Here is a 57,671-nt window from a genome sequence, read left to right as displayed (position 1 = left end):
TAGTGAGGGTCAGAGTGGTGTAAAATATACCTTAAATGGCGGAGGTTATATTAGCCAGACAACGCGCTTATTCGGCTTAGGGAAAACAAAAGATAATAAAAATATCGGTAGTTATGCCGTGTTAATTGATAGCAACAACATTAGTGCCAGCAATGGTAGCCAGACGTTAGCTGTATCAATAGCAGGTGCAGATGCCGTCATAACAGGGCAAAAAAGAGCATGGCAAACGCTCACCGCTTATCCGCTTGCAGTCGATCAAAGCTATTATTACACCTTTGTAAAACCAGGTGAAACAACCCCGACTCCTGTGACGAACGCCATTATACCGCTTCAGGTGAGCGCATCTATCGCGAATGATTTAGGCGGTTCAGAAAAAATCGAACTTGATGGGAAAGCTGTGATAAGCGTAGTCTACTTGTGATAACAATGCCGGACAGGAGTACTATCAGGCATTCGTTTTATACGATCGGTTAATGTTTCAGGAAAGCTCTTCGCATATCTTGGGGAAAGTAAATGTAATACGCTGTTCTTAATTGTTCAGTGCTCACCCCCCAGAGTATAGCTAATTCCATTATTCAACTTAGCTCCATATAAAGGGACAGATAATGGAATCGCTCTCAGAAGGAACCACAGCAGGCTACCAGCAAATCCATGACGGTATTATTCATCTGGTCGATAGCGCCCGGACGGAAACGGTACGTAGCGTTAACGCGTTAATGACCGCGACGTACTAGGAAATTGGCCGACGAATTGTCGAATTTGAACAAGGTGGCGAGGCCAGGGCTGCGTATGGTGCGCAGCTTATCAAACGGCTCTCAAAGGATTTAAGTCTAAGGTATAAGCGTGGGTTTTCCACCAGAAATTTATGGCAGTTTAAGAATTTTTATATTTGTTTTCAACGAATTGAAATTGTGCAGACACTGTCTGCACAATTCTCCAGACACTGTCTGGAGAATCTTTAAAACGAACTAAGTTTTAAGCCATTAAATCAGCCTTAACCTTCACCACCACCTTTTTAATCTCACCAGGCTCGCCAACAACGCATCCTGGTTTATGCGGTTCTCCTGGCATAAACACGGCGAACATTCCCGGTTTTAAGATGATGGCTTGCTCGTTTTCAATGGCGCAGCAAAGCTGGTAATCATCTTCATGGTGGAACTCTTCACACTGGCGCGCAGTGCCTGCCATACCAAACAGAATCCGTTCCTCACCGTTTAATAACAGCTGGATATCAATGTATTGCTCGTGCAATTCCGCTTTTTTCTCGACGGGCGATTGAGTGTTAAACGTCATGACATTCATAAAAATATTGTCGCCCTGTAATTCGTAACGACCCGGTGCTTTTTCTTGTGGTCTGGCAGCTAATGCCAGCGTTAACGCGTCCTGTAACGCAGGATGTAACCCAGCAGACGGTAATGACTGTACTTCACCCATCATCATAATTTTTCTCCCTGGGCCAACAACGCAGCCCCAAGTAAACCTGCATCATGGCGGTAGTGCGCCGCCAGTAAATCAACATGAAATGCCGCTGGCTCCTGCGCCAGATACGTTTCCACCAGCGCCAGATACCCTTCTGCCAGACCAACGCTGCCACCGACCACTACGCACTGGCAATCAGTTGTGGCTTTAATATCAGCGATCAGCCTTGCCAGCACGCGTGCGGAGCGATGAATCAGTTGCTGCGCCTGCTCGTCGCCCTGCCCGGCGCGCGTGAAAATGGTTTTCGCATCCGCGCCCATGAGTTCACCTTGCGCTGCCGCCGCAATACCGCGGCCAGAAGCAATCGCCTCCACGCAACCTGTGCGTCCACAGCCACAGACTGGACCCTGCGGATCGGCAAGCGTATGCCCGATATGCCCTGCCAGACCACCAGGGCCGGTAAGCAGTTTGCCGCCGCTCACTACACCGCCGCCGACGCCAGTGGAAACGGTGACAAACACCATCTCGGTTATATCGCCTTCCAGCGCCTGATACTCCGCCCATGCTGCGGCCTGCGCATCATTAATGGCAATGGTCGGCAAATCGGTAAGTTGTTCCAGTGTTTTGACTAACGGAAAGTGTAGCAATCCACCGAGATTATGCGGATTCAGCGCCAGCAGGCTGCCATCGCGGATTATCCCGGTTGAAGCGATGGCAACTTGTTGCGCATGAGCGTGTAACGGGGAGACTAATGCGGATAAGGCATCACGCAGCGCCTGCGGAGTCTGGCTGGCAGGCGTAGGTAGTTCACGGCGATCGCGGATCTGCCCGTCAGCGCCAATCAGCGCGGCGGCAAGTTTAGTACCGCCAATATCAATCGCCAGTGTGGTCATAGCACCGCCTTTTTCATCGCTGTGTTGTACCACTGACAAATGTGTTCAAGACGTGTGATTGCAGAACCGACCGTCACCGCCCACGCGCCGTGGCGCATCGCATCCGCCGCCTGAGCAGGCGAGTTATAACGCCCTTCGGCAATCACCCGACATCCGGCGTCGCTCAATGTTTTCACCAGCGCCAGATCCGGCTCTTCTGGCGTTTCAGGCGTGGTATAGCCAGAAAGCGTAGTACCAATAATCTCGGCGCCCAGCTTTTGGCATGCCAGGCCGTCTTCCGGCGTTGAGCAGTCGGTCATCGCCAGTAAACCGTGATGATGGATACGTGCCAGCAGCGTTTCAACAGGCACCGGACGCGGTCGGTCGGTACCGTCAATCGCGATAATGTCCGCGCCCGCCTGCGCCAGCGCATCGACATCTTCAATATAGGCCGTGATGCGTACCGGAGAATCCTCCAGATCGCGTTTCACAATCCCGATAATCGGCACGCTCACCACCGCACGCGTGGCTTGCAGATTTGCCACACCTTCAATACGAATGGCAACCGCACCCGCCTGCTCTGCCGCTAATGCCATGGCTGCGACGATTTCCGGTTTATCAAGTGGGCTGTCAGGCACCGGCTGGCAGGAGACAATCAGGCCACCGTTGGCGGCGATTTTTTGATCCAGTTGTGCAAGTAACGACATACATCTTCCCTTAGCGAAAGGCCCGGTACATAGACCGGGCAACAGGATTAACTTTTGGTTTTGACTAAATCGTTTTTGGCGCTGCCAAACGGTACGGCACCGCTGAATGGTTTACCGTCGATAGCGTCATGAGTACGCAACGCTTCCGGGCGCAACCAACGCTGAACGCGAGAAGGCATATCCAGCCCAATCAGCAGGATCACCACGAACGTCAGACTGAACGAAAGCGATCCCAGTGCCGTGCCCAGATCCAGACGTTGAGCAATCAGCGCACCAATGATCGGCGCCAGTGCGCCGCCAAGTGCACCAACGTTGTAGGTAAAGCCCAGGCCCGCCGCGCGCTGATCGGTATCGAAATAACCACCAATCAGTTTCGGTAAGATCCCGGAGATCCCTTGACCGAGCATTTGCTGGAAGAACAGCAACAGACCAAGTACCCAGACGTTTGCACCGCCAATCGCAAATACCGGAATAATCAGCAATTGCGAGGCTAACAGGCTACAAACGTAGGCTTTGCGCGTTCCCAGCCAGTCACCGAGGAAGCCGCCGACGCAGCAACCAACCGCCGCGCCAAAGCCGCTAAAGAACAGCACATTGGCGACAGTATGCGGGTCATAAGCAAGATCGGTTTTCAGATACGTTGGCAGCAGTGCCTGAATCGGCCACGAGTAGAGGAAAGCAAATAACACAACCACCATCAGCATTACGCCCGTTGGCCAGCGTTTGCCCGTACTCTGTACCATAAAGCTGATAAAGATTGCGGCGCATAACAGCCCGAGAACAGCGACGATTGCGGCATTTTGCAGGTTACCGGCGAAGCAGAACCACAGCGCAGTAGCCGCCGCCAGCGTCATCACGATATTGGCGATGCGATGTTCACCACGGTAGAGAATATCCACCATCGTGCGCACCGGTGCTTTGCCCCCGTGTTTCTCTTTCCAGTCTTCCGCTTCCGGGATGTTTTTACGCAGCCAGAGAGCAAAGATGATCGGTAAGATGCCGATGAAAAACAGCGCACGCCAGCCCCAGACTGGAACCACCAGGCTGTAGACCTGAGCGGCAACGACGGCCCCCACAGAGAAGCCTGAAATCAGAAAACCACTGGCTTTGTTACGCAGCTGTTTTGGCCAGCTTTCAATGACATAGGTGGCGCTGGAACCGTATTCACCCGCCATCCCCATGCCTATCACCAGACGAGCGATAAACATAGTGATGTAGCCAGGCGCAAAGCCACAGGCCAGCGTCCCGACCGAGAAGAGAACGATGCTGGTGACCATTGCCAGACGACGCCCGTAGCGGTCGCCCATAGCGCCAAGCATCAGGCCGCCGAACCAGCGAGAGATGAAGGCTGCGGAGATCAGACTTGCCGCCTGTACTGTTGTCAGCCCGAATTCACCTTGTACTTCAGTGAGTACCAGGGCAATTAAAACGAAATCAAAACCATCAAGCAGATATCCCAACCAGGCAGCGGAAAATGCGCGCCATTGCGCACGATTGAGATGGCGATACCACGGGATATTCTGGGTTGTAGTACTCATTGTGAGTCTCCCGCGGTGGGCAATGCCCACACGCTTTGGTATGAAAATTGTAGGGTACAGATGCGCTTAGTTCCCCTCACCCGGTAGGGGCGAGCGAGGGGAAAAAACTCACCCGCGCTCTTGCATCAACTGCTGAGCAAGCGCCTTCAGTTCTGGCAGATATTTTTCATCTACCGGACCAAACGGTTTACGGCACAGCGGAACAGACACCACATCCATATAGTGCAGGACGGTTTTCAGGCCGCGGAATACGCCAGTTTTGATCAGTAAATCAATGACTTTGTTGCACTCAGTTTGCAGCTTCTGCGCGGTCTGGATATCGCCTTCTTTCAGCGCCTTCACGATACCCTGATAACGCCAACCCATGATGTTGTAAGTGCTGCCGATACCGCCGTCTGCGCCCGCCAGCAGGCCGGAAGCGAAGATTTCGTCGTAACCGTTATAGAGCACCAGATCAGGATGTTCGCGACGGATCTGCTCCATCTGATAAAGATCGCCAGAGGTCTGTTTCAGCGCACCTACGCCAGGTAACGTAACCAGTGTATTGATCTGATCCAGAGTCAGTTTTACCCCGCTCAATGCCGGAATGTTGTACACCACCATCGGCAAACCATCCGCCGAGTCAATGATTGACCGATAGTGATCGCAGTGTTCTTCAAAGCTGAAAGGATAGTAGAACGGCGTAACGGCGGAGACGGCATCGAAGCCATAACGTTTGGCTGAAGCCGCAAGCTGTTGGCTTTCAGCAGTACTGACGCAACCTACGTGAGCGATTAATTTAATCTTACCTTTCGCCTCTTCGGCGACGATTTCCATTACCTGTTCACGCTCGGAAAGGCTCTGCACAAAGGCTTCGCCTGTCGAACCACCCACGTACAAACCGTCGATGCCCTGCTGAATATTGAACTGAACCAGGCGGCGCAGACTCGCTTTATCCAGTGCTTGTTGTTGATCAAAAGGAGTCAGGAGTGCGGCCATCACGCCACGTAAATTCGTTGCCATAAATACCTCTGAAGTGATGCTTGTCTGTTGAAACGATATACCTTTATACCTGTTATACCAGATCAAATAAGCAACACATCATACAGAACGCTTATAATGCGATCTGCTTCACTAAAGTGGCATTATTTCTTTTTGTGAGTGGTTTGGCCGAAGGCGTGCCAGGTGGCAGAAACGCTGTTGAGATGCGATTGCAACGCGCGATCAGCTTCGTCGGGATCGTGGCGGCGGATCGCGTCAACGATCGCAATATGTTGTTGATAGCTGACGTTGTTATGCTCATGCAATGCCTGATCGGCGACCGTTGGGCGCGCGGCGATCAACCAGTCGAGCAAGGCAACGTGGATTGCCTTAAAGATCGGATTACCCGGGATCTCCGCCAGTACGCGGTGGAAATCAACGTCTGAACGAATGAACGCGGCATTGTTATCCAGCGACTGACTGTTGATTTCCAGGGCTTTTGCCAGCAAATCGATTTGTTCATCGGTGGCATGTTCAGCCGCATAGCGCACCAGGCTGGACTCAAAGAACAGACGTAACTGTTCGAAATGGGCTATCCCTCCTGGATGAGAAAGGAAATCTTTCGCCATACCGGACAGCTCGCCGATGATGGTGTCCGCAGAAGGACGCGAGACGCGAGCGCGCTCACCGTTATTTATTTGCACCAGACCTTTACGCTTTAACGCCGCCAGCGCTTCACGCACCGAAGGACGCCCGACGTTAAAGAACGCCATGAGTTCGCGCTCAGACGGCAACTGCTCCCCTTCGCCAAACTCGCGGCGGCGGATCATCTGCTCCAGCTCTTCTTCCACCATTTCGGAGAGTTTTTTACGCGCCAGCGGACGGCTACGCAAGTTGCGACCAATTGCAGGTGAAGAATCTTCGTTTTGCGAATCAAATGCGTTCATAAGGCCCATTCTTTAAGGTCAGTGTGATTAACATCATCAATGACATCCTATCACAGGAATGAAAGCAGGGTGAAACGAAGGGTTTTACTCTTCGTACACCATCATTATCGTAATTAATTTAATAATTAACTTTTGCGAAAAATAAATATAACGCAGATAAAAACATCCCAGCTAAATTATTTACAAGAATATTCATAGACATTATGAATATTATGAATGTGTTCTTGCGAAATAATCATAACTACATATTTTATAATGAAAAAACCTCTTTATTACGATTAAAAAATTCGACACCAACACCATAAATAGCCTTGTAAAAAATATAACATCATTGTTTTCAATCTGCCGTTAATGGGATTGACCATATTCTTTTGAAACGGAGTTGAACAATGTTCGGCATAATTATTTCTGTCATCGTGTTAATAACGATGGGCTATTTGATCCTTAAAAATTACAAACCACAGGTGGTGCTGGCCGCAGCGGGTATCTTCCTGATGATGTGTGGTGTCTGGTTAGGGTTTGGGGGTGTACTCGACCCCGCCAAAAGCAGCGGCTATCTGATTGTTGATATTTATAATGAAATCCTGCGCATGCTGTCCAACCGCATTGCCGGGTTGGGGCTGTCGATTATGGCGGTGGGCGGTTATGCCCGCTATATGGAGCGCATAGGAGCCAGTCGGGCGATGGTGAGCTTGTTAAGCCGCCCGTTAAAGCTCATTCGCTCACCGTATCTCATACTGTCGGCAACTTACGTCATCGGTCAAATCATGGCGCAGTTTATTACCAGCGCCTCCGGTCTGGGTATGTTGCTGATGGTCACGTTATTTCCGACGCTGGTGAGTCTGGGAGTAAGTCGCCTCTCTGCGGTGGCGGTTATAGCGACCACCATGTCTATTGAATGGGGAATTCTGGAAACGAACTCCATTTTTGCCGCCCAGGTAGCGGGAATGAAAATCGCCACTTACTTCTTCCACTATCAGCTACCGGTCGCCTCTTGTGTCATTCTCTCAGTGGCAATCTCCCACTTTTTCGTGCAACGCGCTTTTGACAAAAAAGATAAAAATATCAATCACGAACAGGCGGAGCAAAAGGATCTCAACAATGTCCCACCGCTCTATTACGCCATTTTACCGGTGATGCCGTTAATCCTGATGCTCGGCTCGCTGTTCCTCGCCCACGTCGGGCTGATGCAGTCAGAACTGCATCTGGTGGTGGTGATGTTACTGAGTTTGACGGTGACGATGTTTGTTGAGTTCTTCCGCAAGCATAACTTGCGCGAAACAATGGATGATGTGCAGGCGTTTTTTGACGGCATGGGTACGCAGTTTGCCAACGTGGTAACGCTGGTGGTCGCGGGTGAAATATTTGCGAAAGGCTTAACGACGATTGGCACCGTTGATGCGGTTATCAAAGGCGCAGAGCATTCTGGCCTTGGTGGCATTGGCGTGATGATTATTATGGCGCTGGTAATTGCCATTTGTGCCATTGTGATGGGCTCCGGCAATGCGCCATTTATGTCATTTGCCAGCCTTATTCCGAATATCGCAGCTGGACTGCACGTACCCGCGGTAGTGATGATTATGCCGATGCACTTTGCCACAACGCTGGCGCGTGCGGTTTCGCCGATTACTGCGGTAGTGGTAGTAACTTCAGGAATAGCAGGCGTTTCGCCCTTTGAAGTGGTGAAGCGGACTGCGATCCCAATGGCAGTCGGATTCGTGGTGAATATGATCGCCACAATTACGCTATTTTATTAAGCCCTTAAAACGACAAAACAGGCCTCCTGGGCCTGTTTTTGTTTTACTTCACAACGCGTAATGCCGGGCGACCACCACGTGGCGGTTGCGGCGGTTCATCATCAGGATGATTATCATCATCGCGATCTGGCTTATCGCCATCAATGACCGACATAACGGTTTCATTATCTGCCGATACATCTTCATCATTCATGATGCTGGCATCTTCGTCGTAGGCAGCTTCAGGCTCGAACATTGTGCCTGCGCCATTTTCACGGGCGTAGATAGCCAGCACAGCAGCCAGCGGTACTGAAACTTGCCGCGGGATACCGCCAAAGCGCGCGTTAAAGCGCACTTCATCATTCGCCAGTTCCAGGTTGCCGACCGCACGCGGAGCAATGTTGAGTACGATTTGCCCGTCACGTGCATATTCCATAGGAACCTGCACGCCAGGGAGCGTCACATCCACCACCAGGTGCGGCGTGAGCTGGTTATCCAGCAACCACTCATAGAATGCACGCAGCAGATAGGGACGACGTGGTGTTAGCTGTGACAAATCCATACAGATTAACTCCGGCCCAGACGCATTTCACGTTCAGCTTCGGTTAAGGAAGCAAGGAAAGAGTCACGCTCAAAGACGCGGGTCATATAGCCTTTCAGCTCTTTCGCACCCGGGCCGCTGAACTCGATGCCCAGTTGCGGCAGACGCCACAGCAGCGGAGCAAGGTAGCAATCGACCAGGCTGAACTCATCGCTCAGGAAGTACGGCTTCTGACCGAAGACCGGCGCAATCGCCAGCAGTTCTTCGCGCAGTTGCTTACGTGCGGCATCCGCTTCAGAGGCTGAACCGTTGATGATGGTGTTCATCAGCGTGTACCAGTCTTTTTCGATGCGGTGCATGTACAGGCGGCTTTCACCGCGAGCTACCGGGTAAACAGGCATCAGTGGCGGATGCGGGAAACGCTCATCCAGGTATTCCATAATGATGCGAGATTCCCACAGGGTCAGCTCACGATCCACCAGGGTCGGAACGCTCTGATTCGGGTTGAGGTCAATCAGATCCTGAGGCGGATTGTCCTTTTCCACGTGTTCGATCTCGAAACTTACACCTTTTTCAGCCAGCACGATGCGGACCTGATGGCTATAGATGTCAGTAGGACCGGAAAACAGCGTCATTACCGAACGTTTGTTGGCAGCGACAGCCATGAAAACCTCCAGGTATAGTCAGAATTTTTACTGCTACCAGCCACCAGGTGGCCAGTCAGAAGTTGTGTTACCCAGTAAGGAACGACTCTCTTTGTTCGAAAAACAAACAAAAAATGAGCAATACCCGACATTTGGGCAGAAAATTGGATGATAGTTTACCAGATTTTGCGACCTTTGTGGTGAGTCGATGCCGGAAATGGGGAAAAAGAGATGTTCCTTAGTCTGAAATGCTTGACTTAATCCCCACCAGAAATGTTGTTTACCTCTTTTACGCCGTTGCTATCGGTGCGCCCCAGCCATCAAAACTACCGCCATGCTTTTCAGCCAAATCGGTAAGCTGGCATGTAATCTCGGTCATATGCCATTGTTCAGGAGCATCAGTGTTCGTAAATGACGCCATATACCCTGGTTGTTGGTCGTTCATCCGAATGCTCACCAGCGTAATGCCATATGGCAATTTCGTCACGTCCTCCGCAAAGGCGCGTGCAGCAGCTTCTGTCGGCAATGTCGCGTAGTAATCAATGGTGCGTGGAAGAGTCAAATCGTCACCATGTTCCAGCAGCCCACGGCATACGCGGGAATCGTGTATCCAGTTCCAGTCATATTTCGACGGGTACAGGAACTGGCGATAGTAATTTCCGTTATCGTTTTTACTCATACTATAGCTGCAAGAGACTTCCGGGCCACCCGCGAGCAATTTATCCAGCGTTCTTTCCCAGTCCAGTTCTTTTTCCGACTGGAAAATAAAATCGCGCCAGCCTTCTTGTGTTACCCCCCCCACCAACCAAATCGGTAATGCCTTGCCCCTCTCCTCAAGCCAGTCCTCGATACGATTTAAACGTTGTGTTTCATCAGGCTGCGGTAAACCGTTTTCATAACAATGGGTATAACGCACACGAAAGAACCAGGTGTGGTTAAGTCGATCAAATCTTTCGTCCTGAATGGCGCCGATATCAACACGTATGCCCGTGACATGGTCATCCACTGTTGTAATAAAGAACTCCCATTTATTCGACAACGTTAAAGATTCTTTCTTGTTAAACAATGCATTAAATAATCCCATCGCGATATCCTTTTCTACAGTACGTGGAAAATACTATTAAAAAGAGAATAATGCTGAAGAGAGAGGGAAAAGAGGCTGGAATCGGACTTTAGCCATAAAAAAACCCGCCGAAGCGGGTTTTTTTCGCAAATTGTATTCTGCCGAAGCAGAAAGCAATTAACGTTTGGAGAACTGCGGACGACGACGTGCTTTACGCAGACCGACTTTCTTACGTTCAACCTGACGAGCGTCACGAGTAACGAAGCCAGCTTTACGCAGTTCAGAACGCAGGGATTCGTCGTACTCCATCAGAGCGCGGGTGATACCGTGACGGATCGCACCAGCCTGACCAGAGATACCACCACCTTTAACAGTGATGTACAGATCCAGTTTCTCAACCATGTCGACCAGTTCCAGCGGCTGACGAACTACCATGCGGGCAGTTTCACGACCGAAGTACTGTTCCAGAGAACGTTGGTTGATAACGATTTTACCGTTGCCCGGTTTGATGAAAACGCGAGCTGCGGAACTTTTGCGGCGACCAGTGCCGTAGTATTGATTTTCAGCCATTGCCTATAATCCCGATTAGATGTCAAGAACTTGCGGTTGCTGTGCCGCGTGGTTGTGCTCGTTACCCGCGTAAACTTTCAGTTTACGGAACATAGCACGACCCAGCGGGCCTTTTGGCAACATGCCTTTAACCGCGATTTCAATCACACGCTCAGGACGGCGAGCAATCATCTCTTCAAAGGTCGCTTGTTTGATACCACCGATGTGACCGGTGTGGTGATAGTACACTTTGTCAGTACGCTTGTTGCCGGTTACAGCAACTTTGTCAGCGTTCAGAACGATGATGTAATCACCGGTATCTACGTGCGGAGTGTATTCCGCTTTGTGCTTACCGCGCAGGCGACGAGCCAGTTCAGTAGCCAGACGGCCCAGAGTTTTACCGGTCGCGTCAACAACATACCAGTCGCGTTTTACGGTTTCTGGTTTAGCTGTAAAAGTTTTCATTAAAAGCTTACCCAATAAATAGTTACACGTTGGTGAACACCCAAACGTCTTCAATTGTTGAGGTTCACACGACAAAGTCCGGCAAACCTACCCCTTCGAATAGCCTATGCCAGCACACAAAAAGTTTCGGGAAAAAAAACTTTCTTGTAACGTGGGGTCGCAGGATTATAGAGAAGTCGGGGTCAAAGATCGACCCCTTTTTGTGATTTATGGCAGGTTTTAACCCGCCAAATGCTCGCGCTTCAAATACTCTTCGCTCTGCATCTCTTGTAGACGTGACAGGCAACGCTGGAACTCAAACTTCAGTCGCTCACCCTGATAAATTTCATACAAAGGCACTTCTGCGCTCACCACTAATTTGACATGGCGCTCGTAAAACTCATCCACCAGCGCAATAAAACGTCGTGCTTCGCTCTCCATCAACCGCGTCATGACTGGCACATCAAACAACATCACTGTGTGAAACAGGCGTGAGAGCGCTATATAGTCATGCTGGCTGCGGGCATCGACACACAAGGTGGTAAAAGAGACGGCAAGCGTCTGATTCTCAACGCCCATTGTCGCCAGCGGTCGATGGTTGATTTCTAACGTCGGTGAATTTTCTCGTTTCGCCCCCGCCAGCACCAACCAAAGTTTATCCATTTGCGCCCGGGTTTCATCATTGAGCGGCGACAGCCATAAATGCGCCTGGGTAAGCGTTCGTAGTCGATAATCGACGCCTGCATCGACATTCATTACATCGCAATACTGTTTAATGGCGTCGATAGCCGGTAGAAAACGCGCTCGTTGCAGGCCATTACGATAAAGCTCATCAGGTGGAATATTTGACGTTGCGACCAGCGTTATTCCGCGAGCGAACAGGGCTTTCATTAAACCGCCAAGCAACATGGCATCGGTAATATCCGAAACAAAAAATTCATCAAAACAGAGGACATCGGTTTCTGCTTTGAAGCGATCGGCAATAATTTCCAGCGGGTCAGTCTGCCCCTGTAATGCAGTCAGTTCTTCATGCACGCGCAGCATAAAACGGTGAAAGTGCAGGCGCTGTTTCCGCTCACCCGGCAAACTTTGATAGAAAAGGTCCATCAGCCAGGTTTTCCCGCGTCCTACACCGCCCCACATATATAAGCCACGCACCGGCGCACTGCTTGCCTCTTCGCGCTTACCCCACAGTTTACCGACTCGCGCCATTAACCCACTCGCCCTCGCAGTGGGCGGCGTGCTGTTGATTAATTCCTGGTAGATAATCTCCAGCCGACTGACGGCCTCTTTTTGTACGTCGTCAGGTTGATGGCTGCCCTCATTGAGCGCCTTCAGGTATTGCGATGTCGGGGTAACGCTTTGCATGATGTTCTTGTTATTCCTTGAATAATCGGTGTGCCGTTGTTCACGGTTGACGAAAAAAAGGCCGTTCTACACTACGCGATATGCAGTCGGGATTCCACTTCTGTGGAATTAACGGTTATAGTGGCATAATCAGCCGCAGGCATGGAGCCTGAAGCCAACACCCTACGGAAACAAAAGACAACGGGAGATGTTCATGACCTGGGAATATGCGCTAATTGGGTTAGTCGTCGGCATCATTATTGGTGCTGTGGCCATGCGTTTTGGTAATCGTAAACTACGCCAGCAACAGGCGTTGCAGTACGAACTGGAAAAAAATAAAGCTGAACTGGACGAGTATCGCGAAGAGTTGGTTAACCACTTTGCCCGCAGCGCGGAATTACTGGATACCATGGCGCATGACTATCGCCAGTTGTATCAACACATGGCGAAAAGCTCCAGCAGCCTGCTGCCGGAACTGTCCGCAGAAGCAAACCCGTTCCGTAATCGTCTGGCTGAGTCTGAAGCCAGCAACGATCAGGCACCGGTGCAGATGCCACGCGACTATTCTGAAGGCGCATCTGGCCTGCTGCGCACTGGCGCAAAGCGCGACTAATTTATTTTGCGGGCGCAGCCATTGCGCCCTCCTCTTCTCTCCCTCCCCGACTATCATTTAATCTGGTGTCTCATTGTTAGCCGTCTGAAAATTCAATAACATCAAACTGTTTTGAATCTCTTTTTCTTATCATTCAGGTACGAGAGCAGGAATAATGAAAAAACAAACCCAGCTGTTGAGTGCATTAGCGTTAAGTGTCGGGTTAACTCTCTCGGCGCCGTTTCAGGCTGTCGCGTCGATTCCCGGCCAGGTTGCCGGTCAGGCGCCATTGCCCAGCCTGGCCCCGATGCTGGAAAAAGTGCTTCCCGCGGTGGTAAGCGTGCGAGTTGAAGGGACTGCCAGCCAGGAACAGAAAATCCCGGAAGAATTCAAAAAATTTTTTGGCGATGATTTACCGGATCAACCTGCGCAACCCTTTGAAGGTTTAGGCTCCGGTGTCATCATCAATGCCAATAAAGGTTATGTGCTGACCAACAATCACGTCATCAACCAGGCACAGAAAATCAGTATTCAGCTCAATGACGGGCGCGAGTTTGATGCGAAGTTGATTGGCAGCGACGACCAGAGCGATATCGCCCTGCTACAAATTCAGAATCCGAGCAAATTAACGCAAATCGCCATTGCCGACTCCGACAAACTGCGCGTCGGTGATTTTGCCGTCGCTGTCGGTAACCCGTTTGGCCTTGGGCAAACCGCGACTTCAGGCATTGTTTCCGCATTAGGTCGCAGCGGGTTAAATCTCGAAGGTCTGGAAAACTTTATCCAGACCGATGCTTCCATTAACCGGGGTAACTCCGGCGGTGCGCTGTTAAACCTTAACGGCGAGTTGATTGGTATTAACACCGCAATTCTTGCCCCTGGCGGCGGTAGCGTCGGGATTGGTTTTGCTATCCCCAGCAATATGGCGCGTACCCTGGCGCAGCAACTTATCGACTTTGGTGAAATTAAACGCGGTCTGTTAGGCATTAAAGGTACTGAGATGAGTGCCGATATCGCCAAAGCGTTTAATTTAGATGTTCAGCGCGGCGCCTTTGTCAGCGAAGTGCTGCCAGGTTCTGGCTCGGCAAAAGCGGGCGTGAAAGCAGGCGATATTATTACCAGTCTCAACGGTAAACCGCTCAATAGCTTCGCCGAGTTGCGTTCCCGTATTGCCACTACCGAACCGGGCACTACAGTGAAGCTCGGCCTGCTGCGTAATGGCAAGCCGTTGGAAGTAGAAGTGACGCTCGATACCAGCACCTCATCGTCAGCCAGTGCCGAGATGATCACACCTGCGCTGGAAGGCGCGACGTTGAGTGACAGTCAGCTAAAAGATGGCGGAAAAGGCATTAAGATCGACGAAGTTGTCAAAGACAGCCCCGCCGCTCAGGCAGGTTTACAGAAAGATGATGTAATTATTGGCGTGAACCGCAATCGGGTGAACTCGATTGCTGAGATGCGCAAAGTACTGGCAACCAAACCGGCTATTATTGCCCTGCAAATCATGCGCGGTAATGAGAGCATTTACCTGCTAATGCGTTAATGTCATAAACCGGGCATCAGGCTGACGTGTGATGTCCGGTTAACTCGTGATATGCTGCTGCCGTTCCCTTTTTTAATGACGCCTCCATCATGTTTGTGAAGCTCTTACGATCCGTTGCGATTGGATTAATTGTCGGTGCGATTTTGCTGGTTGCCATGCCTTCGCTGCGCAGCATTAACCCGCTTTCCACACCGCAATTCGACAGTGCTGACGAGACGCCTGCCAGTTATAATCTGGCGGTCCGCCGCGCCGCGCCAGCTGTGGTAAATGTCTATAACCGTGGTTTGAACACATCCTCACACAACCAGCTTGAGATCCGTACGCTAGGGTCAGGTGTGATCATGGATCAACGTGGTTATATCATTACCAATAAACATGTAATCAACGACGCCGATCAGATCATCGTCGCCTTACAGGATGGTCGTGTTTTTGAAGCGTTGCTGGTTGGCTCTGATTCACTGACCGATCTGGCGGTGCTCAAAATTAATGCCACTGGCGGTTTACCCACCATTCCAATCAATTCTCGTCGCATACCGCACATTGGCGATGTAGTGCTGGCGATCGGTAACCCGTACAACCTCGGGCAAACCATTACCCAGGGGATTATCAGCGCCACGGGTCGCATCGGCCTGAACCCGACCGGGCGGCAAAACTTTCTGCAAACCGATGCATCCATTAACCACGGCAACTCCGGCGGTGCACTGGTGAACTCGCTGGGCGAACTGATGGGCATCAACACACTGTCGTTTGATAAGAGTAACGATGGCGAAACTCCAGAAGGCATCGGTTTTGCCATTCCCTTCCAGTTGGCAACCAAAATTATGGATAAGCTAATCCGCGATGGACGTGTTATTCGTGGCTATATCGGTATTGGCGGCCGCGAAATCGCACCATTACACGCGCAAGGTGGTGGTATCGATCAACTGCAAGGGATTGTGGTTAATGAAGTGTCACCTGATGGCCCAGCGGCTAATGCCGGTATCCAGGTAAACGATCTGATTATCTCAGTGGACAACAAACCTGCAATCTCCGCTCTGGAGACAATGGATCAAGTGGCAGAAATTCGACCAGGTTCGGTGATTCCGGTGGTGGTGATGCGTGACGATAAAAAACTGACATTGCAGGTCACTATTCAGGAATATCCGGCGACCAATTAAGTCGTGCGCTCAAAACAAAAAACCGGAGACGTTGCTCCGGTTTTTTATTATCCGCTAATCAATTACTTATTAACGAACTCTTCGCCCAGGGCGATATCTTTCTTCAGCGTATCCAGCATTCCTTCCAGCGCGTTCTGTTCAAATGCGCTCAGAGTACCGATGGATTTACGCTCTTCTACGCCATTTTTACCCAGCAGAAGCGGTTGAGAGAAGAAACGAGCATACTGGCCGTCACCTTCAACGTAGGCACATTCAACGACACCTTTTTCGCCTTGCAGCGCACGAACCAGAGACAGGCCGAAGCGTGCAGCAGCCTGGCCCATGGACAGGGTTGCAGACCCGCCACCGGCTTTCGCTTCAACCACTTCCGTACCCGCGTTCTGGATACGTTTGGTCAGATCAGCAACTTCCTGCTCGGTAAAGCTTACGCCAGGAACTTGAGACAGCAGCGGCAGAATGGTAACGCCAGAGTGACCGCCAATAACCGGAACTTCAACTTCGCCCGGCTGTTTGCCTTTCAGTTCAGCGACAAACGTATTAGAACGAATGATATCCAGCGTGGTGACGCCAAACAGTTTGTTCTTGTCATACACACCCGCTTTCTTCAGCACTTCCGCAGCGATTGCTACCGTGGTGTTTACCGGGTTTGTAATGATACCGATGCACGCTTTCGGGCAGGTTGTCGCAATTTGCTGTACCAGATTCTTCACGATACCGGCGTTAACGTTAAACAGGTCGGAACGATCCATCCCTGGTTTACGCGCTACACCTGCGGAGATTAGAACCACATCAGCGCCTTCCAGCGCAGGGGTCGCATCTTCACCAGAAAAACCTTTGATTTTCACAGCAGTAGGGATATGGCTCAGGTCGACGGCCACACCGGGAGTGACTGGAGCGATATCATACAGGGAGAGTTCTGAACCTGAAGGCAGTTGGGTTTTTAACAGTAATGCAAGCGCCTGGCCAATACCGCCAGCAGCGCCGAGGACTGCGACTTTCATCCTAAACTCCTTATTATATTGATAAACTAAGATATGTTGCTCCGCTGCCGCGACCTTAATCCACAAATTAACAGTTTACAATGACCACTTCTCAAGAATGTGTAGTCACGCAAATTTGGCGTTTATGCATTTAATTGACGTAATCAGGAACCTAACTTACGTAATTAACAGCCGCTTATGCATCAGAGCAACATTCCAACAGGTGGTGACAATATACCCTACCGTTCAGCCAAAACAACATCAATTTGATAACAATTAATTTACTTTTAAGCAGAATTTGCGCGCCGTGACGCAGGCATGTTTCTCAATCACGAAATTTGATAAAATCCCGCTCTTTCATAACATTATTTCAGCCTTCTCCAGGGCAGACTGTTTGCATAAAAATTCATCTGTATGCACAATAATGTTGTATCAACCACCATATCGGGTGACTTATGCGAAGCTCGTCTAAGCAAGAAGAATTAGTTAAAGCGTTTAAAGCGTTACTTAAAGAAGAGAAATTTAGCTCCCAGGGCGAAATCGTCGCCGCATTGCAGGAGCAAGGCTTTGACAATATTAATCAGTCTAAAGTCTCGCGGATGTTGACCAAATTTGGTGCTGTACGTACCCGCAATGCAAAGATGGAAATGGTTTACTGCCTGCCAGCTGAACTGGGCGTACCAACCACCTCCAGTCCGTTGAAGAATCTGGTGCTGGATATCGACTACAACGACGCTGTTGTTGTAATACATACCAGTCCTGGCGCGGCGCAGTTGATTGCGCGTCTGCTGGACTCTCTGGGCAAAGCAGAAGGTATTCTTGGCACCATCGCAGGTGATGACACCATCTTTACCACCCCTGCTAAAGGTTTCACCGTCAAAGACCTGTACGAAGCGATTTTAGAGCTGTTCGACCAGGAGCTTTAATCTCTGCCCCGTCGCTTCTGGCGGCGGGGAAAATAATGCATTCTCCATTCATCGCCCTGCTTTCCCCTGCCATTCATTTAACGAATAGTGCGTTTTATAGCGACAAAACATTCACACAACGAATACACAGAGAAAAAAACGCACATTTTGCAAAAATACATATCTTATTGAAATAAATGTCATTTCTACTAAACACCCGTATTTTTAATTCACTTTTGTTATAAAAATTAATCTTTTTAACAATTCTCCCTCAATAGAAACAGTTAGCGTGGTATTAATTAGCTCAATAATTAGTGTATACTTAATTTTGTGATATGGGTCACGAAACAAAGGCCCAGCTAAAAGATTATGTCGAGGTAAAAATCATGAAAATCAAAACCACTGTTGCTGCATTAAGTGTGCTCTCTGTTCTCTCTTTCGGTGCTTTCGCTGCCGATTCCATTGATGCTGCACAAGCACAAAATCGTGAAGCCATCGGCACCGTGTCCGTCAGCGGTGTAGCATCTTCTCCAATGGATATGCGTGAAATGCTGAACAAAAAAGCGGAAGAGAAAGGCGCGACTGCTTACCAGATTACCGAAGCGCGTAGCGGCGATACCTGGCACGCCACAGCTGAACTGTACAAATAAACCCTCATCGTCTTGTCCGACGACATTGCCCCCGGTTTGGGGGCTTTTTTTTGCGCTAGTGACGAACATTAAAACGCAAATGCCCTTCCAGCTCTTCCTCCGCCTCATCAAACAGCAATATTAACGCGCCAAAACGCCGACGCGTTTTTTCTCCCAGATGAACAAATTCGATCTCCAGCGGTAGCGGCAGAACATCGTTCATTAATACATCCCACAGTGAGTCGAGATCGCGCACTTTATCTTTCGCCAGACCAAAGGTTTGGCGAAAGTCGCGATAAAAGTCCTCCTGACTCTCAATCTCATCAAAATCAAAGCTATAGATATTCATCTGTTGCCACCGTCACGTTTCGCGGCGAGTTCTGCCGTTCATCGCTAAGTATAGACATGAAAAAACCGACGCTTTTGGCATCGGTTTCTGATTACTGACAAAGTGCGCTTTGTTCATGCCGGATGCGGCGTGAACGCCTTATTCGGCCTACCAGGGGGTGCAAATTCAATATAGGCCTGATAAGCGTAGCGCATCAGACAATTTGGAGTATGTCAGCAATCTCAACCGACACCTTTTGGCGTCGGCTTTGACTTAATTATCGGTTAGCGCGTGCTGGTATTTATGCAGCATACCGGTAAGCCGATGCACCGGTTCCGTGACCTGCGGCGGCGCTTGCCAGATGCGTAGTTTTTCCTGGTAGATATCCAGTTCTTCCAGCAACTGACCGAAGTAACGACGGCGTTTGTCATCGCTGCGGGCAGAAATCACGTGGTCCGCTGTGCGGCGCATTTGTCGGTGAAATGCCGATAAATCATCGTTCACGGGTATCGGCGCATCACGCAATCGCTGGTGAGCGATAATCATCGTTAACGCCAGGCGAAACTTCGGCAAATCGCCGGGAAATTTATTCATCAGCAAAAACAACTGCTGATAAAGCGCTGGCAGATGGTTCTCTTTACGCCGGGCGACATTGGTGGTCATCGCGGAAACAGCGGCAGAAACAAACTGATTAAGCAGCACGCGTCCTGTCCTGTCGCGCGATTTATCCCGCACCAGTAGAATGACGATGAACGCCAGCACACAGCCCACGATTTGCCCCAGCGCGCTATCGAGAAACTGACTGAACTGAAAGGTCATCGGGTTATCCAGCACGATAATATTAATCGTACTGGCCAGCGCGCCCATCGATCCCAACCGCCGTTTCTGCACTTCAATACCAAGGAAGAATCCCAGCACCGCCAGGCTAAGGCACAGCAGCAACATACTCTGTTGGGTATTGGGGATAATCACCAAAAAATAGAGCAGTCCTAACGGTAGCGCCGCTACCGTGCCGTAGATAAAGTCGATCGCCACCATGCGTGGATTAGGTAAACGCATTGCCAGCGACGTTACGACGGCAATCATCACCATTGCGCCACTGCCGGAGGTCCATCCGGTCCACAGCCAGAACAAAGTCCCCAGCATGCAGGACAGCGTGGTACGCCAGAAGTTGACCATTGCATGATGGCGCTCGGCGGATTCTACTTTTACTTCCGGCTCGCCTTGCAGGATCTCTTCTTCAGTGGCGTTAATTTTGGTGTTACTGATAACGCCTCGCTTGAGCAACTGATAACGCGTTGCCGCCGCAACCCAGCTATAAATAGTGATGGGTGTTTCACGTTCCCCGGTCCAGGCAATCACTCGCCGCAGGCGTTTTAGCTGCTTATGGACGTCCTGCGCAGTTTCTACCGGCGTGTCAAAAAATTCGCGGAAGGTATCAGTGATCAACTCCGGGCGCGAGTTCTGAATGAGATAAGTTTCGCAGGACTGGGTTATCAGCGTCAGCGACAGCGTGTTGATCGCTTTTAAACGCCGATTGGCACGCGCCCAGCGGGAAGATTCCATGTTCAGATTGCTACGCATCCCTTGCAGCGCCGTGGTGCGGCGAACCAGGTCGCCCCAGGCCTTATCAACAATCTCGCCATCACCATGTTTGATGCATAATTGCATGAGTTGATATTGCGCCACCAGCAAACTTTCCAGCTCTCGATCCACTTCTTGTTTGATCGATCGTGGAGAAAAGAGCAGATCCGCCACAATAGCACACACAATACCAATGACGATTTCACTACAACGTTCAACGGCAAACTGCGGCGTCAGCAGCGGTTCTGGCTGAATGGTGATCACAATGATCAGCGCTGTATAACCGGCAAGCCCCCACGCATAGGAGTTCTCTACTCGTACCAGCGATGAGAGCCAGGTACAAAAACCGGCCCAGATACAGCACACCAGAATCATCAACAATGGCGCACGGATCATCGCAATAATGATCACCAACCCGGCAATACAACCGATAAATGTACCGATGATGCGCAAAAAGCCGCGATAGCGGATGGCGCCAGAGTACGGTTCGCCACCGGCGGCAAAGGCAGGACCGGCAGCAACAATCGCCGCAGTCAGAACAGCCCAGCGTGGTGTTTCAAGCTGAAAATGAAAGCCAACAAACAGCGCCAGCACAATGGCGGTCGCCAGTTTTACCGCGAAGCGAATATGTTGGTTAGCAATGGAGAAAATACCCATCGTGATTAACCAAACTCACGCAGGCGATGGGCCATTTTACGGAAGAACGAATCCTGGCTTTCATCGCGATCTTGTTTACCCGTAACCACCACAGTAGCGGTAGTCCCCGCAGGCCAGATGTTATCTTGCTGGTTGTCGAGACGAATACGTACCGGGACACGTTGCGCCAGACGCACCCATTCAAGGTTGGAATCGATGGTCGCCATCCCTTTGTCGTCACGCGTACTGCTGGCGTTAGTGACCCCAGCGGCAACACTATCGACAGTCCCTTTCAGCACTTTATTGCTACCAAGCGGCGTGATTTCTGCGCGATACCCAGAACGTACCCCTTCCAGCTTGGTTTCTTCCATGTAGGCCAGCACATAGAAGGAGTTCTGTTTCACCAGCGCTACAGACGTTGAACCACGCGTAATAAATTCACCGGTATAGACGTTGAGGTTGGTCACCCAGCCATCTGCTGGCGCGCGGATCACGGTACGTTCAAGATCCAGTTTTGCCAGATCGCGGGTTGCCTGAGCTTTCGCTAACTGATGCAGGACCGTTTGCAGCACGTTATTGGCCTGGTCTATCTCTTCGCGAGACATCGCCTGTATGCCGAGACGGTTGCGACGTCCAGCCTCCTGGCGTTTTTCCTGCGCCAGTACCTGATAATAGGCAACATCAGCTTCCGCTTCTTCGAGGGCCTTTTGGTAGCGTGGCTGGTCGATGGTGAACAGTACCTGTCCTTTTTTCACCAGCTGGTTATCATGAACATTCACTTGGGTGATGAGTCCGGAGACATCCGGCGCAATCGCGACCACATCGGCGCTAAAGCGCGCGTCACGCGTCCACGGAGATTCGGTGTAATAGACCCAGGCATTAAAAATTGCGATGAAGGCCAGAATGACTAATACGACCGTGATGGCCGTACGGGAGAATTTTCTTATTAGCGTTTTCACTTCAACCTCAAACGAACAGTCGCGATATCAAATAAAACAAACAGCAATAGAGCGCGGTGTTGAACAGCGCCGGATGCCAGACGAAGTCGTAGATACCTGTTGGCACAAGGACCCGGCGCACCAGCCAGAAAATCGCCAGTGATAAAAGCAATTCGAAAAATATCGGTGGGAAGGACAGCCCAAACACCACGATAACGGGAAACAGACTCATGTTGACCTTGGTTGTATAGAGAGAGCAGGTGTTATTATTTTCAGCATCTGTCGCCGCAGAGAAGGGCATAGAAAGCCGGGCGAGAGCAACATTGCTGTAGATTGATATTTAATATATTAGCGTAACTGTTATGCTGTTATCTATATTATGTGATCTAAATCACTTTTAAGTCAGAGTGAATAATGGAACGACTAAAACGCATGTCGGTTTTCGCCAAAGTGGTTGAATTTGGTTCGTTTACCGCCGCCGCCAGACAGCTTCAAATGAGCGTTTCATCCATCAGTCAGACGGTGTCTAAACTGGAAGATGAGTTGCAGGTAAAGTTGTTAAACCGCAGCACACGCAGCATTGGCCTGACCGAAGCAGGTAGAATCTACTACCAGGGCTGCCGTCGGATGCTCCATGAAGTGCAGGATGTCCATGAGCAACTGTATGCCTTCAATAACACGCCTATCGGGACGCTGCGCATTGGCTGTTCTTCAACTATGGCTCAAAATGTTCTCGCTGGGCTGACGGCAAAAATGTTGAAAGAGTACCCTGGTTTAAGCGTCAATCTGGTTACCGGAATTCCTGCACCCGACCTGATTGCCGACGGTCTGGATGTCGTGATCCGCGTCGGCTCGTTGCAGGATTCCAGCCTGTTTTCCCGCCGTCTGGGGGCGATGCCGATGGTGGTGTGCGCCGCTAAAAGCTATCTCACACAGTATGGCGTACCGGAAAAACCCGCCGATCTAAGTAGCCATTCATGGCTTGAGTACAGCGTGCGTCCGGACAATGAATTTGAACTGATCGCGCCAGAAGGGATCTCGACTCGCCTCATCCCACAAGGACGGTTTGTCACTAACGATCCAATGACGTTGGTGCGCTGGTTAACGGCTGGCGCTGGGATCGCGTATGTACCGCTGATGTGGGTGATCAATGAGATCAATCGTGGGGAGCTGGAGATCCTGCTGCCGCGTTATCAGTCGGATCCACGCCCGGTTTATGCACTGTATACCGAAAAAGATAAGCTACCACTGAAGGTTCAGGTCGTGATCAACTCACTGACGGATTATTTTGTCGAGGTCGGTAAGTTGTTTCAGGAGATGCACGGGCGCGGGAAAGAGAAGTAATTCATGTGCGTGCCGGATAAGGCGTTTACGCCGCATCCGGCAACCAATGCCTGATGCGACGCTTACCGGCCTGGATAGATTACGCGGTACCGCCAACGGTCAGGTTGTCGACTTTAAGCGTCGGCTGGCCCACGCCAACAGGCAAGCTCTGCCCTTCTTTACCACAGACACCCACGCCGTTATCCAGTTTCAGGTCGTTGCCCACCATCGAAATTTGCTGCATGGTTTCGATACCGGAACCAATCAGCGTTGCGCCTTTCACCGGTTTCGTCACTTTGCCGTTTTCAATCAGATACGCTTCTGAGGTGGAGAAGACAAATTTGCCGGAGGTGATATCCACCTGACCGCCGCCGAAGTTCGGCGCATAGATGCCATACTCGACGGATTCAATGATTTCCTGCGGCGTCGATTTACCCGGCAGCATGTAGGTGTTGGTCATACGCGGCATGGGCAGGTGAGCATAGGATTCACGACGACCATTACCGGTCGGTGCCATACCCATTAAGCGAGCGTTGAGTTTATCCTGCATGTAACCTTTCAGGATCCCATTTTCAATCAGCACGTTGTACTGACCCGGCGTACCTTCGTCATCAATCGCCACCGAACCACGGCGATCAACCATCGTGCCATCATCCACTACCGTACACAGTTCAGATGCTACCAGCTCGCCGACCTGGCCACTAAAGACCGAAGTGCCACGGCGGTTGAAGTCGCCTTCCAGACCGTGACCTACCGCTTCATGTAACAGCACGCCCGGCCAACCTGCGCCAAGTACTACCGGCATGGTGCCCGCTGGCGCGGCAACGGCAGAAAGATTGACCAGCGCCATACGCACTGCTTCTTTCGCCCATGCATCCGCACGGACTTCACCGTCGAGATCGGCAAGGAAAAATTCATAACCAAAACGACCGCCGCCGCCGCTGGCACCGCGTTCGCGTTTACCATCTTCTTCGACCAGAACGCTTACTGAGAGGCGCACCAGTGGACGCACATCTGCCGCCAGGGTGCCGTCGGTGGCCGCAACCAGAATTAATTCATAGACGCCACTGAGGCTGGCAGTCACTTCCTGTACGCGTTTGTCGGCCTCACGGGCAACTTTATCGACGCGACGTAAAATATCCAGTTTCTCCTCGCGACTCATGCTTTGCAGCGGATCAAGCGAGGTATACAGCGGGCTATGCTCTACCGCGCCCAACGTCTGTACTTTGCCATCGCCACTGTCACGGACAATGGTACGCGCCGCTTGTGCGCTCTGTTCCAGGGCCAGCAGGCTGATTTGGTCGGCGTAAGCAAAACCGGTTTTTTCACCGCTGACTGCACGCACGCCAACGCCCTGATCGATGTTGTAAGAACCATCTTTGATAATGCGGTCTTCTAAAACCCAGGATTCGTGATAGCTCGACTGAAAATAGAGATCGCCGTAATCGAGGCGACGTTCGGCCAGTTGACCGAGAATCGCGAACAAATCCTGATGTTTCAGGCCGTTCGCCGCTAGCAATTGTTCACTTACCAGGTTCAGACTCATCGTTTTTGTTACTCGTTAGTTACTTCGGTAGAGGATTTTTTTACGGCTGCCGGATGCGGCGTGAACGCCTTATCCGGCCTACGGTTATGTTTCGGCTCGTTGGCCTTTGGCAACGATTATCTAATGAGATTGGGGCAATTACGCGCCATCGTCAAATCATTGCGCTTTTTCTTTACGCGGTTGGCGCAATACTTCGTTGATTTGCGGAGCGTCCAGCGGACCAGAAATGTGGTAGCGCAAAATGGAGACTTTGCTCCACAGCGGCCCCAGCACTTTACTGGCAGCAAACACCGCCGCACCGACAATGGGGTTAACCGCAAAGGCCGCAGCCACACCCACCGTCGCGGAAATTTCTGGTGCGACAACCGCCTCCATATTCAGATCGCGGCGTACCAGATTTACCGACCCTTTCATGGCGATATCCGCTTCCAGGCCATCCACCAGCGTGTCATCAGTGTGCATAACACCGTCTTTAATCCACGCCGTGCTGCGAATGGAGTCAAAATAGAAACCTTCGCCAAAGGTATCCCTGAAATCAAAGCGCAGCTTTCGCATCAGAGCATCGACGCTCAATAAGCGCAGCAATTGCCCGGCATGTCCGGTGCTGATGTCGGTAATTTCACCTTTGCCCAGTTGAGTATGGATGATGCCATTCAACGTTGCCTCATCCGGCTGCCACGGCGCTTTCCGCCAGTGTAAATCGTAATCCACATTAAATGACGACTGGCGTATTGGCGTCGTGACACCAAAAAATTCAGCAGCGGCATCAATTTTCTGCCCGCGTAATTTTCCTTTCAGCGAGGTACGTTCATTCCCCGGATTGTTAACCCATTCACCCTCGGCAGTAAGCCGCGAGAAACCGGTATCAATCAGTCCATTAGCCAGCGTTAACGTATCGCCAGAAATGGTGATATCGCTGTCGATGCGACCGAATTTTTGCCCCCAGAACCAGCACTCTGCGCAACGTATTTGCGCATCCGGCCAACCACGGAAGCTAATGCGCGCCGTAGTTGGGAAAGGTGACGACGGCGTGGAGTCACCACTGGTTTTCGCCACGCTGGGGTTGTAATAGAGATATTTAATCGTCGCCAGCCACGGCGCGTTATTGCGCATTGCCAGCGTAGCGTTGATTTCACGTCCTTGCGCCTCGACCTGAGTGCCATTTGCCATCGGTTGCGAAACAATACTCAGGTTATTCCATTGCTGATTTCCCAGCGACAACGCTGGCGTACGCAACGTAATGTGCTGGGGAAAACTCACCGCACTACCGACTTTATCCGTCGCGCCTTTCTGGAAAAGCGCCAGCCACTCGGCACCATCCATCGGTGGCATATTTAACTCAACACCGCTTTGTTCCGGTAACGGCGGAAGCGTTTTACTGTCTGCCGCCCAGATAGCGCGATCGAGCGTCAGCTTTTGACCGAGCAACCAGCGGCTGTTGAAATGGTTATCCGCGCCGGCCTGTCCGGTTAATTCAAAGCTATTGAGGTTGCCATCGACCTTGATGTTAACCGGCAGCGATTCGCCAGCGGGTTTGGCTAACGGCGAAGGTAAGTGACTACTCACATTCTTCAGATCACCGTTCAGTTCTACGTTATACGTTGCGCCAGCATGATAAGGCAGCTCAATGCCCACTTTACCATTCCACGCCACGCTGCCGCTTAACGCTTCATTCACCGCTTCAGGCAGAACGTCAGTTTTCGCTGGCTGCCAGTTACCGTTGAGATTCACCGCGACCTGGTAGGCTTTCGCCCCCTCTTTGGTGGAAAAATCCACGTTCAGTGGCTGATTAAACCAGCTTGCTGTCAGTGGTTCGCTTTGCAGATCGCCATTGATAAAGCTGAATTTACCGCTCAAATTTTTCAGTGTGCTATCAAGTGGTTTGATAAACAGACTGTTATTACGCAGCGTCACTTCGCCTTTCGCTGTAACCAGTTCGCCGTTCAGTGGGATATCGAGATGTAAGCGAGCATTCACATCGCCGTCGAGCTGGAGTTCTTGCAGGGTTGCTCCCAGAGAGTCTTTCAGCGGCGTCTCATCAAAGTAAGGACCAACAGCTTTGCCCGGACCTTTAATGTCAGCATCAATCAGCAATTTTTCTTTCGAGTAGTCAGGGATCACTGCGGTGAGATTACTCGCGCGCACGCCGCCCAGATTGACGCCATCGGTTTTCATCCATAAACCGTCGTTTATGAAGTCCAGTTCAATATCGAGATTAGTTAACGCTGGCCAGTCCGGCTGGAAGGCAAACTTCGCGTTACGCAGCGGCACCAGCACCTCAAACTGACCTTCGTTGTGTTTATAGGGGAAGAGTTGCGGATTGCCGCCATAAACCAGCGTCGCGTTATCCGCTTCACCGCCCTGAATCGCGCCACTTAAGTAATCAACCAGGTCTTTACCCATCAAGTTTTCCGGGAAATAGCGCCACGCTTGTGAACCATCATCGGTACTGATACCAGCCAGAATGCCCAGCCAGGGTTCATCATTAGTCGGTTGCAGGTAGCGGAAACCGCCGCGTGCATGGACGGCTTTGGCTTTAACATCTATGTTGCGGCCATCAAGCTGGAAACCTTTGTCGTTATTCAGCCAGCTTAGGGTCGCCTTACCGTCAGCAATTTCCAGCGGTGCGCGGAAAACTGTTTCGTAAGGCATTTTCGCCTGTTTCATGGACGCGGTCAGTAAACCATTTTCTACACTACCGGAAAGCGTCCCGGAGAAATGTTCCGCGCCCGGCAGTAATTTCCATTGCTTCCAGGCCAGATCGCTCCACGATGCCTGAAAGCGAGTCTTGTCTGCGGCCTGAAGCGGGATATCCAGCGCCAGGGTGTTGATCTTGCCGCTCGGTTGCGTAGACCGCCAGATGTCGCCCAGCGCAGGTGAAAGTTTTGCTGCCAGCGGACGAATACCTTCCAGCCCCGCCAGTTCCAGATTGCTGGCGCGAATCCGCAGTTCGTCACTGCGTTTATTGTCTTTGCCGCCAACTTCCTGTTCCGGTATCCAGGCCAGCGTCAATGCCCCACTCGGCCAGCGTTTGCCATCCATCGTGATGCGGGTATCAGGAATAGAAAACTGCCAGCCGGGATGTTCACGCGTAATGTGTGCGGTGAGATTATCTACCGCCAGTGAATGCGTTTGCTTCTCGCCCAACCAGCTGGCACCGCCCTGTTTCAGCCAGACGTCACCGCCGGTTACATCGCCTTTGTCGATCGTCATCCAGCCTTCGAGGGAGAACTGCGCCGTTTCCAGCGCAATGTTGTCCTGCATCCATTTACCCAGCCACGGCTTCAGGTCAATATCATCAGCCTGCAACCAGACGCGACCGTTGCTTAACAGCCCTTCGTCATCACGCAAATCCATGCGAACTTGCATCACGCCGTGCTGCCCGGTGAGGCTGGAGAGACTTACCTGACCTTCCGCGCGGTGTCGACGCGGATTGTTAAGCCAGGTGAGCTGCGGGATCGCCAGTTCGGCGCGCTGACCGGATGGCGTGAGGAAACTGACTTCGCTGTCGCGAAGATCGAAGTGATCAAACTGACGAAGAAACAGGTCGCTGATGTGGCTGGCTTCCAGACCATCATTACCACCACCGCTGGTGATGGGGGTATTGGTGCGGAAACGCAGTTGCCAGAAAGTCAGATCGCGAAACTGCCAGCGCATATGCAGCAGGCTCTGCCAGACATCCAGCGCCAGAGTGACGCGTTTGACAGAAAACTCACCGCCATCTTTCAGCTCCGCGCGAATGTCGCGCGCTTCAAGCGTGGGGCCAAAATTCTGCCAGCTGGCGGAAAGCTGGCTGGCTTCTACCGGCATGCCGGTAGCGGATTCAATTTTATTGAGGATTTCTGGACGCCAGGCATCAAGATGCGGCAAAGCAATACGCAGGCCGCTGACCAGCAGCGCAGCGATCACAACGAGCGCGGCTCCAGTAAGCAGTAAAATCCCCGGCAATCGCCTCACCCGTCACTCCTTGTCTGCTAAAAATGTGACTCAAAAAACTTTGCCGGATGGCGGCCCAGCATTTGTTTACATCATGACGACGTCAAACTGCTCCTGGTTGTAGAGCGGTTCGATTTGTACTTTAACCTGCTTACCCACAAAAATTTCCACTTCCGCCAGCGAGTGCGACTCTTCGCCTTTCAAGGCCTCGGCAACTGCCGGAGAAGCATAGACCAGGAAACGGTCGGAGTCGTAAGCATGGTGCACGCGAACAATCTCGCGCATGATTTCATAGCACACGGTTTCCACGGTTTTCACCGTTCCGCGACCGTGGCAAGTTGGGCATTCGTTACACAATACATGTTCAATGCTTTCGCGGGTGCGTTTACGCGTCATTTCCACCAGCCCCAGCGCAGAGAAGCCGTTAACGCTGGTTTTTACCCGGTCTTTGCTCAACGCCTGCTCCAGCGAATGCAGTACCCGACGACGGTGATCTTCATTATTCATGTCGATGAAATCAATAATGATAATTCCGCCCAGGTTACGCAACCGTAACTGGCGAGCAATGGCCTGCGTCGCCTCAATATTGGTATTGAAGATGGTGTCGTCCAGATTGCGATGACCGACAAACGCCCCGGTATTGATGTCCACGGTGGTCATCGCTTCGGTCTGGTCGATAATCAGATAACCACCAGACTTCAACTCAACTTTGCGTTCCAGCGCCCGCTGAATCTCGTTTTCGACGTCAAAGAGATCGAAAATCGGCTGGCGCCCCGTGTAATGCTCCAGCTTGCTGGTCATCTCGGGAATGTATTCCGAGGTGAACTCAAGTAATGCTTCGTAAGTCAGCCGTGAGTCAACGCGAATGCGGTCCAGCTCGGCATCGGCAAAATCACGCAGCACACGCTGCGCCAGCGCCAGTTCACCGTACAGTTGATAACGCGTCTGTGGGCGCTTTTTACGCTCCATGACTTTGGTCCAGACACGCTTCAGATAAGCGGCATCGGAGGCTAGTTCAGCTTCGCCTACGCCTTCTGCCGCGGTACGGATGATAAATCCGCCCTGCTCATCGCAATACTCGGCGACCACTTTTTTCAGGCGATCACGTTCGGATTCACTTTCGATGCGTTGGGAAACACCAACGTGGGACGCCCCTGGCATAAATACCAGATAACGGGAAGGCAGCGTGATGTCCGTGGTCAGGCGCGCGCCTTTAGTACCCAGAGGATCTTTCACTACCTGTACCATCAGATCTTGCCCCTGACGGACCAGTTCCGAAATGTCGCGCACCGTGAACTGCTTTTGTTCCTCACCCGCCACACATTCGGTGTGCGGCATGATGTCAGAAGCGTGTAGAAACGCAGCTTTATCCAGCCCAATATCTACAAAAGCCGCCTGCATACCCGGAAGTACGCGACTTACACGACCCTTGTAGATATTGCCTACTATTCCGCGTCGCGCCTCACGTTCAATATGAATTTCCTGCAGAATACCGCCATCAATATACGCCACTCGTGTTTCCGAAGGCGTTACGTTTACCAACAATTCAGCCGTCATGTTTATCCCTTTTCTCACGCAGTGCGTTAAAATTACTCAATAATTCACACGTTTCAACCAGCGGTAAGCCGACTACGGCGTGATAGCTGCCATTTATCTTCCTGACAAAACAACCACCAAGCCCCTGAATACCGTATGCACCTGCTTTATCTAACGGTTCACCGCTGGCGACATAGCCCGCGATATCTTCATCTGTTAACGTTCTGAAAGTCACATCGGTGACCACCAGGCAATCGAGAATGTGCTGACTGTCGGCCAACGCCACTGCCGTCATTACCTGATGAGTCTGTCCCGATAATTTGCGCAACATCTGCGCCGCATGATCTGCATCACGCGGTTTCTCCAGTACTTCGCCGTTCAGAATCACAATGGTATCCGCACCCAACACAGGGAGATCCTGCGCGGCTTGCGAGACGCCCGCCTGAGCCTTCTCGCGCGCCAGACGCACAACGTATTGCTGCGCGCTCTCCTGCGGAAAGCGTTGCTCCTCAATGCCCGTAACGATACGTTCGAAGGAAACGCCAAGTTGCGCAAGTAACTCCTGCCGACGCGGAGAACCGGAAGCTAAATACAGAGAAGTCATAGAAACCTTTATTGCACCGCAAACTGCTGACGAATTTTGCGCATCAGCATGAAAATCCACGGCCAGAGCACGCCATTGACAACACTACTCCAGAACACTTCCGGTCTGAAAGAGACGTTGATCACTAAAAACTCTGCCCAGAAAACAATAATATCCACAACCAGCGAAAGCAACATGACGACCAGCGCCTGCTGCCACAATGCCAGATTACGGAAAAGCTGGAATTTCAGCGCGACCAGATAAGCAATGATACTCATCGACAACGCCCGTACACCGAGCGTGGAGCCACTGATCAGATCCAGTATGGCACCCATCACAAAACCTGTGCCCACATTTACGCGATGGGGCAAGGCGAGGCTCCAATACAATAAGATGAGCAAAACCCAGTTAGGCCGGAAAACGATAAGATTATCCGGCCAGGGCATAATTTGCAGTAATAACGCAATGAGGAAAGAGAGCCAGATAACCCAGCGCCCCTGGCTACGATAGCTCGCCACTATTGCCCTCCTGGCGTACGCGCAGGTGGTTGAGTACCACTCTGCGGCGGCGTAGCCCTTTGTGGAGAGCGGTCAGCGGCAGTACCTGTTGCAGGTTGCTGCGGGCTTGGCTGGGTAATTCCCGTTGCCGGTTCAGGCAGTTTTGGCCCCATTGCATCTGGCGAAGGCAACACCTGCGGCATCATTTGCATCAGGCGTTCATTAGCAACGCGATGCACCTCTTCCGGCGTCATCGGGTTGGCCCCGTTACGATCCGCCCCCCACAACAGAAGCAGATAACGTAAACGTTGCAGTCCCGCAGTCGGACGCGCCTGAATCACGGTATATGCGCGCTGGGTATCGAGTTTCACGGAGGAGACAACCGCCACCGGATAACCTTCCGGGAAACGACCGCCCAGACCTGAAGTCACCAATACATCACCAACACGAATATCAGTATTCGCTGGCAGGTGCTCAAGCTGTAAATCATCAGTACAGCCATTACCCGCCGCGATAACGCGGATATCATTACGCAGCACCTGAATCGGCAGCGCATGGGTCGCGTCGCAGATCAGCAGTACGCGGCTGGTCAGTTTTGCGACCGCCACCACCTGGCCGACCACACCTTTATCGCTAATGACTGGCTGGCCTTCGTAAACACCGTTGACACTGCCTTTGTCAATAACAACCTGATCGCTGTACGGATCGTTAACAGTAGAGATAACCTGGGTCACCATCTTCTGCTCGTCCTGACGCAATGGAGACCCCAGAAGCTCACGCAAGCGCGCGTTCTCCTGTTTATATTGTCCCAACATCAGCAGATCGCTGTTTTTCAGCAGCAACTCCTGACGTAACGCCCGGTTTTCAAGTTCTAGTTGGTCACGCGAGGCCAGCGTCTGCGATACGCCATCCAGCAATTCACGAGGAGCATTGGAAATAAAGTAGAAAGGACTGACAGCGGTATCCATATAGGTACGGATTTGACTGAAAGTCCCCAGGCGGCTGTCGGCAATAATAATGCCGAGCGCCACCAGCACCGCCAGAATAAGGCGAATCTGTAGCGACGGGCCACGGCTAAAAATTGGCTTCATAAGTTATGCGTATTCTCGTATCAGACCAGGCAGGATAAACAAACGCTTCCCCTGCCTGCATCCGATTACTCTTCGCTGAACAGGTCGCCGCCGTGCATGTCGATCATTTCCAGCGCCTTGCCGCCACCGCGCGCCACACAGGTCAGCGGATCTTCAGCAACAACGACTGGAATGCCGGTTTCTTCCATTAATAAACGGTCAAGGTTACGCAGCAATGCGCCACCGCCAGTGAGCACCATTCCGCGCTCAGAGATGTCGGAGGCCAGTTCCGGCGGACACTGTTCCAGCGCAACCATCACTGCGCTAACGATGCCGGTCAGCGGCTCTTGTAGCGCTTCGAGGATTTCGTTGGAGTTCAGCGTAAAGCCGCGTGGAACGCCTTCAGCCAGGTTACGACCACGAACTTCAATTTCACGCACTTCATCGCCCGGATAAGCCGAACCGATTTCGTGTTTAATACGCTCTGCTGTCGCTTCACCGATCAAGGAACCGTAGTTACGACGAACATAGTTGATAATGGCTTCGTCGAAGCGGTCACCGCCGATGCGTACAGAAGAGGAGTAAACCACGCCATTCAGCGAGATTACGGCAACTTCAGTAGTACCACCGCCGATATCAACCACCATGGAACCGGTCGCTTCAGAAACAGGCAGACCGGCGCCAATTGCCGCGGCCATCGGCTCTTCAATCAGGAACACTTCACGGGCGCCAGCGCCCTGCGCGGATTCACGAATTGCGCGGCGTTCAACCTGGGTTGCGCCAACCGGCACACAGACCAGAACGCGCGGGCTTGGGCGCATAAAGCTGTTGCTGTGCACTTGCTTAATGAAGTGCTGGAGCATTTTTTCAGTCACGAAGAAGTCAGCGATTACGCCATCTTTCATTGGGCGAATAGCAGCAATATTGCCCGGCGTACGGCCCAGCATCTGCTTCGCGTCATGACCAACTGCAGCCACGCTTTTTGGTGAACCGGCACGATCCTGACGAATGGCCACAACGGAAGGCTCATTCAATACGATGCCTTGTCCTTTTACATAAATGAGGGTATTCGCAGTACCCAAGTCAATGGACAAGTCATTGGAAAACATGCCACGAAATTTTTTCAACATACTAAGGGATAATCCTGAAAGCTGGGGCGGAAAAGAAAATCCGCTTACTTTACCAACCACACGCAGCAGCGACAAGGCGCAAAAATCATCTGCTACGGTGAAAATTAGTGCAGTTCGTTTCCTTTGTTACAAATCTCTGCCTGAGTCCAGATAAGGCTAAATGCGTCAACAGCATTCCTCGCCTGTTTGCAACTGCGTAAGGTCATTCATCTGCATATGTGCTGCAACAATCTGGCGAGCAGATAAGCACACTCCCACGAAACGCAGCGCGCGTTATTCTACGTGAAAACGGATCAAACGGCAGGTTAAACCGAGTATCTTTGTGAATATTTTTTCACGTTAGTATCAAGTGGCTGTGAGGACGCGAAAAAATCCCCCTGGCCACCCAAAACCCCGCGCTGAATCAGGGTCTGCCACTCGCTTCGCGAACGTACGCCAGTCGCGTAAACCTGGGTGTTGGTCCCGGAACAGGCTTCTACCATGCTCTGAACCAACAATTGGTTTTCCGTTCGCTTCTCAATATTTCTTACCAGCCCCGGATGAAGCTTGAGTAATTCGACATTAAGTTCTTTGATCCAACTGGTACTTACCAGCGTCAATCCAGCCTGGTTAACGGCAACTCGAACCCCTAAAGCATTCACCAAACGAATGACAGGTTGCAAGCGACCGATATGTTGACCAACATCAGCCTCTGCAAGTTCAATAATTATGCGTTTTCGTTGCGATTTTTCACACTGCATCAACGTATCGCGCAGCCAACGCTGGAAACGCGGGCGGATCAACGACTCAACGGTCACCTGAATCGCCAGATTTTCTTGCGGCCAATAGCGTAACAGCGGGATGAGACGACTGATTTGCAGGCGGTCATACTCTTCCGATAAACCAAACTGCAATACCATCGGCATATATTCCGCCGAGCTTACCTCTTCATTACCATCAAAGATGCGACACATAATTTCGCGATGATGAACCTGCCCCTCCCGAGTGACCGCAGGTTTTTGATAAAGCCTGGGCCCGCCACGACTCAACATTTGTTCGATTAGCGTACGCCAGCGAACGTTGCCGCGCCCTTTTTCTGGTAATGAGTCATCGTAAATCGCCCAGCTATTACCACCCTGTAATCCCGCATTACGCGTGGCGGATTCGGCATGGTCCATCACTTGTTCTGTTTCCTGGCCGCTACGCCAGGCACAGATGCCGATATGAATCATATCTTCACGATCGAGCATTTTATTGCTCGGTAAGGTATCAACCGCTTTGATCAACTGCCCGGCAATGCTCTCCGCCTCTTTTAAAGTCCGATGCGGCAACAGCGCGGCAAAATCGCTACGGTGATAGCGCGCCAGCAGTGCGCCTGGATAGCGCATCATAAATGTCGACAGCAGATTCGTCAGAGTGAAGAGCTGTTCTTCGGCCTGGCTGTGTCCCCACGTGTCGCTCAACATATTGAAATCAGGTAGACGGATCATCATCACGATCCCGTGAGTCCCTACCTTCTCTTGATCTTCCAGTAATGTAGCCAACTGGTTGTCGAAAAAGAGACGGTTATTGAGGCCGGTTTTGATGTCCTGCGCGGCGTAAGAGCGAATCAGCGTATCAAGACGGCTGTGCTGTTCACGCGCATTCTGAATTTCTGAAAGCAGCATATCCAGCGCACTGCTGGTCCCTGGCGGCCATTCATAGATGGAGCCAAGCACATTCGGCCCACGCTCCCCGTTTAAGATACGCGCCGAGCGAGTTTCCAGTAGTTCTTGCCCGGCAAGTTGCCGCTGCAACCAGCGTACTGCAAGGAAGAGCATAATAATGATAAAACCAATTGCCCCAGTGAGCGGCGCGGTGGTCATCAGCGAGTGAAAATAGTTTCCCATCGGGTCCTGATAAACCAGATGTAGCGACATTCCTGGATGTTTAACTAACGGAACGGTCAGTTCGCGAAACAGATCGCTGGTGCCAACAGGACGGTAACTCCCCTGGCGGGAAAGGGTATAAACCTGTTTGTTATTGTGTAACAGGTCCACGCGAACGATATCTGCTGACATCATCAGTTCACTGATTTGTGGCCTCAGCGAGCTGAAATCAGACGACACCAGATGCGTATCGATCGCCGTCGCCACCGCCTGAACGCGATGGCTAAACTTATACTGAATCGCGTTATAGAAACTTAACGAGCAGCCCATCAGAGTCACAAAGATCGTTAACCCGGTGAGCAGCGTGACAAAGGCCGAAAATTTCGTCGTTAATCTCATCCTTGTGTTAACTCCGATAGTGAGGAAGCGGGCATACTAGCAAATCAGATTTATCTCGCAATTTATTGCGCTTCATCGACTTTGCTTTTCAATTAGCGAGTATAGTCTTCAGAAATTATTTTCCAATCCATCATGCACATGAGGACTTCTTATGCAGGCGTTACTTTTAGAACAGCAGGACGGCAAAACCCTCGCATCTGTACAGACTCTGGACGCAAGTCGCCTGCCGGAAGGCGATGTGACGGTCGATGTCCACTGGTCGAGCCTGAATTATAAAGATGCGCTGGCAATAACCGGTAAAGGAAAAATAATCCGCAATTTTCCGATGATTCCTGGCATCGACTTTGCCGGAACCGTACGCGCCAGTGAAGATCCTCGTTTTCATACTGGTCAAGAAGTGTTACTCACGGGCTGGGGAGTTGGTGAAAATCATTGGGGCGGGCTGGCAGAACAAGCACGCGTGAAAGGCGACTGGTTGGTTGCCATGCCGCAAGGTCTGGACGCGCGTAAAGCGATGATTATTGGTACTGCTGGGTTTACCGCCATGCTCTGCGTGCTGGCCCTGGAAGATGCCGGTATTCGTCCACAAGATGGCGAGATTGTGGTAACGGGCGCCAGCGGCGGCGTTGGCAGTACTGCCGTGGCGCTGTTGCATAAGTTAGGTTATCAGGTGGTTGCTGTTTCCGGTCGCGAAAGTACCCATGAATATCTGAAAAGTTTAGGTGCCAGCCGAATTCTGCCGCGTGATGAATTTGCTGAATCCCGTCCACTGGAAAAACAGCTTTGGGCCGGGGCGATTGACACTGTCGGAGACAAAGTACTGGCAAAAGTGCTGGCGCAAATGAATTACGGCGGCTGCGTGGCGGCCTGTGGTCTGGCGGGTGGTTTTACTCTGCCAACCACGGTCATGCCATTTATTCTGCGTAATGTCCGTTTGCAAGGGGTGGATTCAGTGATGACACCACCAGCACGCCGTGCGCAAGCCTGGCAGCGTCTGGTTGCCGATTTACCGGAATCATTCTATACCCAGGCAGCAAAAGAGATTTCACTGGCTGATGCACCTAAATTTGCCGAGGCCATTATTAACAATCAGATCCAGGGCCGTACGCTGGTAAAAATTAACTAAGCGTTAGTATAAAATAATTTACATATCGTTAACGAACTTTAGCAGCACTTTGACATTCTCCCTGCCATAGTAATCATGAGCATACCGGGAGTCTGTTATGAAAAAAATTCGTCAACTTACAGAAGCCGATGTCACTGCCGAATCGGCTTTTTTTATGCAACGTCGGCAAGTTTTGAAAGCATTAGGCATCAGCGCCGCCGCCCTCTCTTTACCAAATGCCGCCCACGCGGATTTGCTTGGCTGGTTCAAAGGGAACGATCGCCCGCCCGCGCCTGCCGGAAAACCCCTGGAGTTCAGCAAGCCTGCTGCCTGGCAAAATATCCTGCCACTGACACCGGAAGATAAAGTTTCCGGCTACAACAATTTCTATGAATTTGGGCTGGATAAAGCCGATCCCGCCGCGAATGCTGGCAGCCTGAAAACCGATCCGTGGACGTTGAAAATCAGTGGTGAAGTCAGTAAACCGTTAACCCTCGACCACGATGCGCTAACCCGTCGATTCCCGTTAGAAGAGCGGATTTACCGGATGCGCTGCGTGGAAGCGTGGTCGATGGTGGTGCCGTGGATTGGTTTTCCGCTGCATAAACTGCTGGCGCTGGCAGAGCCGACCAGCAACGCGAAGTACGTCGCTTTCGAAACAATTTATGCACCGGAACAAATGCCCGGCCAGCAGGACAGGTTTATCGGCGGCGGTCTGAAATATCCCTATGTAGAAGGATTACGTCTCGACGAAGCGATGCATCCCCTGACGCTGATGACCGTCGGCGTCTACGGCAAGGCGCTACCGCCGCAAAATGGCGCGCCGATACGCCTGATTGTGCCATGGAAATATGGCTTTAAAGGCATCAAGTCGATAGTGAGCATTAAGCTGACCCGAGAACGCCCACCAACCACCTGGAATCTTTCGGCCCCCAACGAATACGGCTTTTACGCCAACGTTAATCCGCATGTTGATCACCCTCGCTGGTCGCAGGCCACTGAGCGATTTATCGGTTCAGGCGGCATCCTGGATGTGCAACGCCAACCGACACTACTATTTAACGGCTACGCCGATGAAGTCGCGTCACTTTATCGCGGACTGGATCTACGGGAGAACTTCTAAGTGCGTTTGACTGCAAAACAGGTTACCTGGCTGAAATTTTGCCTGCATCTTGCCGGGTTTTTGCCGTTTGTCTGGCTGGTTTGGGCAATCAATCATGGCGGGCTAAGTGCCGACCCGGTGAAAGATATTCAGCATTTTACCGGTCGGACTGCGCTGAAATTTTTATTGGCGACGTTGTTAATTACCCCGCTGGCGCGCTACGCTAAGCAGCCATTATTGATACGCACCCGCCGCCTGTTAGGTTTATGGTGTTTCGCCTGGGCGACGCTGCACTTAACCAGTTATGCATTGCTGGAACTTGGCGTGAACAACCTGGCGTTATTCGGTCAGGAATTAATCACCCGACCTTATTTAACCCTGGGTATTATCAGTTGGTTGATTTTGCTTGCTTTAGCATTCACGTCTACACAAGCGATGCAGCGAAAACTAGGCAAACACTGGCAACAGTTGCATAACTTCGTCTATCTTGTTGCGATCCTGGCCCCCATACATTATCTGTGGTCAGTGAAGGTTATCTCACCGCAGCCGATCATCTACGCCGGGCTGGCATTACTGCTTTTAGCCTTACGTTATAAGAAGTTCCGTCAATGGTGGCGCTAATTTCGTGAACTGTGCGGCTTATTGCAAATTACGCGACGTTGAAAGTTATTTACATGTTAGCTGTTGATTATCTTCCCTGATAAGACCAGTATTTAGCTGCCATTTGCTACGAAATCGTTATAATGTGCGACCTCGTTCTCCCTGAGGCAGCTTTTAAGCTGCTGAAAAGGTGACAATGGCGCAACGAAGGTATATTTTGTTTTTTGCCGGAGGATAGCAGCAGATCGCTGCACAATGTCCGTCAAGTCTCACATTGACACTCTGGGGCAAAATAGACCGGCGTCCCGGCCTGCTGGAATTTACCGCTATGCATACAGCTGTCGGGGCATACGCTTTACAGACGGCGGTGAAACGCCTGTCACAATCACACTAAACAAAGAGTACGGAACCCACTCATGGATATTCGTAAGATTAAAAAACTGATCGAGCTGGTTGAAGAATCAGGCATCTCTGAACTGGAAATTTCTGAAGGCGAAGAGTCAGTACGCATCAGCCGTGCAGCACCTGCCGCAAGTTTCCCGATGATGCAACAAGCTTACGCTGCACCAATGATGCAGCAGCCAGCTCAATCTAACGCAGCCGCTCCGGCGACCGTTCCTTCCATGGAAGCGCCAGCAGCAGCGGAAATCAGTGGTCACATCGTACGTTCCCCGATGGTTGGTACTTTCTACCGCACCCCAAGCCCGGACGCGAAAGCGTTCATCGAAGTGGGTCAGAAAGTGAACGTGGGCGATACCCTGTGCATCGTTGAAGCCATGAAAATGATGAACCAGATCGAAGCAGACAAATCCGGTACTGTGAAAGCAATTCTGGTCGAAAGTGGACAACCGGTAGAATTTGACGAGCCGCTGGTCGTCATCGAGTAACGAGGCGAACATGCTGGATAAAATTGTTATTGCCAACCGCGGCGAGATTGCATTGCGTATTCTTCGTGCCTGTAAAGAACTGGGCATCAAGACTGTCGCTGTGCACTCAAGCGCGGATCGCGATCTAAAACACGTATTACTGGCAGATGAAACGGTCTGTATCGGCCCTGCTCCGTCAGTAAAAAGTTATCTGAACATCCCGGCAATCATCAGCGCCGCTGAAATCACCGGCGCAGTAGCAATCCATCCGGGTTACGGCTTCCTCTCCGAGAACGCCAATTTTGCCGAGCAGGTTGAACGCTCCGGCTTTATCTTCATCGGCCCGAAAGCAGAAACCATTCGCCTGATGGGCGACAAAGTATCCGCAATTGCGGCGATGAAAAAAGCGGGCGTTCCTTGCGTACCAGGTTCTGACGGCCCGCTGGGCGATGATATGGATAAAAACCGCGCCATTGCTAAACGCATTGGTTATCCGGTAATTATCAAAGCCTCCGGCGGCGGCGGCGGTCGCGGTATGCGCGTAGTGCGCGGCGACGCTGAACTGGCACAATCCATCTCCATGACCCGTGCAGAAGCGAAAGCTGCTTTCAGCAACGATATGGTTTACATGGAGAAATACCTGGAAAATCCTCGCCACGTCGAGATTCAGGTGCTGGCTGACGGCCAGGGCAACGCTATCTATCTGGCGGAACGTGACTGCTCCATGCAGCGCCGCCACCAGAAAGTGGTCGAAGAAGCGCCAGCACCGGGCATTACCCCGGAACTGCGTCGCTACATCGGCGAACGTTGCGCTAAAGCGTGTGTTGATATCGGCTATCGCGGTGCAGGTACGTTTGAGTTCTTGTTCGAAAACGGCGAGTTCTATTTCATCGAAATGAACACCCGTATTCAGGTAGAACACCCGGTTACCGAAATGATCACTGGCGTTGACCTGATCAAAGAACAGCTGCGTATCGCTGCCGGTCAACCGCTGTCGATCAAGCAAGAAGAAGTTCACGTTCGCGGCCATGCGGTAGAGTGCCGTATCAACGCCGAAGATCCGAACACCTTCCTGCCAAGCCCGGGCAAAATCACCCGTTTCCACGCGCCAGGCGGTTTTGGCGTGCGTTGGGAGTCTCATATCTACGCGGGCTACACCGTGCCGCCGTACTATGACTCAATGATCGGTAAGCTGATTTGCTACGGTGAAAACCGTGACGTGGCGATTGCTCGCATGAAGAATGCGCTGCAGGAGCTGATCATCGACGGTATCAAAACCAACGTTGATCTGCAGATCCGCATCATGAACGACGAGAACTTCCAGCATGGTGGCACCAACATCCACTATCTGGAGAAAAAACTCGGTCTTCAGGAAAAATAAGACTGCAAAAGCGTCAAAAGGCCGGATTTTCCGGCCTTTTTTATTACTGGGGATCGACAACCCCCATAAGGTACAATCCCCGCTTTCTTCACCCATCAGGGACAAAAAATGGACACTCGTTTTGTTCAGGCCCATAAAGAGGCGCGCTGGGCGCTGGGGCTGACCCTTTTGTATCTGGCGGTATGGTTAGTAGCCGCTTACTTACCTGGCGTTGCCCCCGGTTTTACCGGCTTTCCGCGCTGGTTTGAGATGGCCTGCATCCTGACGCCGCTGCTGTTTATTGGACTGTGCTGGGCGATGGTGAAATTTATCTATCGCGATATCCCGTTGGAGGATGACGATGCAGCTTGAAGTGATTCTACCGCTGGTCGCCTATCTGGTGGTGGTGTTCGGTATCTCTGTTTATGCGATGCGTAAACGGAGCACCGGCACCTTCCTCAATGAGTATTTCCTCGGCAGCCGTTCCATGGGCGGTATTGTGCTGGCGATGACGCTCACCGCGACCTATATCAGTGCCAGTTCGTTTATCGGCGGGCCTGGAGCTGCTTACAAATACGGCCTGGGTTGGGTATTGCTGGCGATGATTCAGCTTCCTGCAGTCTGGCTTTCGCTCGGTATACTCGGCAAGAAGTTCGCGATTCTTGCGCGCCGCTACAATGCGGTGACGCTGAACGATATGCTGTTTGCCCGCTACCAGAGTCGTCTTCTGGTGTGGTTGGCGAGTTTGAGTTTGCTGGTTGCGTTCGTTGGTGCGATGACCGTGCAATTTATCGGCGGTGCACGCCTGCTGGAAACCGCGGCGGGTATTCCTTATGAAACCGGGCTGCTGATTTTCGGTATCAGTATTGCGTTATATACCGCCTTTGGCGGCTTTCGCGCCAGTGTGCTGAACGACACCATGCAAGGTCTGGTGATGCTGGTTGGCACCATTGTGCTGCTGGTCGGCGTGGTACATGCCGCTGGCGGCTTAAGCAACGCGGTAGAGACGCTGCAAACCATCGATCCACAGCTGGTTACGCCACAAGGCGCTGACGATATTCTGTCACCTGCCTTTATGACATCGTTCTGGGTACTGGTGTGCTTTGGCGTTATTGGCCTGCCGCATACTGCGGTGCGCTGTATCTCTTATAAAGACAGCAAAGCAGTGCATCGGGGGATCATCATCGGGACGATTGTAGTCGCAATCCTGATGTTCGGTATGCACCTGGCCGGAGCGTTAGGTCGTGCAGTGATCCCCGATCTCACCGTACCGGATCTGGTGATCCCGACGTTGATGGTAAAAGTGCTGCCACCGTTTGCTGCCGGGATCTTCCTAGCTGCACCTATGGCTGCGATCATGTCGACAATTAACGCCCAATTGCTGCAAAGTTCCGCTACGATCATTAAAGATCTCTATCTGAATATCCGTCCGGATCAAATGCAAAACGAGACGCGTCTGAAGCGGATGTCGGCGGTAATTACGTTAGTTCTCGGTGCGTTGCTGCTGCTTGCCGCCTGGAAGCCGCCAGAAATGATCATCTGGCTGAATTTGCTGGCCTTCGGTGGGCTGGAAGCCGTTTTCCTGTGGCCGCTGGTGCTGGGTCTTTACTGGGAACGCGCCAACGCCAAAGGCGCGCTAAGTGCGATGATCGTTGGCGGCGTGCTGTATGCCGTACTCGCGACGCTGAATATTCAGTACCTGGGCTTCCACCCTATCGTGCCCTCGTTACTACTAAGTTTGCTGGCTTTCCTGGTCGGAAACCGTTTCGGTACATCCGTCCCGCAAGCTACCGTTTTGACTACTGATAAATAAAGAGTTTTGCCATGCCTTGGATCCAACTGAAACTGAACACAACCGGCGCGAACGCTGAAGATCTTAGCGATGCGCTGATGGAAGCAGGCGCCGTATCTATTACTTTTCAGGATACCCACGATACGCCAGTATTTGAGCCGCTGCCGGGCGAAACGCGCCTTTGGGGCGACACCGATGTGATTGGTTTGTTTGATGCTGAAACCGACATGAATGAAGTCGTGGCGATTCTGGAGAATCATCCGCTGCTCGGCGCAGGCTTCGCGCACAAAATCGAACAACTGGAAGATAAAGACTGGGAGCGCGAATGGATGGACAATTTCCATCCAATGCGCTTTGGCGAACGTCTGTGGATCTGCCCAAGCTGGCGTGATGTGCCAGACGAAAACGCCGTCAACGTGATGTTAGACCCGGGCCTGGCGTTTGGTACGGGAACTCATCCAACTACCTCTCTGTGCCTGCAATGGCTCGACAGCCTCGATTTAACCGGTAAAACGGTCATCGATTTTGGCTGTGGCTCCGGCATTCTGGCAATCGCGGCACTGAAACTGGGCGCAGCAAAAGCCATTGGTATTGATATCGATCCGCAGGCCATTCAGGCCAGCCGCGACAACGCCGAACGTAATGGCGTTTCTGAGCGTCTGGAACTCTACTTACCCAAAGATCAGCCTGAAGCGATGAAAGCCGACGTGGTGGTCGCTAACATCCTCGCAGGCCCGTTACGTGAACTGGCACCGTTAATCAGCGTCCTGCCGGTTTCAGGCGGTTTGCTGGGCCTTTCCGGTATTCTGGCAAGCCAGGCGGAGAGCGTTTGTGAAGCTTATGCCGACAGCTTCGTTCTGGACCCGGTCGTGGAAAAAGAAGAGTGGTGTCGCATTACTGGTCGTAAGAATTAACCTCCAGAATGCGGCATAGTGATGTAGAGAGAAGTGCGAGCAACGTCACAAAAGGCACGTAATTTTGCTGATTATTTAGGCAAATTTGCGTGCCAAAATTTTCATTCATAAAGAAAAATTGAGAACTTACTCAAATTTCTTTGAGTGCGAATTTTAATCACTTATTTCTAATGTGATGATTTTTATGATTAATTATTCCGCCGAGTTCATTTTAAATGCAATTCTTTGATCCATCTCAGAGGATTGGTCAAAGTTTGGCCTTTCATCTCGTGCAAAAAATGCGTAATATACGCCGCCTTGCAGTCACAGTATGGTCATTTCTTAACTCATGCGCATCGGACAATATCAGCTCAGAAATCGCCTGATCGCAGCGCCCATGGCTGGCATTACAGACAGACCTTTTCGGACGTTGTGCTACGAGATGGGAGCCGGATTGACAGTATCCGAGATGATGTCTTCTAACCCTCAGGTTTGGGAAAGCGACAAATCTCGTTTACGGATGGTGCACATTGATGAACCCGGTATTCGCACCGTGCAAATTGCCGGTAGCGATCCGAAAGAAATGGCAGATGCAGCACGTATTAACGTGGAAAGCGGTGCCCAGATTATTGATATCAATATGGGTTGCCCGGCTAAAAAAGTGAATCGCAAGCTTGCAGGTTCAGCCCTCTTGCAGTACCCGGATGTCGTTAAATCGATCCTTACCGAGGTCGTCAATGCAGTGGACGTTCCTGTTACCCTGAAGATTCGCACCGGCTGGGCGCCGGAACACCGTAACTGCGAAGAGATTGCCCAACTGGCTGAAGACTGTGGCATTCAGGCTCTGACCATTCATGGCCGTACACGCGCCTGTTTGTTCAATGGAGAAGCTGAATACGACAGTATTCGGGCAGTTAAGCAGAAAGTTTCCATTCCGGTTATCGCGAATGGCGACATTACTGACCCGCTTAAAGCCAGAGCTGTGCTCGACTATACAGGGGCGGATGCTCTGATGATAGGCCGCGCAGCTCAGGGAAGACCCTGGATCTTTCGGGAAATCCAGCATTATCTGGACACTGGGGAGTTGCTGCCCCCGCTGCCTTTGGCAGAGGTTAAGCGCTTGCTTTGCGCGCACGTTCGGGAACTGCATGACTTTTATGGTCCGGCAAAAGGGTACCGAATTGCACGTAAACACGTTTCCTGGTATCTCCAGGAACACGCTCCAAATGACCAGTTTCGGCGCACATTCAACGCCATTGAGGATGCCAGCGAACAGCTGGAGGCGTTGGAGGCATACTTCGAAAATTTTGCGTAAACAGAAATAAAGAGCTGACAGAACTATGTTCGAACAACGCGTAAATTCTGACGTACTGACCGTTTCTACCGTTAACTCTCAGGATCAGGTAACCCAAAAACCCCTGCGTGACTCGGTTAAACAGGCACTGAAGAACTATTTTGCTCAACTGAACGGTCAGGATGTGAATGACCTCTATGAGCTGGTACTGGCTGAAGTAGAACAGCCCCTGTTGGACATGGTGATGCAATACACCCGTGGTAACCAGACCCGTGCTGCGCTGATGATGGGCATCAACCGTGGTACGCTGCGTAAAAAATTGAAAAAGTACGGCATGAACTAATTCAGGTTAGCTAATTGCTTGATTAAAAGGCGCTACTCGGCATGGGGAAGCGCCTTTTTTATAGGTGTCGCAAAGGGAGTGACCATGAGAACAGGATGTGAACCCACCAGGTTTGGCGACAATGCAAAGACCATTATCCACGGTGATGCATTAGCTGAACTTAAAAAGATACCCGCAGAAAGTGTCGATCTAATCTTTGCTGATCCGCCTTATAACATCGGTAAAAATTTCGATGGCCTGATCGAAGCGTGGAAAGAAGATCTGTTTATTAACTGGCTATTTGAAGTGATTACAGAGTGCCACCGCGTTCTGAAAAAACAGGGCAGCATGTACATCATGAACAGCACGGAAAACATGCCCTTTATTGACCTCCAGTGCCGCCAGCTTTTTACCATCAAAAGTCGCATCGTCTGGTCGTATGACAGCTCCGGCGTTCAGGCCAAAAAATATTACGGCTCCATGTATGAACCCATCCTGATGATGGTGAAAGACGCAAAGAACTACACCTTTAACAGCGATGCTATTCTGGTAGAAGCCAAAACCGGAGCACAGCGTGCATTAATCGACTATCGCAAAAATCCCCCACAACCTTACAATCATCAAAAAGTGCCAGGTAACGTCTGGGATTTTCCACGCGTACGTTATTTGATGGATGAATATGAAAACCATCCGACGCAAAAGCCTGAAGCTTTACTGAAGCGCATTATTCTCGCCTCTTCTAACCCTGGCGATGTCGTTCTCGATCCGTTTGCTGGTAGCTTCACCACCGGTGCCGTCGCCATCGCGACCGGGCGAAAATTCATTGGTATTGAGATTAACAGCGAGTACATCAAGATGGGGCTACGCCGACTGGATGTCGCGTCACATTACTCCATGGAAGAGCTGGCGAAAGTGAAAAAAAGAAAGACCGGCAACCTGTCAAAACGAAGCCGGATCAGCGAAGTTGACCCCGATCTCATTGCAAAGTAAAGGAAGTGTAAGCCTGGTTTTCAGATTATTCATTTCGTGTATATTTCCTGCCAGACTTGGTTAAACATGCACAGGCTCAGGTAATGATTCGCAAGTATTGGTGGCTCGTCGTTTTCGCTGTCTCCGTTTTTCTGTTTGATACCTTACTGATGCAGTGGATCGAACTACTGGCAACAGAAACAGACAAATGTCGCAATATGAACTCGGTTAATCCGCTAAAACTGGTTAACTGTGACGAACTGGATTTTCACAATAGAATGTAACTTTATACGATACCTAATTCATTTGTTTTATGAATTAATTTCGTTATGTTTTCATCTGGCATAAACATTCTTAATACATTATCGACTAATGCGGGTGCTTGTTTATAAAGATCGTAACCCGCTATATTCATTAACCAGTTTTGAACAATACCGCTGAAGGCACCATCAATAATAATCATTACGACGTCTAAGTCGAGGCTTTTAGCTATATCCCCCTGTTGCTGACATGCTTGTAATACTTCACGCAGAATCTGTGGATTAAAGCCCATCTTTTCACGTATTACTGCCTCGGCCAGCATTTCATCACTAAATTCACACTTGTGATATAAGATTTGCAGTAACGCCTGCTGGCGGGGAATTTCGGCAATATATTGCAAGCCAACAATCAGTTTTTCACGCAATTGCAGGAAAGGATCATGTTCTAACCCTTCCGTTAAACGTTCCTGGATTAACTCACGCAATGAAGGCTGTTGCAGCCACATCTCATTAAACAGTTGAGCCTTGTTTTCGAAATGCCAGTAGATTGCGCCACGCGTGACGCTGGCGGCGTCAGCGATGTCATTGAGCGTCGTCTTGCTTACGCCATACTGCGCAAACTGGGCGATAGCGGTTTCAATCAGTTCTTGCCTGGTCTTCAGGGCTTCAGCTTTGGTTCTTTTTGCCATGATTAATCATTCAAGGAATAAATATATTCAACATAAGGGAAACAGCGAGAAGTAATGTATCACCTAATGTTTATTTATACGAGAAGCTAAATCCCATCTGCTACCAATCGTCAAATAAGTCAAATCTATTGTTTACCGATAATATATTTAATTAATAAATGTATATTTCACTTTGCGTTAAAATGCTTCCATTCTTTTCAACTCACATCAAATGAGAACATTAGAATATTAATCTATTTTTGTGTTTACGTGCCTTGAATAGCGACTATTCATAACTATTCCTTACATCGCCGGACGATAATTTGTAGGATAGCGAACTGTATTTTTATTTCTGCGAGTTAACGCGTTGCCTTTTTCTGGCTAATAACGCGCTTTTGGTTTTTTGAGGAATAGTAATGACGAAACATGCCAGGTTTTTCCTCCTGCCCTCCTTTATCATGATCTCCGCAGCGTTAATTGCGGGTTGTAACGATAAGGGAGAAGAGAAAGCTCACGTCGGTGAACCGCAGGTTACCGTTCATGTTGTGAATACTGCCCCGTTAGAAGTTAAAACTGAATTACCAGGCCGTACTAATGCTTTCCGTATTGCCGAGGTTCGCCCGCAGGTTAGCGGGATAGTGCTGAATCGTAATTTCACTGAAGGCAGCGATGTGCAAGCTGGCCAGTCCCTGTACCAGATCGATCCGGCCACTTATCAGGCAAGTTATGACAGCGCGAAAGGCGAACTGGCGAAAAGCGAAGCTGCCGCGTCCATCGCGCATTTGACGGTAAAACGTTATGTTCCGCTTGTGGGTACGAAATACATCAGCCAGCAGGAGTACGATCAGGCGATTGCTGATGCTCGTCAGGCCGATGCTACCGTCATAGCCGCAAAAGCCACGGTCGAAAGCGCCCGCATCAATCTCGCTTATACCAAAGTGACTGCGCCAATTAGCGGGCGTATCGGCAAATCTTCGGTGACCGAAGGTGCTCTCGTCACTAACGGGCAAACGACCGAACTGGCGACTGTCCAGCAACTCGATCCTATCTATGTCGATGTGACCCAATCCAGCAACGACTTCATGAGACTGAAGCAGTCCGTAGAGCAAGGTAGTTTGCATAAGGATAACGCCGCCAGCAACGTAGAGCTGGTCATGGAAAACGGTCAAACCTATCCCCTGAAAGGCACACTGCAATTCTCTGATGTAACCGTTGATGAAAGCACCGGCTCCATTACCCTGCGCGCGGTTTTCCCTAACCCGCAACACACGCTTCTGCCTGGTATGTTTGTGCGCGCACGGATTGATGAAGGTGTACAACCTGACGCCATACTTATCCCGCAACAGGGAGTTAGCCGCACGCCGCGTGGTGACGCTACCGTGCTGATTGTTAATGATAAAAGCCAGGTTGAGGCGCGTCCTGTTGTCGCCAGCCAGGCCATTGGCGATAAATGGCTGATTAGCGAAGGACTAAAAGCGGGTGATCAGGTCATTGTCAGCGGCCTGCAAAAAGCACGCCCGGGAGAGCAGGTTAAAGCCACTACCGATACCCCCGCAGATACTGCGTCGAAGTAAGGCAATCTGATATGGCAAACTTTTTTATTCGACGACCAATATTTGCATGGGTGCTGGCCATTATTCTGATGATGGCGGGCGTACTGGCGATCCTACAATTGCCCGTCGCCCAGTATCCAACCATTGCCCCACCTGCTGTTTCTGTGTCGGCAAACTATCCGGGCGCTGATGCGCAAACCGTGCAGGATACGGTGACACAGGTTATCGAACAGAATATGAACGGCATCGATAATCTGATGTATATGTCCTCCACCAGCGATTCAGCCGGTAGCGTGACAATTACTCTCACCTTCCAGTCCGGGACCGATCCAGACATCGCGCAAGTGCAGGTACAAAACAAACTTCAACTCGCCACACCGCTGCTGCCGCAGGAAGTCCAGCAACAGGGGATAAGTGTCGAGAAATCAAGTAGCAGCTTTTTGATGGTGGCTGGTTTTGTTTCTGATAACCCAAGTACCACGCAAGACGATATTTCCGACTACATCGCCTCTAACGTCAAAGATACCATTAGCCGTCTGAACGGCGTTGGCGACGTGCAACTGTTCGGTGCTCAGTACGCTATGCGTATCTGGCTCGATGCCGATCTGCTGAACAAATATAAACTCACATCGGTTGATGTCATTAACCAGTTGAAAGTACAGAACGACCAGATTGCGGCCGGTCAGTTAGGCGGCACGCCGGCATTACCGGGACAGCAGTTAAACGCGTCGATTATTGCCCAGACACGGTTAAAAGATCCGGAAGAGTTCGGCAAAGTCACCCTGCGCGTGAATAGCGACGGTTCGGTCGTGCGGCTGAAAGATGTCGCACGGATTGAACTCGGTGGTGAAAACTATAACGTTATCGCCCGTATCAACGGCAAACCCGCGGCTGGCCTCGGCATTAAACTGGCAACGGGAGCTAACGCACTTGATACCGCAAAAGCCATCAAGGCCAAACTGGCAGAATTGCAGCCGTTCTTCCCACAGGGAATGAAGGTTCTTTACCCTTATGACACCACGCCTTTCGTCCAGCTTTCTATCCAGGAAGTGGTGAAAACGCTGTTCGAAGCCATTATCCTGGTATTCCTGGTGATGTATCTGTTCTTGCAGAACATGCGGGCAACATTGATACCCACCATTGCTGTACCTGTCGTGTTGTTAGGGACGTTTGCCATACTCGCCGCTTTTGGTTACTCCATCAATACGCTAACGATGTTCGGGATGGTACTTGCCATCGGGCTTCTTGTTGATGATGCGATAGTCGTTGTGGAGAACGTCGAGCGCGTAATGATGGAGGATAAACTTCCCCCCAGAGAAGCGACGGAAAAATCGATGTCGCAAATCCAGGGCGCGCTGGTAGGTATCGCGATGGTACTGTCGGCAGTATTTATTCCGATGGCATTCTTCGGTGGCTCAACAGGGGCAATTTATCGACAGTTCTCTATCACTATTGTTTCAGCAATGGCGCTTTCAGTACTGGTTGCGCTGATTCTCACCCCCGCGTTATGTGCAACATTGCTGAAACCAGTCTCTGCTGAGCATCACGAAAATAAGGGGGGGTTCTTCGGCTGGTTTAACACCACTTTCGATCATAGCGTTAATCACTACACCAATAGCGTTGGCAAAATCCTCGGTTCCACAGGGCGATATTTACTGATCTATGCGTTGATTGTCGCCGGAATGGTAGTGCTGTTTTTACGCCTCCCTTCTTCTTTCTTGCCGGAAGAAGATCAGGGTGTCTTCCTGACCATGATCCAACTGCCCGCTGGCGCGACGCAAGAGCGGACACAAAAAGTACTGGATGAAGTGACGGATTACTATCTGAAGAACGAGAAGGCGAACGTTGAAAGTGTCTTTACAGTCAATGGATTTAGCTTCAGCGGTCAGGCGCAAAACGCCGGGATGGCCTTTGTCAGCCTTAAACCGTGGGAAGAGCGCAGTGGCGAAGAAAATAGCGCGGAAGCGGTAATCCAACGTGCCAAAATGGAACTGAGTAAAATCCGCGACGGTTTTGTCATTCCATTCAATATGCCAGCCATTGTTGAACTGGGTACGGCAACAGGTTTCGACTTTGAGTTAATCGATCAGGCGGGTCTTGGTCACGATGCCTTAACCCATGCCCGCAACCAGTTGCTTGGTATGGCGGCGCAACATCCTGAAAGCTTAGTCAGTGTGCGCCCCAATGGACTGGAAGATACTGCGCAGTTCAAACTTGAAGTTGACCAGGAAAAAGCACAGGCATTAGGCGTTTCGCTTTCTGACATTAATCAGACCATTTCTACGGCGTTAGGCGGGACGTATGTCAACGACTTCATCGACCGTGGCCGCGTGAAAAAAGTATATGTTCAGGCGGATGCCAAATTCCGTATGCTGCCAGAAGATGTCGATAAACTTTATGTCCGCAGCGCTAACGGCGAAATGGTGCCATTCTCCACCTTTACCACTTCACATTGGGTATATGGTTCTCCGCGTCTGGAACGCTACAACGGTCTACCCTCCATGGAGATTCAGGGGGAAGCTGCGCCAGGCACCAGTTCCGGCGATGCGATGTCTCTAATGGAAAGCCTCGCCTCACAACTACCTAACGGAATCGGTTATGACTGGACGGGGATGTCGTATCAGGAACGCTTGTCAGGCAATCAGGCCCCTGCTCTGGTAGCCATTTCATTCGTGGTCGTTTTCCTGTGCCTTGCGGCGCTCTATGAAAGCTGGTCAATTCCTGTCTCGGTTATGTTGGTCGTGCCGTTAGGGATTGTCGGCGTGCTGCTGGCGGCGACACTCTTTAATCAGAAAAATGACGTTTATTTTATGGTGGGCTTGTTAACGACAATTGGCTTATCGGCTAAAAACGCTATTTTGATTGTTGAGTTCGCCAAAGACCTGATGGAAAAAGAGGGGAAAGGTGTCATTGAAGCAACGCTGATGGCCGTACGTATGCGTCTTCGTCCTATTCTGATGACATCACTCGCCTTTATTCTCGGCGTATTGCCGCTGGCTATCAGTAATGGTGCGGGAAGCGGCGCGCAGAACGCGGTAGGGATTGGAGTCATGGGTGGCATGATTTCCGCAACATTGCTGGCAATCTTCTTTGTCCCTGTGTTCTTTGTGGTGATCCGCCGTTGCTTTAAAGGGTAAAATTAAAACACAAAGGCGTCTTCGGACGCCTTTTTAATTTGCGGTTAAAACTATAAAAATTAATGAGTTAATGATTCATTAGCTTTTAAATTGAGTGCATTCATTCTTTCTCCCTTCATTATTTTTACAATTCACATAATTTGTCATTATTCATCTCACAAGAATTATAACTCCCGGTGATAAAATGGAATTCAGCACGTTAATAAGAAAGTTAGCTTATTAAGCGGTAGCGTTATTACTGAGGTAACACCATGAAAAGATTAATTCCTGTCGCATTGCTCACCGCATTGCTGGCGGGCTGCGCTCACGATTCACCCTGCGTTCCGGTTTATGACGATCAGGGCCGTCTGGTTCACACCAATACCTGTATGAAAGGTACGACTCAGGATAACTGGGAAACGGCTGGGGCTATTGCTGGCGGGGCAGCGGCTGTTGCTGGCCTGACGATGGGGATCATCGCTCTGTCGAAATAACTGAACAGGGCGCGGAGTTCCGCGCTCTGTTTAACGGTACAGAATCTCACCGTAAGATAAAATACAACTATATTCTGCTAGCTTATTCCCTTTTAATTTAGCATTTTATTTCGAACCATCGAAATAACACATCCATTAGTTTTTCCCCCTCATTTAAAACACATGCTCACGCTAACAATCATTATCCTGCTTAGTAAAATGCGAATAAATATTTTGCGCTAAAATGTGGCGTATGTTTCATTTTCGCACCATTGCGGGGCGATGTTTTTATTATTTCCTGTCTACACTCAGCTTATTGCGACGCGGAATCGTGCGCAAAAGCTGGCACTACTTTTGCTTATAAAAGGATGGCCACAGACAGGTAAAAGACGTTTCCCAAACGTCCTATAACGATAATTTTCGCCTCACAGGAAGCATTATGAAAAAGATGATGATAGCCACACTGGCTGCCGCCAGCGTGCTGCTTGCCGTTGCAAATCAGGCGCATGCTGGCGCGACACTTGATGCCGTAAAGAATAAAGGGTTTGTTCAATGTGGGATCAGTGACGGATTACCTGGGTTCTCTTATGCCGATGCAGACGGTAAGTTTTCAGGTATTGATGTAGATGTTTGTCGTGGTGTTGCCGCTGCTGTATTTGGCGACGACACGAAAGTGAAATATACCCCGCTCACAGCAAAAGAACGCTTCACCGCTTTACAGTCAGGGGAAGTGGATTTGCTTTCCCGTAATACGACCTGGACTTCATCCCGCGACGCAGGAATGGGAATGGCATTTACTGGCGTCACTTATTACGACGGCATTGGCTTTCTGACGCACGATAAAGCGGGATTAAAAAGCGCGAAAGAACTGGATGGCGCAACAGTCTGTATTCAGGCGGGGACTGATACCGAACTCAACGTCGCCGATTACTTCAAGGCAAACAATATGAAGTACACGCCAGTAACCTTCGATCGCTCAGACGAATCAGCGAAGGCTCTGGAATCTGGCCGCTGCGATACGCTGGCCTCGGATCAGTCGCAACTGTATGCCCTGCGGATCAAATTAAGTAATCCTGCCGAATGGATTGTCCTGCCAGAAGTTATCTCTAAAGAACCGCTTGGTCCGGTCGTCCGTCGTGGCGATGATGAATGGTTCTCTATTGTGCGCTGGACGCTTTTCGCCATGCTGAATGCTGAAGAGATGGGCGTTAACTCGCAAAACGTTGATGAAAAAGCGGCTAATCCAGCTACGCCTGATATGGCGCATCTGCTGGGTAAAGAGGGCGATTACGGCAAGGATCTGAAGCTGGATAATAAATGGGCTTACAACATCATCAAACAGGTGGGTAACTACTCGGAAATTTTTGAGCGTAATGTCGGCTCTGAAAGCCCGCTGAAAATTAAACGTGGGCAAAATAATCTCTGGAATAACGGCGGTATTCAGTACGCGCCGCCCGTGCGTTAAGTCGGTGTGAGGTAACGGGCGTCGCTACGGCGGCGCTCTCTTCAGCGTTATGGTTTCCGAGGTTTATATGCCCCATCGCCGCTCAACCGTTAAAGGCTCATTCTCCTTTAGCAACCCTACGGTTCGCGCCTGGTTATTCCAGATCCTCGCCGTTGTTGCCGTCGTCGGCATTGTTGGTTGGTTATTTCACAACACCGTGACGAATCTAAACAATCGCGGCATTACATCAGGATTTGCCTTTCTGGATCGCGGCGCAGGCTTCGGGATCGTCCAGCATTTGATCGATTACCAGCAGGGCGATACCTACGGACGCGTTTTTATTGTCGGCTTACTCAATACGCTACTGGTTTCAGCATTGTGTATCGTATTCGCATCTGTCCTGGGCTTCTTTATCGGTCTGGCGCGACTTTCGGACAACTGGCTGCTACGAAAGCTTTCCACAATTTATATTGAGATCTTCCGTAATATTCCCCCGCTGCTGCAAATCTTCTTCTGGTACTTTGCCGTGTTGCGCAATTTGCCCGGACCGCGACAGGCAGTGAGTGCGTTTGATCTCGCCTTTTTGAGCAATCGTGGGCTCTATATTCCGTCGCCGCAGCTGGGAGATGGATTTATTGCGTTTATCCTGACTGTTGTTATTGCTATGGCCATTTCTGTTGGACTATTCCGTTTTAATAAAACGCACCAGATAAAGACCGGACAACTGCGCCGCACCTGGCCTTGCGCCGTTGTGTTGCTCACTGGTTTACCTTTACTGGCGCAATGGCTTTTTGGTGCGGCACTGCACTGGGATGTCCCAGCCCTTCGAGGCTTTAATTTCCGCGGCGGGATGGTTTTAATTCCTGAACTGGCAGCCTTAACGCTAGCACTTTCGGTTTATACCTCTGCATTTATCGCCGAGATTATCCGCGCCGGGATCCAGGCAGTGCCTTATGGTCAACATGAAGCGGCTCGATCACTGGGATTACCCAACCCGGTTACGCTACGCCAGGTCATTATTCCCCAGGCATTGCGGGTGATTATTCCACCGTTAACCAGCCAGTATCTCAACATCGTCAAGAACTCCTCTCTTGCCGCCGCTATTGGCTATCCCGATATGGTTTCGCTGTTTGCTGGCACCGTGCTGAACCAAACGGGGCAAGCCATCGAGACGATAGCCATGACGATGTCGGTCTATCTGATTATCAGCCTGACTATCTCGCTGCTGATGAATATCTATAACCGCCGTATCGCGATCGTTGAACGCTAAGGAGTCATGATGACAAAAGTATTGCTGTCTCATCCCCCGCGCCCGGCGAGCCATAACTCAAGCCGCGCTATGGTGTGGGTGCGAAAAAATCTGTTCTCCAGCTGGAGCAATAGCCTGCTGACTATTGGCTGCATATGGTTGATGTGGGAACTGATCCCACCGTTGCTGAACTGGGCATTTTTGCAGGCTAACTGGGTTGGCTCAACGCGTACCGACTGCACAAAAGCCGGTGCCTGTTGGGTCTTCATCCACGAACGATTTGGTCAGTTTATGTATGGGCTTTACCCACACGACCAACGCTGGCGAATTAACCTGGCATTACTGATTGGCCTTGTGTCTATCGCACCAATGTTCTGGAAAATACTCCCGCATCGCGGTCGCTATATTGCGGTCTGGGCGGTTATCTACCCACTGATTGTCTGGTGGCTGATGTATGGCGGTTTTTTTGGTCTTGAGCGGGTTGAAACCCGGCAATGGGGCGGGCTGACGCTAACTTTAATTATTGCATCAGTTGGGATTGCGGGGGCGCTACCGTGGGGGATCTTACTGGCGTTAGGTCGCCGCTCCCATATGCCGATTGTGCGTATCTTATCGGTCGTTTTTATCGAGTTCTGGCGCGGCGTACCGCTGATTACCGTACTGTTTATGTCTTCAGTCATGCTGCCGCTCTTTATGGCGGAAGGCACCAGCATCGACAAACTGATTCGTGCGTTGGTCGGCGTGATCCTGTTTCAGTCAGCATACGTTGCGGAAGTTGTGCGAGGCGGATTACAGGCGCTGCCCAAAGGGCAATACGAAGCGGCAGAGTCGCTGGCGTTGGGTTACTGGAAAACTCAAGGGCTGGTTATTCTGCCCCAGGCACTGAAGCTGGTGATTCCAGGACTGGTAAATACCATTATCGCGCTATTCAAAGACACAAGTCTGGTGATCATCATCGGGTTGTTCGATCTTTTCAGTAGCGTTCAGCAGGCAACCGTTGACCCCGCCTGGCTGGGTATGTCCACAGAAGGGTATGTTTTCGCCGCACTGATCTACTGGATCTTCTGTTTCAGCATGTCGCGCTATAGCCAACATCTGGAAAAACGTTTTAACACCGGGCGTACACCGCATTGAGGACACTATGAGCCAAATTTTACTGCAACCTGCTAACGCGATGATTACGCTGGAAAACGTCAATAAATGGTATGGACAATTCCATGTTTTGAAAAATATAAATTTAACCGTGCAACCGGGCGAACGGATCGTTCTGTGTGGCCCTTCAGGTTCCGGTAAATCGACAACCATTCGTTGTATTAATCATCTGGAAGAACATCAACAGGGACGGATCGTGGTAGATGGCATAGAACTTAATGAAGATATCCGCAATATTGAGCGCGTCAGGCAGGAAGTGGGAATGGTCTTTCAGCATTTCAATCTCTTCCCTCATCTGACCGTTCTACAGAACTGTACCCTGGCACCGATTTGGGTACGCAAGATGCCAAAGAAAGAGGCTGAAGCTCTGGCGATGCATTACCTTGAGCGGGTGAGAATTGCCGAACATGCCCAGAAGTTTCCCGGACAGATTTCTGGTGGTCAGCAGCAACGCGTTGCCATAGCACGGTCACTCTGTATGAAACCAAAGATCATGCTGTTTGATGAACCTACGTCGGCGCTCGATCCGGAGATGGTAAAAGAAGTGCTGGATACGATGATTGGGCTGGCGCAGTCGGGTATGACAATGTTGTGCGTAACACATGAAATGGGATTTGCGCGAACTGTCGCTGATCGAGTGATTTTTATGGATCGCGGAGAAATCGTGGAGCAAGCTGCACCGGATGAATTTTTTGCGCATCCTAAATCGGAGCGTACGAGGGCATTTTTATCGCAGGTTATCCATTAATTGAATGTTAGTTCGAAAAGCAAAAAGGCCATCCTTTCGGATGGCCTTTCGCTTGATTTGATGTCTGGCAGTTTATGGCGGGCGTCCTGCCCGCCCCCCTCCGGGCCGTTGCTTCGCAACGTTCAAATCCGCTCCCGGCGGATTTGTCCTACTCGGGAGAGTGTTCACCGACAAACAACAGATAAAACAAAAGGCCCAGTCTTCCGACTGAGCCTTTTGTTTTATTTGATGTCTGGCAGTTCCCTACTCTCGCATGGGGAGACCCCACACTACCATCGGCGCTACGGCGTTTCACTTCTGAGTTCGGCATGGGGTCAGGTGGGACCACCGCGCTACGGCCGCCAGACAAATTCTTTTCTAATCTGCCGAACTTTAACCTAAAAAGTGGTGCTGATACCCAGAGTCGAACTGGGGACCTCACCCTTACCAAGGGTGCGCTCTACCAACTGAGCCATATCAGCACGCTAAATTTGATGCCTGGCAGTTTATGAATCACTTCGTGATTCACCCTTCGGGCCGTTGCTTCACAACGTTCAAAAGCTTTCGCTTTTGTCCTACTCTCTTATCGAGTAGTGAACTGCCTCAAAGGTCAGTGCCATTCTTCGTAATTTGATGCCTGGCAGTTCCCTACTCTCGCATGGGGAGACCCCACACTACCATCGGCGCTACGGCGTTTCACTTCTGAGTTCGGCATGGGGTCAGGTGGGACCACCGCGCTACGGGCGCCAGCCAAATTGTTTTTATTAACCCGCTTGTCGCCGGTTAATTTAAGATTTATC

Annotated in this window: 53 protein-coding genes, 1 tRNA gene, 2 rRNA genes and 1 pseudogene (1 of these 57 running past the window's edge); 28 read left to right on the top strand and 29 right to left on the bottom strand. The window is 50.9% G+C overall.

Features of this window, described 5'->3' with window-relative positions; translation table 11 throughout:
* Both FEK47_RS21770 and FEK47_RS21765 read left to right on the top strand, forming a co-directional pair.
* Window positions 1–421: the 3' portion of a DUF1120 domain-containing protein gene (locus FEK47_RS21770; protein ID WP_053295585.1), read on the top strand. The gene continues 296 nt to the left of window position 1, outside the view; 421 of the gene's 717 nt are visible here — the last part of the coding sequence; its start codon lies off the left edge, out of view; the stop codon is at window positions 419–421.
* Window positions 422–605: 184 nt separating this feature from the next.
* Window positions 606–938 (top strand): annotated as a pseudogene (locus tag FEK47_RS21765) (DUF1016 N-terminal domain-containing protein); the annotation flags it as partial.
* 37 nt (window positions 939–975) lie between these two features.
* On the opposite strand, the gene nanQ reads toward FEK47_RS21765, so the two are convergent.
* From nanQ to nanR, 6 genes are all read right to left on the bottom strand, one after another.
* Window positions 976–1,440, bottom strand: a complete 465-nt coding sequence (nanQ, locus tag FEK47_RS21760; RefSeq protein WP_135487178.1) for an N-acetylneuraminate anomerase — start codon at window positions 1,438–1,440, stop codon at window positions 976–978.
* Window positions 1,437–2,312 (bottom strand): N-acetylmannosamine kinase, encoded by an 876-nt coding sequence (gene nanK, locus FEK47_RS21755; RefSeq protein WP_135487177.1) that lies wholly within the window; start codon window positions 2,310–2,312, stop codon window positions 1,437–1,439. Before nanK ends, nanQ begins: the two co-directional genes overlap by 4 nt.
* Entirely contained in the window at window positions 2,309–2,998 is a 690-nt protein-coding gene (locus FEK47_RS21750) for an N-acetylmannosamine-6-phosphate 2-epimerase (RefSeq protein WP_000054238.1), read from the bottom strand. Before FEK47_RS21750 ends, nanK begins: the two co-directional genes overlap by 4 nt.
* Window positions 2,999–3,045: 47 nt before the next feature.
* Entirely contained in the window at window positions 3,046–4,536 is a 1,491-nt protein-coding gene (nanT, locus tag FEK47_RS21745; RefSeq protein ID WP_130223752.1) for a sialic acid transporter NanT, read from the bottom strand.
* Window positions 4,537–4,644: 108 nt separating this feature from the next.
* Window positions 4,645–5,538 (bottom strand): N-acetylneuraminate lyase, encoded by an 894-nt coding sequence (gene nanA, locus FEK47_RS21740; protein ID WP_130219177.1) that lies wholly within the window; start codon window positions 5,536–5,538, stop codon window positions 4,645–4,647.
* A 122-nt stretch (window positions 5,539–5,660) separates the two neighbouring features.
* Complete coding sequence (gene nanR, locus FEK47_RS21735) at window positions 5,661–6,452, bottom strand: transcriptional regulator NanR (protein ID WP_130204540.1); 792 nt, start codon at window positions 6,450–6,452, stop codon at window positions 5,661–5,663.
* 380 nt (window positions 6,453–6,832) lie between these two features.
* Here nanR and dcuC point away from each other — a divergent pair, with 380 nt between their 5' ends.
* Window positions 6,833–8,200, top strand: coding sequence for an anaerobic C4-dicarboxylate transporter DcuC (gene dcuC / locus FEK47_RS21725; RefSeq protein WP_130223750.1), 1,368 nt, complete (start codon window positions 6,833–6,835; stop codon window positions 8,198–8,200).
* A 43-nt stretch (window positions 8,201–8,243) separates the two neighbouring features.
* Here dcuC and sspB read toward each other — a convergent pair whose 3' ends face one another.
* The 6 genes from sspB to zapE form a co-directional block, all read right to left on the bottom strand.
* Window positions 8,244–8,741 carry a ClpXP protease specificity-enhancing factor gene (gene sspB, locus FEK47_RS21720; RefSeq protein WP_064529500.1) on the bottom strand — a complete coding sequence of 166 codons (498 nt, stop codon included), beginning with the start codon at window positions 8,739–8,741 and terminating at the stop codon, window positions 8,244–8,246.
* 5 nt (window positions 8,742–8,746) lie between these two features.
* Window positions 8,747–9,385: a stringent starvation protein SspA gene (gene sspA / locus FEK47_RS21715; RefSeq protein WP_000257293.1), complete on the bottom strand. Its 639-nt coding sequence runs from the start codon at window positions 9,383–9,385 to the stop codon at window positions 8,747–8,749.
* A 268-nt stretch (window positions 9,386–9,653) separates the two neighbouring features.
* On the bottom strand, window positions 9,654–10,448 hold the full coding sequence (locus FEK47_RS21710; protein WP_138183369.1) for a DUF695 domain-containing protein: 795 nt from the start codon (window positions 10,446–10,448) through the stop codon (window positions 9,654–9,656).
* Between the two features lie 156 nt (window positions 10,449–10,604).
* On the bottom strand, window positions 10,605–10,997 hold the full coding sequence (gene rpsI, locus FEK47_RS21705) for a 30S ribosomal protein S9 (protein WP_000829818.1): 393 nt from the start codon (window positions 10,995–10,997) through the stop codon (window positions 10,605–10,607).
* A gap of 15 nt (window positions 10,998–11,012) precedes the next feature.
* A complete protein-coding gene (gene rplM, locus FEK47_RS21700) occupies window positions 11,013–11,441 on the bottom strand; it encodes a 50S ribosomal protein L13 (protein WP_000847559.1) in 429 nt (142 codons plus the stop codon).
* A 219-nt stretch (window positions 11,442–11,660) separates the two neighbouring features.
* Window positions 11,661–12,788, bottom strand: coding sequence for a cell division protein ZapE (zapE, locus tag FEK47_RS21695; RefSeq protein WP_135410511.1), 1,128 nt, complete (start codon window positions 12,786–12,788; stop codon window positions 11,661–11,663).
* 193 nt (window positions 12,789–12,981) lie between these two features.
* Between zapE and zapG the strand changes: the two genes are divergently transcribed.
* From zapG to degS, 3 genes are all read left to right on the top strand, one after another.
* Window positions 12,982–13,380, top strand: a complete 399-nt coding sequence (gene zapG / locus FEK47_RS21690) for a Z-ring associated protein ZapG (RefSeq protein ID WP_010345273.1) — start codon at window positions 12,982–12,984, stop codon at window positions 13,378–13,380.
* A 154-nt stretch (window positions 13,381–13,534) separates the two neighbouring features.
* On the top strand, window positions 13,535–14,902 hold the full coding sequence (degQ, locus tag FEK47_RS21685; protein ID WP_135487176.1) for a serine endoprotease DegQ: 1,368 nt from the start codon (window positions 13,535–13,537) through the stop codon (window positions 14,900–14,902).
* An 89-nt stretch (window positions 14,903–14,991) separates the two neighbouring features.
* Window positions 14,992–16,059 carry an outer membrane-stress sensor serine endopeptidase DegS gene (gene degS, locus FEK47_RS21680; protein ID WP_064529496.1) on the top strand — a complete coding sequence of 356 codons (1,068 nt, stop codon included), beginning with the start codon at window positions 14,992–14,994 and terminating at the stop codon, window positions 16,057–16,059.
* Window positions 16,060–16,121: 62 nt separating this feature from the next.
* On the opposite strand, the gene mdh is transcribed toward degS, so the two are convergent.
* Window positions 16,122–17,060 (bottom strand): malate dehydrogenase, encoded by a 939-nt coding sequence (gene mdh, locus FEK47_RS21675; protein ID WP_064529495.1) that lies wholly within the window; start codon window positions 17,058–17,060, stop codon window positions 16,122–16,124.
* A 434-nt stretch (window positions 17,061–17,494) separates the two neighbouring features.
* Here mdh and argR point away from each other — a divergent pair, with 434 nt between their 5' ends.
* Both argR and yhcN read left to right on the top strand, forming a co-directional pair.
* A complete protein-coding gene (gene argR, locus FEK47_RS21670) occupies window positions 17,495–17,965 on the top strand; it encodes a transcriptional regulator ArgR (RefSeq protein WP_064529494.1) in 471 nt (156 codons plus the stop codon).
* A gap of 365 nt (window positions 17,966–18,330) precedes the next feature.
* Entirely contained in the window at window positions 18,331–18,594 is a 264-nt protein-coding gene (gene yhcN, locus FEK47_RS21665; protein WP_000695690.1) for a peroxide/acid stress response protein YhcN, read from the top strand.
* Window positions 18,595–18,649: 55 nt separating this feature from the next.
* On the opposite strand, the gene FEK47_RS21660 is transcribed toward yhcN, so the two are convergent.
* The 4 genes from FEK47_RS21660 to aaeX form a co-directional block, all read right to left on the bottom strand.
* Window positions 18,650–18,922 (bottom strand): barstar family protein, encoded by a 273-nt coding sequence (locus FEK47_RS21660; RefSeq protein ID WP_001028998.1) that lies wholly within the window; start codon window positions 18,920–18,922, stop codon window positions 18,650–18,652.
* A 252-nt stretch (window positions 18,923–19,174) separates the two neighbouring features.
* On the bottom strand, window positions 19,175–21,142 hold the full coding sequence (gene aaeB / locus FEK47_RS21655) for a p-hydroxybenzoic acid efflux pump subunit AaeB (protein WP_130204530.1): 1,968 nt from the start codon (window positions 21,140–21,142) through the stop codon (window positions 19,175–19,177).
* Between the two features lie 5 nt (window positions 21,143–21,147).
* Window positions 21,148–22,080 carry a p-hydroxybenzoic acid efflux pump subunit AaeA gene (gene aaeA, locus FEK47_RS21650; RefSeq protein ID WP_135487175.1) on the bottom strand — a complete coding sequence of 311 codons (933 nt, stop codon included), beginning with the start codon at window positions 22,078–22,080 and terminating at the stop codon, window positions 21,148–21,150.
* A 7-nt stretch (window positions 22,081–22,087) separates the two neighbouring features.
* A complete protein-coding gene (gene aaeX / locus FEK47_RS21645) occupies window positions 22,088–22,291 on the bottom strand; it encodes a p-hydroxybenzoic acid efflux pump operon protein AaeX (protein WP_000051841.1) in 204 nt (67 codons plus the stop codon).
* Between the two features lie 182 nt (window positions 22,292–22,473).
* Between aaeX and aaeR the strand changes: the two genes are divergently transcribed.
* Entirely contained in the window at window positions 22,474–23,403 is a 930-nt protein-coding gene (gene aaeR, locus FEK47_RS21640; RefSeq protein ID WP_135487174.1) for an HTH-type transcriptional activator AaeR, read from the top strand.
* Between the two features lie 79 nt (window positions 23,404–23,482).
* Here aaeR and tldD read toward each other — a convergent pair whose 3' ends face one another.
* From tldD to csrD, 8 genes are all read right to left on the bottom strand, one after another.
* Window positions 23,483–24,928, bottom strand: a complete 1,446-nt coding sequence (gene tldD, locus FEK47_RS21635; RefSeq protein ID WP_130204524.1) for a metalloprotease TldD — start codon at window positions 24,926–24,928, stop codon at window positions 23,483–23,485.
* 156 nt (window positions 24,929–25,084) lie between these two features.
* A complete protein-coding gene (gene yhdP, locus FEK47_RS21630) occupies window positions 25,085–28,885 on the bottom strand; it encodes an AsmA2 domain-containing protein YhdP (protein WP_135487173.1) in 3,801 nt (1,266 codons plus the stop codon).
* Window positions 28,886–28,951: 66 nt separating this feature from the next.
* Window positions 28,952–30,421, bottom strand: a complete 1,470-nt coding sequence (gene rng, locus FEK47_RS21625) for a ribonuclease G (protein WP_064529486.1) — start codon at window positions 30,419–30,421, stop codon at window positions 28,952–28,954.
* Window positions 30,411–31,004 (bottom strand): nucleoside triphosphate pyrophosphatase YhdE, encoded by a 594-nt coding sequence (gene yhdE, locus FEK47_RS21620; RefSeq protein WP_135487172.1) that lies wholly within the window; start codon window positions 31,002–31,004, stop codon window positions 30,411–30,413. The genes rng and yhdE overlap by 11 nt, the downstream gene beginning before the upstream one ends.
* Window positions 31,005–31,012: 8 nt before the next feature.
* Window positions 31,013–31,501, bottom strand: a complete 489-nt coding sequence (gene mreD / locus FEK47_RS21615; RefSeq protein WP_130204518.1) for a rod shape-determining protein MreD — start codon at window positions 31,499–31,501, stop codon at window positions 31,013–31,015.
* Entirely contained in the window at window positions 31,501–32,571 is a 1,071-nt protein-coding gene (mreC, locus tag FEK47_RS21610) for a rod shape-determining protein MreC (RefSeq protein ID WP_130204516.1), read from the bottom strand. Before mreC ends, mreD begins: the two co-directional genes overlap by 1 nt.
* Before the next feature lie 65 nt (window positions 32,572–32,636).
* On the bottom strand, window positions 32,637–33,680 hold the full coding sequence (gene mreB, locus FEK47_RS21605) for a rod shape-determining protein MreB (protein ID WP_000913396.1): 1,044 nt from the start codon (window positions 33,678–33,680) through the stop codon (window positions 32,637–32,639).
* A 305-nt stretch (window positions 33,681–33,985) separates the two neighbouring features.
* Window positions 33,986–35,926, bottom strand: a complete 1,941-nt coding sequence (csrD, locus tag FEK47_RS21600) for an RNase E specificity factor CsrD (RefSeq protein WP_130223738.1) — start codon at window positions 35,924–35,926, stop codon at window positions 33,986–33,988.
* Between the two features lie 151 nt (window positions 35,927–36,077).
* On the opposite strand from csrD, the gene FEK47_RS21595 reads away from it, so the two are divergent.
* The 12 genes from FEK47_RS21595 to FEK47_RS21540 all read left to right on the top strand — a co-directional run bounded on the left by FEK47_RS21595 (window position 36,078) and on the right by FEK47_RS21540 (window position 46,513).
* Entirely contained in the window at window positions 36,078–37,052 is a 975-nt protein-coding gene (locus FEK47_RS21595; RefSeq protein ID WP_135487171.1) for an oxidoreductase, read from the top strand.
* Between the two features lie 97 nt (window positions 37,053–37,149).
* The gene (gene msrP, locus FEK47_RS21590) at window positions 37,150–38,154 is read left to right on the top strand and encodes a protein-methionine-sulfoxide reductase catalytic subunit MsrP (protein ID WP_135487170.1); all 1,005 of its coding nucleotides are present in this window, start codon (window positions 37,150–37,152) and stop codon (window positions 38,152–38,154) included.
* A complete protein-coding gene (gene msrQ / locus FEK47_RS21585) occupies window positions 38,155–38,754 on the top strand; it encodes a protein-methionine-sulfoxide reductase heme-binding subunit MsrQ (RefSeq protein WP_130259123.1) in 600 nt (199 codons plus the stop codon).
* A 395-nt stretch (window positions 38,755–39,149) separates the two neighbouring features.
* Window positions 39,150–39,620, top strand: a complete 471-nt coding sequence (accB, locus tag FEK47_RS21580; protein ID WP_000354618.1) for an acetyl-CoA carboxylase biotin carboxyl carrier protein — start codon at window positions 39,150–39,152, stop codon at window positions 39,618–39,620.
* Between the two features lie 10 nt (window positions 39,621–39,630).
* Entirely contained in the window at window positions 39,631–40,980 is a 1,350-nt protein-coding gene (accC, locus tag FEK47_RS21575; protein WP_000884639.1) for an acetyl-CoA carboxylase biotin carboxylase subunit, read from the top strand.
* Between the two features lie 108 nt (window positions 40,981–41,088).
* Window positions 41,089–41,331, top strand: coding sequence for a YhdT family protein (locus FEK47_RS21570; protein ID WP_000381170.1), 243 nt, complete (start codon window positions 41,089–41,091; stop codon window positions 41,329–41,331).
* Entirely contained in the window at window positions 41,321–42,772 is a 1,452-nt protein-coding gene (gene panF, locus FEK47_RS21565) for a sodium/pantothenate symporter (RefSeq protein ID WP_130219148.1), read from the top strand. The genes FEK47_RS21570 and panF overlap by 11 nt, the downstream gene beginning before the upstream one ends.
* Before the next feature lie 11 nt (window positions 42,773–42,783).
* Complete coding sequence (gene prmA / locus FEK47_RS21560) at window positions 42,784–43,665, top strand: 50S ribosomal protein L11 methyltransferase (protein ID WP_135487169.1); 882 nt, start codon at window positions 42,784–42,786, stop codon at window positions 43,663–43,665.
* A gap of 328 nt (window positions 43,666–43,993) precedes the next feature.
* The gene (gene dusB, locus FEK47_RS21555) at window positions 43,994–44,959 is read left to right on the top strand and encodes a tRNA dihydrouridine synthase DusB (RefSeq protein WP_001219652.1); all 966 of its coding nucleotides are present in this window, start codon (window positions 43,994–43,996) and stop codon (window positions 44,957–44,959) included.
* 25 nt (window positions 44,960–44,984) lie between these two features.
* Window positions 44,985–45,281: a DNA-binding transcriptional regulator Fis gene (fis, locus tag FEK47_RS21550; protein WP_000462905.1), complete on the top strand. Its 297-nt coding sequence runs from the start codon at window positions 44,985–44,987 to the stop codon at window positions 45,279–45,281.
* Between the two features lie 84 nt (window positions 45,282–45,365).
* Window positions 45,366–46,250 carry an adenine-specific DNA-methyltransferase gene (gene yhdJ, locus FEK47_RS21545; protein WP_130223726.1) on the top strand — a complete coding sequence of 295 codons (885 nt, stop codon included), beginning with the start codon at window positions 45,366–45,368 and terminating at the stop codon, window positions 46,248–46,250.
* Window positions 46,251–46,333: 83 nt separating this feature from the next.
* Window positions 46,334–46,513, top strand: a complete 180-nt coding sequence (locus tag FEK47_RS21540) for a DUF2556 family protein (RefSeq protein WP_010345321.1) — start codon at window positions 46,334–46,336, stop codon at window positions 46,511–46,513.
* A gap of 2 nt (window positions 46,514–46,515) precedes the next feature.
* On the opposite strand, the gene envR is transcribed toward FEK47_RS21540, so the two are convergent.
* Window positions 46,516–47,178: an acrEF/envCD operon transcriptional regulator gene (gene envR / locus FEK47_RS21535; protein ID WP_135487168.1), complete on the bottom strand. Its 663-nt coding sequence runs from the start codon at window positions 47,176–47,178 to the stop codon at window positions 46,516–46,518.
* A 395-nt stretch (window positions 47,179–47,573) separates the two neighbouring features.
* Here envR and acrE point away from each other — a divergent pair, with 395 nt between their 5' ends.
* The 7 genes from acrE to FEK47_RS21500 all read left to right on the top strand — a co-directional run bounded on the left by acrE (window position 47,574) and on the right by FEK47_RS21500 (window position 56,892).
* Window positions 47,574–48,731, top strand: coding sequence for a multidrug efflux RND transporter periplasmic adaptor subunit AcrE (gene acrE / locus FEK47_RS21530; protein WP_135487167.1), 1,158 nt, complete (start codon window positions 47,574–47,576; stop codon window positions 48,729–48,731).
* Window positions 48,732–48,742: 11 nt separating this feature from the next.
* Window positions 48,743–51,847: a multidrug efflux RND transporter permease subunit AcrF gene (acrF, locus tag FEK47_RS21525; protein WP_130204496.1), complete on the top strand. Its 3,105-nt coding sequence runs from the start codon at window positions 48,743–48,745 to the stop codon at window positions 51,845–51,847.
* A 251-nt stretch (window positions 51,848–52,098) separates the two neighbouring features.
* Window positions 52,099–52,320, top strand: a complete 222-nt coding sequence (locus FEK47_RS21520) for a membrane protein (RefSeq protein ID WP_000825639.1) — start codon at window positions 52,099–52,101, stop codon at window positions 52,318–52,320.
* Window positions 52,321–52,738: 418 nt separating this feature from the next.
* Window positions 52,739–53,764, top strand: a complete 1,026-nt coding sequence (locus tag FEK47_RS21515; protein WP_130236995.1) for an amino acid ABC transporter substrate-binding protein — start codon at window positions 52,739–52,741, stop codon at window positions 53,762–53,764.
* A gap of 67 nt (window positions 53,765–53,831) precedes the next feature.
* Window positions 53,832–55,013, top strand: coding sequence for an amino acid ABC transporter permease (locus FEK47_RS21510; RefSeq protein ID WP_135487166.1), 1,182 nt, complete (start codon window positions 53,832–53,834; stop codon window positions 55,011–55,013).
* A gap of 9 nt (window positions 55,014–55,022) precedes the next feature.
* Window positions 55,023–56,126, top strand: coding sequence for an amino acid ABC transporter permease (locus FEK47_RS21505; RefSeq protein ID WP_135487198.1), 1,104 nt, complete (start codon window positions 55,023–55,025; stop codon window positions 56,124–56,126).
* Between the two features lie 7 nt (window positions 56,127–56,133).
* Window positions 56,134–56,892, top strand: a complete 759-nt coding sequence (locus tag FEK47_RS21500) for an amino acid ABC transporter ATP-binding protein (protein WP_000078344.1) — start codon at window positions 56,134–56,136, stop codon at window positions 56,890–56,892.
* Window positions 56,893–57,122: 230 nt separating this feature from the next.
* Here FEK47_RS21500 and rrf (FEK47_RS21490) read toward each other — a convergent pair.
* The 3 genes from rrf (FEK47_RS21490) to rrf (FEK47_RS21480) form a co-directional block, all read right to left on the bottom strand.
* Window positions 57,123–57,238 (bottom strand): 5S ribosomal RNA (rrf, locus tag FEK47_RS21490).
* A 39-nt stretch (window positions 57,239–57,277) separates the two neighbouring features.
* A tRNA-Thr gene (locus tag FEK47_RS21485) sits at window positions 57,278–57,353 on the bottom strand.
* A 153-nt stretch (window positions 57,354–57,506) separates the two neighbouring features.
* Window positions 57,507–57,622 (bottom strand): 5S ribosomal RNA (gene rrf, locus FEK47_RS21480).
* Window positions 57,623–57,671: the final 49 nt, after the last annotated feature.

Origin of the sequence: Escherichia sp. E3659, from assembly GCF_005781135.1 — a bacterium.
Lineage (GTDB): Bacteria > Pseudomonadota > Gammaproteobacteria > Enterobacterales > Enterobacteriaceae > Escherichia.
Note: the sequence above shows the minus strand (reverse complement) of the source record. Positions and strands in the feature narration are given on the sequence as shown.

Excerpts from the sequence above, each read along its gene's own strand:
- nanR (WP_130204540.1), bottom strand. The coding sequence starts at position 6,452 with ATGGGCCTTATGAACGCATTTGATTCGCAAAACGAAGATTCTTCACCT.
- panF (WP_130219148.1), top strand. The coding sequence starts at position 41,321 with ATGCAGCTTGAAGTGATTCTACCGCTGGTCGCCTATCTGGTGGTGGTG.
- yhdE (WP_135487172.1), bottom strand. The coding sequence starts at position 31,004 with ATGACTTCTCTGTATTTAGCTTCCGGTTCTCCGCGTCGGCAGGAGTTA.
- msrP (WP_135487170.1), top strand. The coding sequence starts at position 37,150 with ATGAAAAAAATTCGTCAACTTACAGAAGCCGATGTCACTGCCGAATCG.
- FEK47_RS21595 (WP_135487171.1), top strand. The coding sequence starts at position 36,078 with ATGCAGGCGTTACTTTTAGAACAGCAGGACGGCAAAACCCTCGCATCT.
- rplM (WP_000847559.1), bottom strand. The coding sequence starts at position 11,441 with ATGAAAACTTTTACAGCTAAACCAGAAACCGTAAAACGCGACTGGTAT.
- sspA (WP_000257293.1), bottom strand. The coding sequence starts at position 9,385 with ATGGCTGTCGCTGCCAACAAACGTTCGGTAATGACGCTGTTTTCCGGT.
- tldD (WP_130204524.1), bottom strand. The coding sequence starts at position 24,928 with ATGAGTCTGAACCTGGTAAGTGAACAATTGCTAGCGGCGAACGGCCTG.
- degS (WP_064529496.1), top strand. The coding sequence starts at position 14,992 with ATGTTTGTGAAGCTCTTACGATCCGTTGCGATTGGATTAATTGTCGGT.
- aaeR (WP_135487174.1), top strand. The coding sequence starts at position 22,474 with ATGGAACGACTAAAACGCATGTCGGTTTTCGCCAAAGTGGTTGAATTT.
- FEK47_RS21505 (WP_135487198.1), top strand. The coding sequence starts at position 55,023 with ATGACAAAAGTATTGCTGTCTCATCCCCCGCGCCCGGCGAGCCATAAC.
- rng (WP_064529486.1), bottom strand. The coding sequence starts at position 30,421 with ATGACGGCTGAATTGTTGGTAAACGTAACGCCTTCGGAAACACGAGTG.
- accC (WP_000884639.1), top strand. The coding sequence starts at position 39,631 with ATGCTGGATAAAATTGTTATTGCCAACCGCGGCGAGATTGCATTGCGT.
- envR (WP_135487168.1), bottom strand. The coding sequence starts at position 47,178 with ATGGCAAAAAGAACCAAAGCTGAAGCCCTGAAGACCAGGCAAGAACTG.
- prmA (WP_135487169.1), top strand. The coding sequence starts at position 42,784 with ATGCCTTGGATCCAACTGAAACTGAACACAACCGGCGCGAACGCTGAA.
- yhdJ (WP_130223726.1), top strand. The coding sequence starts at position 45,366 with ATGAGAACAGGATGTGAACCCACCAGGTTTGGCGACAATGCAAAGACC.
- aaeX (WP_000051841.1), bottom strand. The coding sequence starts at position 22,291 with ATGAGTCTGTTTCCCGTTATCGTGGTGTTTGGGCTGTCCTTCCCACCG.
- csrD (WP_130223738.1), bottom strand. The coding sequence starts at position 35,926 with ATGAGATTAACGACGAAATTTTCGGCCTTTGTCACGCTGCTCACCGGG.
- sspB (WP_064529500.1), bottom strand. The coding sequence starts at position 8,741 with ATGGATTTGTCACAGCTAACACCACGTCGTCCCTATCTGCTGCGTGCA.
- nanA (WP_130219177.1), bottom strand. The coding sequence starts at position 5,538 with ATGGCAACGAATTTACGTGGCGTGATGGCCGCACTCCTGACTCCTTTT.
- yhcN (WP_000695690.1), top strand. The coding sequence starts at position 18,331 with ATGAAAATCAAAACCACTGTTGCTGCATTAAGTGTGCTCTCTGTTCTC.
- nanT (WP_130223752.1), bottom strand. The coding sequence starts at position 4,536 with ATGAGTACTACAACCCAGAATATCCCGTGGTATCGCCATCTCAATCGT.
- rpsI (WP_000829818.1), bottom strand. The coding sequence starts at position 10,997 with ATGGCTGAAAATCAATACTACGGCACTGGTCGCCGCAAAAGTTCCGCA.
- nanK (WP_135487177.1), bottom strand. The coding sequence starts at position 2,312 with ATGACCACACTGGCGATTGATATTGGCGGTACTAAACTTGCCGCCGCG.
- degQ (WP_135487176.1), top strand. The coding sequence starts at position 13,535 with ATGAAAAAACAAACCCAGCTGTTGAGTGCATTAGCGTTAAGTGTCGGG.
- zapG (WP_010345273.1), top strand. The coding sequence starts at position 12,982 with ATGACCTGGGAATATGCGCTAATTGGGTTAGTCGTCGGCATCATTATT.
- dcuC (WP_130223750.1), top strand. The coding sequence starts at position 6,833 with ATGTTCGGCATAATTATTTCTGTCATCGTGTTAATAACGATGGGCTAT.
- fis (WP_000462905.1), top strand. The coding sequence starts at position 44,985 with ATGTTCGAACAACGCGTAAATTCTGACGTACTGACCGTTTCTACCGTT.
- mreC (WP_130204516.1), bottom strand. The coding sequence starts at position 32,571 with ATGAAGCCAATTTTTAGCCGTGGCCCGTCGCTACAGATTCGCCTTATT.
- FEK47_RS21500 (WP_000078344.1), top strand. The coding sequence starts at position 56,134 with ATGAGCCAAATTTTACTGCAACCTGCTAACGCGATGATTACGCTGGAA.
- mreB (WP_000913396.1), bottom strand. The coding sequence starts at position 33,680 with ATGTTGAAAAAATTTCGTGGCATGTTTTCCAATGACTTGTCCATTGAC.
- zapE (WP_135410511.1), bottom strand. The coding sequence starts at position 12,788 with ATGCAAAGCGTTACCCCGACATCGCAATACCTGAAGGCGCTCAATGAG.
- acrF (WP_130204496.1), top strand. The coding sequence starts at position 48,743 with ATGGCAAACTTTTTTATTCGACGACCAATATTTGCATGGGTGCTGGCC.
- FEK47_RS21750 (WP_000054238.1), bottom strand. The coding sequence starts at position 2,998 with ATGTCGTTACTTGCACAACTGGATCAAAAAATCGCCGCCAACGGTGGC.
- mdh (WP_064529495.1), bottom strand. The coding sequence starts at position 17,060 with ATGAAAGTCGCAGTCCTCGGCGCTGCTGGCGGTATTGGCCAGGCGCTT.
- aaeB (WP_130204530.1), bottom strand. The coding sequence starts at position 21,142 with ATGGGTATTTTCTCCATTGCTAACCAACATATTCGCTTCGCGGTAAAA.
- FEK47_RS21515 (WP_130236995.1), top strand. The coding sequence starts at position 52,739 with ATGAAAAAGATGATGATAGCCACACTGGCTGCCGCCAGCGTGCTGCTT.
- FEK47_RS21540 (WP_010345321.1), top strand. The coding sequence starts at position 46,334 with ATGATTCGCAAGTATTGGTGGCTCGTCGTTTTCGCTGTCTCCGTTTTT.
- acrE (WP_135487167.1), top strand. The coding sequence starts at position 47,574 with ATGACGAAACATGCCAGGTTTTTCCTCCTGCCCTCCTTTATCATGATC.
- accB (WP_000354618.1), top strand. The coding sequence starts at position 39,150 with ATGGATATTCGTAAGATTAAAAAACTGATCGAGCTGGTTGAAGAATCA.
- FEK47_RS21660 (WP_001028998.1), bottom strand. The coding sequence starts at position 18,922 with ATGAATATCTATAGCTTTGATTTTGATGAGATTGAGAGTCAGGAGGAC.
- FEK47_RS21570 (WP_000381170.1), top strand. The coding sequence starts at position 41,089 with ATGGACACTCGTTTTGTTCAGGCCCATAAAGAGGCGCGCTGGGCGCTG.
- FEK47_RS21710 (WP_138183369.1), bottom strand. The coding sequence starts at position 10,448 with ATGGGATTATTTAATGCATTGTTTAACAAGAAAGAATCTTTAACGTTG.
- FEK47_RS21520 (WP_000825639.1), top strand. The coding sequence starts at position 52,099 with ATGAAAAGATTAATTCCTGTCGCATTGCTCACCGCATTGCTGGCGGGC.
- FEK47_RS21510 (WP_135487166.1), top strand. The coding sequence starts at position 53,832 with ATGCCCCATCGCCGCTCAACCGTTAAAGGCTCATTCTCCTTTAGCAAC.
- nanQ (WP_135487178.1), bottom strand. The coding sequence starts at position 1,440 with ATGATGATGGGTGAAGTACAGTCATTACCGTCTGCTGGGTTACATCCT.
- argR (WP_064529494.1), top strand. The coding sequence starts at position 17,495 with ATGCGAAGCTCGTCTAAGCAAGAAGAATTAGTTAAAGCGTTTAAAGCG.
- dusB (WP_001219652.1), top strand. The coding sequence starts at position 43,994 with ATGCGCATCGGACAATATCAGCTCAGAAATCGCCTGATCGCAGCGCCC.